47 protein-coding genes (1 of these 47 running past the window's edge) are annotated in these 57,671 nt (G+C 50.6%); 27 read left to right on the top strand and 20 right to left on the bottom strand.

Features of this window, described 5'->3' with window-relative positions:
- Nucleotides 1-342: the 5' portion of a YkgJ family cysteine cluster protein gene (locus G451_RS33430; RefSeq protein WP_084448789.1), read on the bottom strand. It extends 306 nt beyond the left edge of the window; only the first 342 of its 648 coding nucleotides appear in the window; it begins with the start codon at nucleotides 340-342; the stop codon falls past the left edge of the window.
- A 369-nt stretch (nucleotides 343-711) separates the two neighbouring features.
- Between G451_RS33430 and dsrA the strand changes: the two genes are divergently transcribed.
- From dsrA to G451_RS34460, 7 genes are all read left to right on the top strand, one after another.
- Complete coding sequence (dsrA, locus tag G451_RS0125535) at nucleotides 712-2,025, top strand: dissimilatory-type sulfite reductase subunit alpha (RefSeq protein WP_027186447.1); 1,314 nt, start codon at nucleotides 712-714, stop codon at nucleotides 2,023-2,025.
- A gap of 15 nt (nucleotides 2,026-2,040) precedes the next feature.
- Nucleotides 2,041-3,189, top strand: a complete 1,149-nt coding sequence (dsrB, locus tag G451_RS0125530) for a dissimilatory-type sulfite reductase subunit beta (protein WP_027186446.1) — start codon at nucleotides 2,041-2,043, stop codon at nucleotides 3,187-3,189.
- 68 nt (nucleotides 3,190-3,257) lie between these two features.
- Nucleotides 3,258-3,500 carry a dissimilatory sulfite reductase D family protein gene (locus G451_RS0125525; RefSeq protein ID WP_027186445.1) on the top strand — a complete coding sequence of 81 codons (243 nt, stop codon included), beginning with the start codon at nucleotides 3,258-3,260 and terminating at the stop codon, nucleotides 3,498-3,500.
- Nucleotides 3,501-3,700: 200 nt separating this feature from the next.
- Complete coding sequence (locus G451_RS0125520) at nucleotides 3,701-5,098, top strand: cobyrinic acid a,c-diamide synthase CobB (protein ID WP_084448788.1); 1,398 nt, start codon at nucleotides 3,701-3,703, stop codon at nucleotides 5,096-5,098.
- Nucleotides 5,099-5,471: 373 nt separating this feature from the next.
- Nucleotides 5,472-5,681, top strand: a complete 210-nt coding sequence (locus tag G451_RS0125510) for a hypothetical protein (protein WP_027186443.1) — start codon at nucleotides 5,472-5,474, stop codon at nucleotides 5,679-5,681.
- A gap of 365 nt (nucleotides 5,682-6,046) precedes the next feature.
- Nucleotides 6,047-8,110: an alginate O-acetyltransferase AlgX-related protein gene (locus G451_RS0125505; protein ID WP_156921827.1), complete on the top strand. Its 2,064-nt coding sequence runs from the start codon at nucleotides 6,047-6,049 to the stop codon at nucleotides 8,108-8,110.
- 28 nt (nucleotides 8,111-8,138) lie between these two features.
- Entirely contained in the window at nucleotides 8,139-8,333 is a 195-nt protein-coding gene (locus G451_RS34460; RefSeq protein WP_156921826.1) for a type 1 glutamine amidotransferase family protein, read from the top strand.
- Between the two features lie 7 nt (nucleotides 8,334-8,340).
- On the opposite strand, the gene G451_RS0125500 is transcribed toward G451_RS34460, so the two are convergent.
- Entirely contained in the window at nucleotides 8,341-11,259 is a 2,919-nt protein-coding gene (locus G451_RS0125500; protein WP_027186441.1) for an nSTAND1 domain-containing NTPase, read from the bottom strand.
- A gap of 206 nt (nucleotides 11,260-11,465) precedes the next feature.
- Here G451_RS0125500 and G451_RS0125490 point away from each other — a divergent pair, with 206 nt between their 5' ends.
- On the top strand, nucleotides 11,466-12,473 hold the full coding sequence (locus tag G451_RS0125490; protein WP_034644097.1) for an arginase family protein: 1,008 nt from the start codon (nucleotides 11,466-11,468) through the stop codon (nucleotides 12,471-12,473).
- A gap of 61 nt (nucleotides 12,474-12,534) precedes the next feature.
- Here G451_RS0125490 and G451_RS0125485 read toward each other — a convergent pair whose 3' ends face one another.
- The 4 genes from G451_RS0125485 to G451_RS0125470 form a co-directional block, all read right to left on the bottom strand.
- Complete coding sequence (locus G451_RS0125485) at nucleotides 12,535-13,632, bottom strand: tetraacyldisaccharide 4'-kinase (RefSeq protein WP_027186439.1); 1,098 nt, start codon at nucleotides 13,630-13,632, stop codon at nucleotides 12,535-12,537.
- 59 nt (nucleotides 13,633-13,691) lie between these two features.
- A complete protein-coding gene (locus G451_RS0125480) occupies nucleotides 13,692-14,399 on the bottom strand; it encodes a Bax inhibitor-1/YccA family protein (RefSeq protein WP_027186438.1) in 708 nt (235 codons plus the stop codon).
- Nucleotides 14,400-14,960: 561 nt separating this feature from the next.
- A complete protein-coding gene (locus tag G451_RS33425) occupies nucleotides 14,961-19,790 on the bottom strand; it encodes a PAS-domain containing protein (RefSeq protein ID WP_051261919.1) in 4,830 nt (1,609 codons plus the stop codon).
- Nucleotides 19,791-19,879: 89 nt separating this feature from the next.
- Nucleotides 19,880-20,803, bottom strand: a complete 924-nt coding sequence (locus G451_RS0125470) for a GGDEF domain-containing response regulator (RefSeq protein WP_245587873.1) — start codon at nucleotides 20,801-20,803, stop codon at nucleotides 19,880-19,882.
- Nucleotides 20,804-20,981: 178 nt separating this feature from the next.
- Here G451_RS0125470 and G451_RS0125465 point away from each other — a divergent pair, with 178 nt between their 5' ends.
- The 5 genes from G451_RS0125465 (at nucleotide 20,982) to epsC (ending at nucleotide 27,758) form a co-directional block, all read left to right on the top strand.
- Nucleotides 20,982-21,551: a manganese efflux pump MntP gene (locus tag G451_RS0125465; RefSeq protein ID WP_027186436.1), complete on the top strand. Its 570-nt coding sequence runs from the start codon at nucleotides 20,982-20,984 to the stop codon at nucleotides 21,549-21,551.
- Nucleotides 21,552-22,298: 747 nt separating this feature from the next.
- Complete coding sequence (locus G451_RS0125450) at nucleotides 22,299-23,492, top strand: DUF4405 domain-containing protein (RefSeq protein ID WP_027186433.1); 1,194 nt, start codon at nucleotides 22,299-22,301, stop codon at nucleotides 23,490-23,492.
- Nucleotides 23,493-23,516: 24 nt separating this feature from the next.
- Nucleotides 23,517-25,286 (top strand): two-component system sensor histidine kinase NtrB, encoded by a 1,770-nt coding sequence (locus G451_RS0125445; protein WP_027186432.1) that lies wholly within the window; start codon nucleotides 23,517-23,519, stop codon nucleotides 25,284-25,286.
- On the top strand, nucleotides 25,283-26,683 hold the full coding sequence (locus G451_RS0125440) for a sigma-54-dependent transcriptional regulator (protein WP_027186431.1): 1,401 nt from the start codon (nucleotides 25,283-25,285) through the stop codon (nucleotides 26,681-26,683). The genes G451_RS0125445 and G451_RS0125440 overlap by 4 nt, the downstream gene beginning before the upstream one ends.
- Nucleotides 26,684-26,855: 172 nt before the next feature.
- Nucleotides 26,856-27,758 carry a serine O-acetyltransferase EpsC gene (gene epsC, locus G451_RS0125435; RefSeq protein ID WP_027186430.1) on the top strand — a complete coding sequence of 301 codons (903 nt, stop codon included), beginning with the start codon at nucleotides 26,856-26,858 and terminating at the stop codon, nucleotides 27,756-27,758.
- A gap of 95 nt (nucleotides 27,759-27,853) precedes the next feature.
- Here the strand turns inward: epsC and G451_RS31790 are convergent, their stop codons facing one another.
- From G451_RS31790 to aspA, 7 genes are all read right to left on the bottom strand, one after another.
- Nucleotides 27,854-29,644 carry a hypothetical protein gene (locus tag G451_RS31790; protein WP_051261918.1) on the bottom strand — a complete coding sequence of 597 codons (1,791 nt, stop codon included), beginning with the start codon at nucleotides 29,642-29,644 and terminating at the stop codon, nucleotides 27,854-27,856.
- Between the two features lie 19 nt (nucleotides 29,645-29,663).
- A complete protein-coding gene (locus tag G451_RS33420) occupies nucleotides 29,664-30,374 on the bottom strand; it encodes a hypothetical protein (RefSeq protein WP_027186429.1) in 711 nt (236 codons plus the stop codon).
- Between the two features lie 28 nt (nucleotides 30,375-30,402).
- Nucleotides 30,403-30,729 carry a hypothetical protein gene (locus G451_RS0125420; RefSeq protein WP_027186428.1) on the bottom strand — a complete coding sequence of 109 codons (327 nt, stop codon included), beginning with the start codon at nucleotides 30,727-30,729 and terminating at the stop codon, nucleotides 30,403-30,405.
- Nucleotides 30,713-31,663, bottom strand: a complete 951-nt coding sequence (locus G451_RS0125415) for a metallophosphoesterase family protein (protein ID WP_051261917.1) — start codon at nucleotides 31,661-31,663, stop codon at nucleotides 30,713-30,715. Before G451_RS0125415 ends, G451_RS0125420 begins: the two co-directional genes overlap by 17 nt.
- The gene (locus G451_RS33415; RefSeq protein WP_051261916.1) at nucleotides 31,660-33,147 is read right to left on the bottom strand and encodes an AAA family ATPase; all 1,488 of its coding nucleotides are present in this window, start codon (nucleotides 33,145-33,147) and stop codon (nucleotides 31,660-31,662) included. The genes G451_RS0125415 and G451_RS33415 overlap by 4 nt, the downstream gene beginning before the upstream one ends.
- A 134-nt stretch (nucleotides 33,148-33,281) precedes the next feature.
- Nucleotides 33,282-33,995, bottom strand: a complete 714-nt coding sequence (locus G451_RS0125405; RefSeq protein WP_027186426.1) for a 4Fe-4S double cluster binding domain-containing protein — start codon at nucleotides 33,993-33,995, stop codon at nucleotides 33,282-33,284.
- Between the two features lie 39 nt (nucleotides 33,996-34,034).
- Nucleotides 34,035-35,888, bottom strand: a complete 1,854-nt coding sequence (gene aspA / locus G451_RS0125400) for an aspartate ammonia-lyase (RefSeq protein WP_084448806.1) — start codon at nucleotides 35,886-35,888, stop codon at nucleotides 34,035-34,037.
- A 240-nt stretch (nucleotides 35,889-36,128) separates the two neighbouring features.
- Here aspA and G451_RS0125395 point away from each other — a divergent pair, with 240 nt between their 5' ends.
- Nucleotides 36,129-37,316, top strand: a complete 1,188-nt coding sequence (locus tag G451_RS0125395) for a class I SAM-dependent rRNA methyltransferase (RefSeq protein ID WP_027186424.1) — start codon at nucleotides 36,129-36,131, stop codon at nucleotides 37,314-37,316.
- A 236-nt stretch (nucleotides 37,317-37,552) separates the two neighbouring features.
- Nucleotides 37,553-39,163 (top strand): InlB B-repeat-containing protein, encoded by a 1,611-nt coding sequence (locus tag G451_RS0125390; RefSeq protein ID WP_027186423.1) that lies wholly within the window; start codon nucleotides 37,553-37,555, stop codon nucleotides 39,161-39,163.
- A gap of 137 nt (nucleotides 39,164-39,300) precedes the next feature.
- On the opposite strand, the gene G451_RS0125385 is transcribed toward G451_RS0125390, so the two are convergent.
- The 3 genes from G451_RS0125385 to G451_RS0125375 are packed head-to-tail and all read right to left on the bottom strand — an operon-like array spanning nucleotide 39,301 to nucleotide 41,126.
- Entirely contained in the window at nucleotides 39,301-39,750 is a 450-nt protein-coding gene (locus tag G451_RS0125385; RefSeq protein ID WP_027186422.1) for a response regulator, read from the bottom strand.
- Between the two features lie 36 nt (nucleotides 39,751-39,786).
- Complete coding sequence (locus G451_RS0125380; protein ID WP_027186421.1) at nucleotides 39,787-40,215, bottom strand: hypothetical protein; 429 nt, start codon at nucleotides 40,213-40,215, stop codon at nucleotides 39,787-39,789.
- Between the two features lie 14 nt (nucleotides 40,216-40,229).
- Nucleotides 40,230-41,126, bottom strand: a complete 897-nt coding sequence (locus G451_RS0125375) for a sulfite exporter TauE/SafE family protein (protein WP_245587877.1) — start codon at nucleotides 41,124-41,126, stop codon at nucleotides 40,230-40,232.
- A 185-nt stretch (nucleotides 41,127-41,311) separates the two neighbouring features.
- Here G451_RS0125375 and G451_RS0125370 point away from each other — a divergent pair, with 185 nt between their 5' ends.
- From G451_RS0125370 to G451_RS31770, 6 genes are all read left to right on the top strand, one after another.
- A complete protein-coding gene (locus tag G451_RS0125370; protein WP_027186419.1) occupies nucleotides 41,312-41,686 on the top strand; it encodes a response regulator in 375 nt (124 codons plus the stop codon).
- Complete coding sequence (locus G451_RS0125365) at nucleotides 41,683-43,440, top strand: sensor histidine kinase (RefSeq protein WP_027186418.1); 1,758 nt, start codon at nucleotides 41,683-41,685, stop codon at nucleotides 43,438-43,440. The genes G451_RS0125370 and G451_RS0125365 overlap by 4 nt, the downstream gene beginning before the upstream one ends.
- Nucleotides 43,421-43,780 carry a response regulator gene (locus tag G451_RS0125360; protein WP_027186417.1) on the top strand — a complete coding sequence of 120 codons (360 nt, stop codon included), beginning with the start codon at nucleotides 43,421-43,423 and terminating at the stop codon, nucleotides 43,778-43,780. Before G451_RS0125365 ends, G451_RS0125360 begins: the two co-directional genes overlap by 20 nt.
- Nucleotides 43,781-43,797: 17 nt before the next feature.
- Complete coding sequence (locus G451_RS0125355) at nucleotides 43,798-44,427, top strand: sensor histidine kinase (RefSeq protein WP_027186416.1); 630 nt, start codon at nucleotides 43,798-43,800, stop codon at nucleotides 44,425-44,427.
- A gap of 10 nt (nucleotides 44,428-44,437) precedes the next feature.
- Nucleotides 44,438-44,815, top strand: coding sequence for a response regulator (locus G451_RS31775; RefSeq protein ID WP_034644090.1), 378 nt, complete (start codon nucleotides 44,438-44,440; stop codon nucleotides 44,813-44,815).
- Between the two features lie 63 nt (nucleotides 44,816-44,878).
- The gene (locus tag G451_RS31770) at nucleotides 44,879-45,496 is read left to right on the top strand and encodes a hypothetical protein (RefSeq protein ID WP_051261914.1); all 618 of its coding nucleotides are present in this window, start codon (nucleotides 44,879-44,881) and stop codon (nucleotides 45,494-45,496) included.
- Nucleotides 45,497-45,614: 118 nt separating this feature from the next.
- Here G451_RS31770 and G451_RS0125340 read toward each other — a convergent pair whose 3' ends face one another.
- Nucleotides 45,615-46,166 (bottom strand): cysteine hydrolase family protein, encoded by a 552-nt coding sequence (locus G451_RS0125340; protein WP_027186415.1) that lies wholly within the window; start codon nucleotides 46,164-46,166, stop codon nucleotides 45,615-45,617.
- A 116-nt stretch (nucleotides 46,167-46,282) separates the two neighbouring features.
- Between G451_RS0125340 and G451_RS0125335 the strand changes: the two genes are divergently transcribed.
- Nucleotides 46,283-47,272: a GlxA family transcriptional regulator gene (locus tag G451_RS0125335; RefSeq protein WP_027186414.1), complete on the top strand. Its 990-nt coding sequence runs from the start codon at nucleotides 46,283-46,285 to the stop codon at nucleotides 47,270-47,272.
- Between the two features lie 9 nt (nucleotides 47,273-47,281).
- On the opposite strand, the gene G451_RS0125330 is transcribed toward G451_RS0125335, so the two are convergent.
- Both G451_RS0125330 and G451_RS0125325 read right to left on the bottom strand, forming a co-directional pair.
- On the bottom strand, nucleotides 47,282-47,749 hold the full coding sequence (locus G451_RS0125330) for a DUF1640 domain-containing protein (protein ID WP_027186413.1): 468 nt from the start codon (nucleotides 47,747-47,749) through the stop codon (nucleotides 47,282-47,284).
- 59 nt (nucleotides 47,750-47,808) lie between these two features.
- Nucleotides 47,809-49,071, bottom strand: coding sequence for a BPL-N domain-containing protein (locus tag G451_RS0125325; protein ID WP_027186412.1), 1,263 nt, complete (start codon nucleotides 49,069-49,071; stop codon nucleotides 47,809-47,811).
- Nucleotides 49,072-49,409: 338 nt separating this feature from the next.
- Between G451_RS0125325 and G451_RS0125320 the strand changes: the two genes are divergently transcribed.
- Both G451_RS0125320 and G451_RS0125315 read left to right on the top strand, forming a co-directional pair.
- Nucleotides 49,410-52,067 (top strand): valine--tRNA ligase, encoded by a 2,658-nt coding sequence (locus G451_RS0125320; protein ID WP_027186411.1) that lies wholly within the window; start codon nucleotides 49,410-49,412, stop codon nucleotides 52,065-52,067.
- 224 nt (nucleotides 52,068-52,291) lie between these two features.
- Entirely contained in the window at nucleotides 52,292-53,521 is a 1,230-nt protein-coding gene (locus tag G451_RS0125315; protein ID WP_027186410.1) for a cyclic di-GMP phosphodiesterase, read from the top strand.
- Nucleotides 53,522-53,579: 58 nt separating this feature from the next.
- Here the strand turns inward: G451_RS0125315 and G451_RS31765 are convergent, their stop codons facing one another.
- Nucleotides 53,580-55,031, bottom strand: coding sequence for a sigma-54 dependent transcriptional regulator (locus G451_RS31765; RefSeq protein WP_051261913.1), 1,452 nt, complete (start codon nucleotides 55,029-55,031; stop codon nucleotides 53,580-53,582).
- Between the two features lie 177 nt (nucleotides 55,032-55,208).
- On the opposite strand from G451_RS31765, the gene G451_RS31760 reads away from it, so the two are divergent.
- The 3 genes from G451_RS31760 to G451_RS0125295 all read left to right on the top strand — a co-directional run.
- Complete coding sequence (locus G451_RS31760) at nucleotides 55,209-56,987, top strand: acetylpolyamine amidohydrolase (RefSeq protein WP_051261912.1); 1,779 nt, start codon at nucleotides 55,209-55,211, stop codon at nucleotides 56,985-56,987.
- Nucleotides 56,988-57,189: 202 nt separating this feature from the next.
- Nucleotides 57,190-57,387, top strand: coding sequence for a hypothetical protein (locus tag G451_RS0125300; RefSeq protein WP_027186409.1), 198 nt, complete (start codon nucleotides 57,190-57,192; stop codon nucleotides 57,385-57,387).
- Nucleotides 57,388-57,491: 104 nt separating this feature from the next.
- The coding region (locus G451_RS0125295; protein ID WP_027186408.1) for a transposase at nucleotides 57,492-57,671 on the top strand (180 nt) is incomplete at its 3' end.

Here is a 57,671-nt window from a genome sequence, read left to right as displayed (position 1 = left end):
ATTTGTTGTATAGATGTCCATGAGTGCCCGAGGATCTGTGCAGGAAAGGACGCGGCACTCCAATGGGTGTGAGCCATGGATGGTGCAGGCAAGAGGAGTCGTCTGTAAATACGGACACCCTGAGCCGTCCGGCAAGCTCAGGCGTAGCACTTCTTCATCAAGTGTGATAAGCGTTCCGGTCGGGTCGTCGCGTACAGTCTCTCCGCGTCGCAACGTTATAATGTTCATAACCTCAATAACATTACACTCGATAAGGGGCTTGTCCTCGTGGTGTAATGCCGGGCCACCCTGGCGGCAGCACGTGCCACATCGCCGGCATGCTGATGGTGTATATTCTGGCATGACGCTTCATGTCACGTGCTGGCTGGAAGAGCAACCCAAAGAGACTGACGTATTTACTCCGGTATCATGTGATTTGCTTTGCCTCTCAAAAAAAATAATGATAGGAGGCCGATGCAAGGTTGCATTCGGTATCGCAAGAATCCCTCGATTCTTACTGGTTCCGGTTGACAAAAAGATCGTTTATTTCTAACACATGGTACGCCTTGTGCGGAATATCACGATCTCCAATTCCTTGGAATCTTTGTATTCTACGGTGCTCCGGTTCCCCCCGGAATGCCGTGCTAGCGCCAGAGACGCTATATATATACGAAAAACTGGCGCGGCGGGTGTGTATGGGCTGTAACCTACTTAACCTACTGGAGGAAACCAATGGCGAAACACCCCACTCCACTTTTGGATCAGCTGGAAAGCGGGCCGTGGCCTAGCTTTGTAGCCGACCTGAAGATCGGTGCCGAAAATCGGCACAAAAACGAGAAGGGTCTTGAACTGCAGATTCCCGAGGACGTCATCGACGACTTGTTGGGCGTTCTTGAACTCTCCTTTAAGGACGGCACCACGCACTGGAAGCACGGCGGCATCGTCGGTGTTTTCGGTTACGGCGGCGGCGTTATCGGTCGTTACTGCGACCAGCCCGAAATGTTCCCCGGCGTCGCTCACTTCCACACCATGCGCCTGAACCAGCCCTCCGGCCTGTACTACACCGCCGAATATCTGGAACAGCTTTGTGACCTGTGGGATTTCCGCGGTTCCGGTCTGACCAACATGCACGGCTCCACTGGTGACATCGTGTGGTTGGGTACCCGTACCGAACAGCTCGAAGAAATTTTCTACGAACTGACCCACACCTACAACCAGGACCTTGGTGGTTCCGGTTCGAACCTGCGTACACCCGCTTGCTGCTTGGGTATGTCCCGCTGTGAATTTGCCTGCTTCGACGCGCAGAAAATGTGTACTGATTTCACCAACGAATATCAGGACATGCTGCACCGTCCGCAGTTCCCCTACAAGTTTAAGTTCAAATTCGACGCTTGCCCCAACGGCTGTGTTGCCGCTCTCGCTCGTTCCGACTTCTCCATTGTCGGTACCTGGAAAGACGACATCCAGATCGATCAAGAAGCTGTCGCCGCGTACGTCGGTGGCGAATTCGCTCCGAACGCTGGTGCCCACGCTGGCCGCGACTGGGGTAAATTCGACATTCAGGCTGAAGTTATCGATCGCTGCCCCACGGGCTGCATGAGCTACGAAGGTGGCAAACTGACCATCGATAACAAAGAATGCTACCGCTGCATGCACTGCATCAACGTTATGCCTCGCGCTCTGCGTCCTGGTAAGGAAAAAGGCGCCTCTATCCTTGTTGGCGCGAAAGCTCCCATCCTCGACGGCGCCCAGCTGTCCTCGTTGCTCGTCCCCTTCATCCCTGCTGAAGAACCCTTCGACGAAATCAAAGAAGTCGTTGAAAACATTTGGGATTGGTGGATGGAAGAAGGCAAGAACCGTGAGCGCCTCGGTGAAACCATGAAGCGCCTCGGCTTCCAGAAAATGCTCGACGCTTGCGGCATGGAAGCCGATGCTCGCCACGTTCAGGAGCCCCGCACCAACCCCTACATCTTCTGGAAGGAAGATGAAGTGCCCGGTGGTTGGGATCGCGACGTCGAAGAATTCCGCAAACATCACCAGAGATAAGAGGGGGGAGAAAAAATGGCATTCGTATCTTCCGGATACAATCCTGATAAGCCGATGTCGGACCGTATTTCGGATATCGGTCCCAGAAACTACGAGGAATTTCTGCCTCCCGTCATCAAAAAGAACTTCGGTAAATGGCTCTATCATGAGATCATTGAGCCTGGCGTTCTGATGCACAAGGCCGAATCCGGCGACGAAGTGTACACCGTCCGTGCCGGTACCGCTCGCCTCGTTACCACGTCTTACATCCGTGAAGCCTGCGCCATCGCCAAAGAATACTGCGGCGGCCACCTGCGCTGGACCACTCGGAATAACGTTGAATTCATGGTTGAGAGCCTTGAAGACGCCAAAAAGCTGAAAGAAACTCTCAATGCCAAGACCTTCCCCGGCGGATCACATATGTTCCCCGTCGGTGGCACCGGTGCCTCCATCTCCAACATCGTCCACACCCAGGGTTGGGTTCACTGCCACACCCCGGCTACAGACGCTTCTGGTACCGTGAAAGTCATCATGGACGAACTCTTCGAAGAGTTCACCTCTATGAAAATGCCCGCCATCCTGCGTATCGCTGTTGCCTGCTGCTTGAACATGTGCGGCGCCTGCCACTGTTCCGACTTGGCTGTCGTTGGTTACCACCGCAAGCCGCCCATGGTTGACAACGCCTACTTGGACAACCTGTGCGAAATTCCCTTGGCCATTGCTTCCTGCCCCACCGGTGCTCTGAAGCCCTCCAAGATGGAACTGCCCGATGGCAAAACGGTGAAAACCATTGCTGTCAACAACGACCGCTGCATGTACTGCGGTAACTGCTACACCATGTGCCCCTCGTTGCCCCTGGCTGACCAGGAAGGTGACGGTATCGTCCTCATGGTTGGTGGTAAAGTCTCCAACCGTATCAGCAACCCCAAATTTTCCAAGGTTGCCGTTGCGTTTATCCCCAACGAACCGCCCCGCTGGCCCACACTGGCCAAAGTTACGCGTAAAATCGTTGAAACCTACGCCGCCGAAGCCAAGAAGTACGAACGCTTGGGTGACTGGGCCGAACGCATTGGTTGGGAACGCTTCTTCGAAAAATGCGAACTTGAGTTCACCCACCATCTCATCGATGACTTCCGTGATCCCGCCTACTTTACCTGGCGTCAGACCACGAACTTCAAGTTCTAAGTTTGTCTTATATCCGAACGCGGCTTAGGCCGCGTTCGGTTTAACTTCAACCCCATAAGGGGGAACCCATGGACGAACAAGCTGTACGCGATCATATCGTTGAAGAACTCAAGAAGAAATCCGGTACCAAATCCAAGTTCTACTTGAAAGATTTCTACGCCATGGTGCCCGACATGAAGAAAATGCATGTTTCCAAGTTGGTCAACAAAATGGTTGCCGAAGACATTCTCGAGTACTGGTCCAGTGGTTCCACCACGATGATCGGTCTGAAGGGTGCGGGCAAACAGCACGCCACTGAAGAAGGCGAATAGTTTTTTTCGGCCATCCCCCTAAGATGTGCCTGTTGTGACGCCTTCGGCGACCCGTGGAGAAGGAAAGACTCGGTCTTTCTTTTTCTCAGGCTCGCCGGAGGCCTTTTTACTGTCCTCCGTCTGGTTGATCTTTTCATTGCAATGACGTATCCGGTCACTTCCCTTTGCCCCAGCAACGATAAAACATCCGCGAAGACGACTTGAATACACCTCCAATTCCACGTCTCATTTTGGCCGGCCTGTCGGGCGGGTCGGGGAAGACTATTGTCTCTCTTGGATTGACGCGAGCCTTGCGCAACTGCGGTCTGCGGGTGAAGGCCTTCAAAAAAGGGCCGGACTACATCGACGCTGCCTGGCTTGGATTGGCTGCCGGCGACGATGCGGTGAATCTCGATCCTATCATTATCCCGAAAGACCTGCTGCCTGGTTTGTTTCAATCCTCGGCAACGGGGGCCGATATTGCGATAATAGAGGGGAATCGTGGGCTGTTTGACGGCAAAGACGTGAGCGGTTCTTGTTCCACGGCAGAACTGGCTCGGCAGCTCGATACTCCCGTTATTCTTGTCCTTGATGCGACCAAAATGACACGTACTGCGGCGGCTGTTGTGCAGGGATGTGCCCACTTCGAGCCCGGTTTGCGGCTCGGCGGGGTGATTCTCAACCGCACGGCCGGCAATCGTCATCGGGCTATTTTGCGGGAAACCATAGAGACCTACACCGATGTGCCAGTGCTTGGGATGCTTCCCAAACATTCACCGAACCCCATTCCTGAACGGCACATGGGTTTGGTGTCGAATCGAGAACATGGCGGGTGTGAGGCTATCCTTGAGCGAATCGCTACGGTGATTGCCGATCATGTCGATGTGGATGCAGTCGTATCACTCGCGCAAATGGCTGCCCCGTTGCATACCGATGGTACGCCATTGTGGGGAGATCAGGTAAAAACTACGAGGAAGCCTGTGATCGGCGTTGTTCGGGACGCCGCATTTTGGTTCTATTATCCGGAGAATTTTGAAGCGCTCCGTCGTGCTGGTGCGGAGATTGTTTCTGTATCCCTTCTCGACGATACACCTTGGCCCGATATTGATGGTCTGTATCTTGGCGGTGGTTTTCCCGAAACTCATGCGCGGGCGTTGGCCGAGAATGTCGCTGTCCGTCATCGTATTCGCGACTTGTCCGCAGCCGGTTTGCCCATTTATGCCGAGTGTGGCGGCTTCATGTATCTTTGTCGCGAGCTTGTGACCCATGAGGGCACGTTCCCTATGGCCGGCGTTTTCGATCTCGCCACAACGCTATGCGAACGTCCTCAAGGGCTTGGCTACAACCAAGCGACCGTTATTACCGACAATCCCTTTCACCCCGTCGGCACCATTCTCAATGGTCACGAATTTCATTATTCCCGTTGCGTCCTCGATCCCGGGAATCTCACCTTCTGTCTGCATATGTCCCGCGGTAACGGTATGCTCGGGCAACATGACGGCTTGGTCGTCAACAATACCTTTGCCGCCTATACGCATATTCATGCTTTGGGGGCACCGCATTGGGCACCGGCATTTGTGAAGGCGGCTTTTGCGTATAGAAGGATAAAGAGCGAGTGACGAAGATATTTCCTGATGAACGTGACAGCGATATCGATAACGAGCGGAAATATTACGTACATTTTTCGGTTGTGTTTTTGCTTGAATCTCTTTCAGTATATTGAAATATCTGAATAATATCTATTCATTCTTCCCCTTACCTCCCTGTGCTTGCCGATGATATCATTTCTTCGTTGCTTCCTCGTGTCGAGCATGGTGTTCGCACATCACAGTTATAAATTGGGAAGACGCAATGTCTTGTACGGCATCAATGGCGTTTGTTCCGTTGGTTTTCTCACACTGTTTTCCTGTTTGCTGTAACCACGGCAAAACGTTAATCTCCAAGAACTTGCCAATCGCATGGCAGTAGTACTACAGTGCGTATGTTACCGTCATGAATAATCAGAAAAACGTTACCGCCTGTCACTATGCTCGAGGTCTCTTCGGCATTGATTGGCTTTTTGAGACCGAGTGTGGTGGGTATGTATCTTTGATGGAGCTCATTACCAACCAAGGCTCTTTGCTTCTGGCCGGTATCTTTGACCCTGGGTCTCCTTCGCGAGGAGGCTTATATTTTATTACGTCGACTCCAGGTGACGTCTAATATATAAGCGGTCAAGGCTTCATTGCGCTCGTCAGACAACTTGTATAAAATTCATAGAACGTAGTGAAGCATATCTCGAAATATATACTACATCTTGTGAAAGCCTGAGTTAAGGGTGCTGAATCCTTCGTCTGTACAACAAGACATGTCGTACAGGCAGAGGCACCTTTCATTTTTTGTTACACTGTGGAGTAAACGCTCTACACGTTTCAGAAGAGAGGAAACAGTTGGAATTGACACGCTGCACAACCGAGAAAGTTTCTTGGATTTTAGGATCGTCTCATGTCGTTCGTTGGAATAAATATATAGAAAGTGATATAGTGCAATGCGATCTCCCTCCGGACCATCTTTTTGGACGAGGAGGATTGCCTATTTGGTCGAAAAGATTGTTTAATGAGGCAGAGTCGATTCCTGATGATGAGGGGCGGATTGCCGTGTTGGTCGGTGATTTCCGGTTTGGAAATGGTATATGCCTCTGTGCTGAACAAGATGATGGCGTGCTGGCTGATGGTTTCGTTGCTATCGAACGTAAAGCCATGACTCCAGACTACGACCAGTACATGTTGAAGCGTGGATTGCTCGGTCTTGAATATTGGCATCGACATTTCGGGGGACGCGCAACCTACCTTTTTTGGTGTCTCTTCGGGCGAGAGGTACAGGATCGTCTTGCGGGGAAACATCTTAAACAAGGAAAATATCATCATCCGACCTTCAATTATTCTGAAATAGCCAAAGCTCTTCCAGAACTCGATATCGTCGACGTATCCCCTTTGTTGTCTCAGAGAATGCATGATGTCATCAGGCTTTTTATAGATTCAAGCTCTCATCCATCACAGATTGGCTATATTTTTTTGAATGGAGTGCTTTGTAAAGGCTACTCTCCGATGGAAGCCTATCGAAGTGCGGTGCGAGAAGTTGAAAGAGATCTCTGCAATTTGGCCAAGCAGATGGTGGAGAGCGCAGGATGCAAAATCGTTCTTACTGGTCGTTCTGTTTGGCTCGACACGTTGGTGCGTTATTTGGGCGCGACAGGCTTTAAAAAGCTCGCCGACGCGGGGTTAGTGTTGGCACCCCTTGATCGTGCTCCGGGACACAAGACGGCTTCTGATATTTGTGCAGAGTTCGACGTATCGGCCTGTGCCGTCGTGGTTGTATCGGCAGGAGGAAAAGATCTTTCTTCGGCTCTCGCGAAAGCATTCAATACGGACGAAGATGTTTGGGCTGATGTTCCTTGCATTGATTGGGAAAGTGCAGCAGCACTCATTATTGAATCTCGTCGTGGGACGCCGAACTTTCCTCGTCTTTCCCCGTCTTTACCGGAATCAAAGAATGTGATTCGTTTGAAGGTCTTTGAGCGTTTTGTTGAATTAGGAACAGCCGGAATGCCGAATTGGGGAGGGTTGCGCTATCTCCTCGAACAGATGGCATCTCAGCAAGTTCCCCGAACACCGTTTCCCAAACAACTCGATTACTCTATTTCGGGTGACGCTCTTGTGACAGGAGAAGGTATTGCGTTTTTGATTGGAGGTGGACATGCAGTCCAACAATATGCTTCAGGGGAACGGGTTCCAACTCGTCAATCCTTGAATAATTTCGCTCAGAATATCGCTGAACGTGTTACGCTCTCGAAATCGTTAAATATCGATTATTTGCATGTCATTTTTCCGGACAAGCAATCGATCTTGACTGAAGCATACCCGTTTAAGGTCGTTCAATGCCTGGGCGAAGAATATTTGAAAGAAGTGGACCCGGCTTTTGGGCCTCATATTCTTTATCCTGTTGAAGAACTTAAAAGGAGTTCTCAGTCTCCTTTCTATCCGCTTGACACGCATTTGACAGATGCAGGTTCACTGACAGTATTGCGACTTATGGTTGAAAAGTTAGGCTTTGACGTTCCACAAGCATATGAGCGCATAGCAAAATGTATTGTGAAGCCTGTGCGCCGCCCAGGTGATTTGGGACGGAAATTGGTGCCAATGCGCTACCAGGAAGTACTTCAACTTGAGCCTGATTGGAGAAATCGGTATTTTATTAGCGGTGGGGGGTTTAATGAAGGGATGATTGATATAATATTGAGCCCTGATGCGCCGATTCATAAAACAGTGCTTCTCTTCGGCGATTCATTTTTTCGATTGATGTTGAGACACATGGGAGCCGTTTTTACCCGTATCATATGTCTCCGCACACGCTTTCTTCATCCTGAAATGGTCTCCCTGATTCGTCCAGATATTATTTTTACAGGGAACGCTGAACGGTATCTCTCAAATGTGATTCCTGATCGCGATGCCTGGGCCTTTGCGTTGTATCCACATTTGCGGGGAACCACTGAGCTTGCCATGAAACCGGAATTCTTGGAAGCCTGGTCTGCGGTGACGTCACCAAGGTCGAAAAAATCTCAAGCTTTTTTTGAGCGTATCGAAAAAATCTAAAGGTATTCACCTGGGCTGGGAGGCTTGGTTGAAGCGGGCGAAGATGTTGTGTTTTCTGACTGCAGATGTCCTGCGGAAACGACATGCTCGGACAACAGGCGGCTTGGTCGTCAACAATACCTTTGCCGCCTATACGCATATTCATGCTTTGGGGGCGCCGCATTGGGCACCGGCATTTGTGAAGGCGGCGTTGAGGTATAGGAATACGGTGAGCAACAGGTAACCAACGGTTACTCCTGCTGTAATGCCTCGATTTCTCGACGAAGCACCTGGACATCATTCTGCCACACTGCATTCTTCGGATCGCGCTGGACCAATGGCTCCATAATCGCGAGTCCTTTTTTCAACAAGGCTAACGCCTTATCGTGTTGATGCAGAGCAAAATCAAGCCGAGAAAGTTTGTAATAGCTCACCATAAGGTCGCGCTGCCATTGTGCATTGCCCGGATCGCTGTCGGCCAGGCGTTGGGTAATGCTCAAGTCTTGTTCATACGCCTTTTTCGCACCGTCGGTGTCTCCGGTGGTTGCGAGGAGGTCGCCGATCTTGTTGTAACTGACGGAGAGGTCGCGCTGCCCTTGTGCATTGCCCGGATCGCTGTCGGCCAGGCGTTGAAAGATTTGCTGACTTTTCTCGTATTGTTGTCGCGCACCGTCCGTGTCTCCGGTGGTTGCGAGGAGGTCGCCGATTCTTTCATAACTGACGGAGAGGTCGCGCTGCCATTGTGCATTGCCCGGATCGCTGTCGGCCAGGTTTTGGGCTGTGCGCGATGCAGAATTATAAGCAGTACGTGCCTTCTCTATATTTCCTAGAGTAACCCACATGTTTCCTGTTTGTACTATGTTGGCAATTCGTTGATGTGTTACGCTGGGTGTTTTTGGCTCTTCAGCCATGATGCGATCCAGCATGGCGATATTGTCTTCAAATATTTGTCGGGAAATATGCAGCATACCGGGAATCGTGCTCAGTTTTTCCGGGATATCGAATGTGAGTCGATTGACGGCACTGAGGGCAAATTCTTTCTGGCGTTCTGCCCGGGCACGCTGGGTATCTGCTCTTACGTACATCCAGCCGGTCAGGCCCGTCAGTCCTATAAGCCCGGCAATGGCGAATTGACGAAGTCGTGTTGCGCGGCGCGTTCGTTTTAATGACAGCTTGAGAAATTTTTGATCTTGTGAGGAAAGCTCAAGCTTATGTTGTTTAAATAGTTTTCTTGCTTCAGTCAGAAACAATGTACTGGTTATAAGCAGATCTGGTCGCGGTTTTTCGCTTTTCTGCACTTCTATTGCCCAGGCCGTTGCTTCCTGGCTTAAGCGTGCACGATATTGTAGTGCCGGTTTTGCTTCTTCAATAATGGTTTTTGCTTTTTCCCAATGACTCAACAGCGCGTCGTGCGCAACACGCACGGTGCTGCTTTCGCCGTGGCCATCAACAACGAAGAGTCGAGCTTCAGGGGCGACAAAGGCGTCAATCAGGGGGAGGGCTTCCGGCAACGTGGTAAATGCATCTTTTGACACGGGGCGGGAGAGTACTATTTCGGGGTTCTCCGGACGTACGGTGACGAGTTTGAGGATAACAGTCGGAAGCGCGGCGTGTTGTTCTTCCTCAAGATTTGAGAAAATAGCATCGGCATGGGTGCCAATGGCACCTTCCAGGCCTCCCATGGCGTCATAGTCTGCGAATCGCAACAGTCCTTTCTCTGTATCACGTTGTTCAAACAGTTGGTCCAATGTGAACTGGAGCAGAGGTAACGCGCCGGGACTGCCGGCGGCTCGTTCCAATCGCTCGGCGAGATGTTCCCCTGTGTCCGGGTTCTCTTCGAATTCCAATCCGGCTGCTTGGGCGGGTTTGAGGATGATATCTCGAATTTCCGCCGGACCGGGAGGAGACAGCGTGTATTGTCCTCCGTCGTCCTTGAGTGTCCACAGCTGAGGAATCGTTTTGAGTTCCGTATACATATCGCTTCGCAACGTTGCGACAACGACACATCGATCACCACGGGCCAATGCATCAATTACTGTGGCGAAGTCATGTTGTTGCTCTTTGGAGAATGCGAAGAGTTCTTCCAGTTGATCGATAAGGACAAGGCAACGCAGATGCACATTGCGGTCATAGCCGTCGTTCTCGGCAATGTGTTTTGTCACGCGGCTTATGGCCGCTCCGACGGGGCGTAACGCCTGACTCGGTGCTTCTCTCCACGCTTGCAACATCTCTTCTCTGGTTGGACAATCGCCGTCAGCGAGTTCGGGAAGGGCAGATGTCTCGAAAAAGGCTTCGGCTAGGGTGGCAAGGGGATTGTCGCCGCTGCCCGGACGAATCGTCACCTGTCGCCACGCGTCCACATTGGGAAACGCCCCCGGTCGCGTGAGGCAAAGCCCTAGACCTGCCCGCAACAACGATGATTTGCCTGAGCCGCTCATGCCGGTGATGAGGAGAAATCCACAACCACGGAATGTGCTTGTTATGAGTCGGGCGCGTGTTTCTCGAATGACTCGGCTTCGCCCGAAAAAGACCGGAGCATGTTCGACGTCAAATGCTTCCAGCCCACGAAAGGGTGAACCCTTCTGTTCTATCGACCACACCACCTCTTCGGTCTGTTCGCTCAACCATTCTCGGAAATGAGCTTCGAATTGTTTTTCGAAATCGTCTGTACTCTGGAATTTCTGAGAAGCGGCGATAGAGAGGCCTTGCTCATTGCAAAACCATTGTTTCCAGAATGTTTCGACACATTGAAAATCCGTATCTGCTGTTTTCAGGTTTTGGGGCGGGCATGTCATTGCGGCGTCTTTGCGGTACATGAGGATGTGGGGAATGTGGCGTTCTTTGGCGGAAGCCATAGCATCCTCGAATTCCCATTCGGTGCCCGTCTTGGATTTCCCGTCTTTCCAGTACTGTTCCGGCAGGGGGGAACCGAGGCGGCTCCACAGGATGCAGACCACCATATCGCAAAGGCTTGGTCGGTCAATTTGGGCCTGAAAATCTTTGTCTGCAGTATAATAATGCTCTTCCCAGATGATGGGTTCAAGGCGAATGCGTTCACCCAATTCGGTTTGGATCTTCTCAATAACGCGTACAGCCCGCATGCGTTCATCTTTGACGTCATTGGGTGATGAAATGAATATTTTATAATGCTTTTTATCTGTTTTGTTCATGTCTCTGTGTAATGTTTTGTATTTGTATTTTCTCGTGTTGATAGATGATAGTTTTTTATTGATCAATATGTATTGAGTTGATCCACGGATTCGTTGTTCTTCTTGTCATCACCAAATTCAATTTGCCACTCATCCCTGGTGGCGGTAGTTTTCATGCCATCGAATCGTTACGTGTTCCCTAGACCTCCAGACCATCGAGAAGAATCATGAACATTTTGTACTCCCCCGAATGTGCCACGGAATATGGTGATTTTGGAATGGACATCCCGCATTATGGCGATCGCGCTGAGCGTATTCTTGCGGCGGTTAAACCGCCGAAGGACATGGTCACGGGATTTGATGAGCACTGTATCAGCCGAGAGGACATGCTGCGGATTCACGATGCAGCGTACGTGGATGCGTTGTTTTCCGAGACGCCCGATGCCGCGTTGCATGGTGTCTATGAACTCTATGACGAAAACGGGCAGCCGAATCGATTTCATCCGGAATCGGCAAAATCGACCATGCGTGAACTTGCCATGAAAGGCCGGTTCAATACGGCGGCAACGTACGCGGGCTGTATCGACGCTCTACATTCAGGATTTACCTATGTGTTGGCCGGTGGCATGCACCATGCCATGCGTGCCGGTGGGCGTGGATTCTGTCAGGTAAACGATATCGCTATTGCCCTGGAGCGGTGCCGGGCCGAAGGGCATATTCGTACCGCATGGGTTGTCGATGTCGATGCCCACCGCGGAGACGGAACGGCTGAAATTTTTCTCGGACGCGACGATATCCGCACCTTGTCCATTCATATGGCGCATGGGTGGCCGCTCGATACGCCGGCATTGGACGAACAGGGCCATCTTCAGAAGTGTCGCTATCCTTCCACGGTCGATATTCCCATCGTTGCTGGCGGGGAGGCGCACTACGTGCCCGCCTTGGCGCAAGGGATGTTGTTGCTGGAATCCTTGTCCATGCAAAAGCCCGATCTCGTCGTGGTTGTGAATGGTGCCGATCCCTACGAATATGATGCGTTGGAAAGCGCACGGTTGATGCAACTCAGCGCGCTCCAGATGTTGTCACGAGACCGTTTGATTCATCAATTTTTTGCTGTCCGTAAGATTCCGCAAGTATGGCTGTTGTCAGGTGGGTACGGTCCGCATGCCCACGAACCGGTTGTCAATTTTTTAAAGGAAATGGTGGAGAAGAACACGTCACGCGACGCGAAGTAAGCGTGTGTCGAGGAGGGCGAGTGTGCTTTCCTCTGACCACTTGTCCGTAAAGGGACGGTGATTAACAGTCTGTATCGTTGGAAGGAGAGCCAAGGATATCGCTGTATCCCCAGGCGATATCCCACCATTGGGGAAAGGTGATTTTAGAGTGGAGCCGAGGGCCGAACGTAACGTGCGGTTCAAGCGACCAGACGTGTGGCGTTTCGATGTGGTCCACTAATCCAATGGCCTGGCCAGGAGTGCAGACGATATGTTTACAACGCAGGCGGGTGGCTTCACGGTGGAGAAACTCGAACTGCTGTTTGTTGAAGATATGATGTTGCGGAACGACATAACGCATTCGCGGACGTAACCCGAGCAGCTCCGTTGCCGCATTGAAGGCCATGTCATCGTCCTGTTCCGAGGCGACCAACAAGTAGGGCTCTTCGTTGAGGTCGGCTGCCGGTTCGCCGAAGGCACCCCGACGTAATCGCCAGGCACGTATGCTAAAGCTGAAAACCGGCTTTTTAAATTGTTCGAGGCGTTTGCGAATGAGTGTTTGGCGGGCTTTGAACTCCAGCTCACTAATGTAAAGCATGATGGCATCGGCTCTATGCAGGCTCTCGACGGTTTCACGAAACCAGCCTGCAGGAAACACTATATTCCAGTCTTCGGCCAAGTCCCGAACATCAAGGATAGCCAAATTGGCTTGTGCTTTGGGCGTTCGACCAGAAAAGTCATCGTGGAGAAATACCATGTCCGCGCTGAATCTATCCCGCGCCGCGGCCGCTGCACGGGAGACTGTTGAGCCGATGATGATTTTTGTTTCCGGGCGGTAGCTGGATAAGAGATACTTGTCCATGCCAATTGATTTGGGCGTATCGGACGTTTCCACGACTCGTGGGAGATCGGATTGCCAGATGTGGTGCGCTTTGGTTGCGACAATGGGGAATTTCCCCCGATGGACCGCCCATCCCAGGAGCCAGGAGGTAAGCCAGAGGGTACCGCCGCATCCGATAGACAATCCTCCGACGCGCACAGAGGGAGCAACGGCGGTTTCGGATTTGACGATACCTTTGCCCTGCAGGCTGGTTCGTATACGGTGAAAAATACGATACCCGGCAGCGGCAAGACGAAGCGGCAGGCTGAAGCGTTTTTGAAGGCGATTACGTGTAGGCATACAGAAAAGGCGAAGAGACCCGGCGGTCTCTTCGCCTTGAACATGCAATAGGCCGACGGCTAGTCGCGGCTTCCGCCGAAAAGTCGAAGCAGCATGAGGAAAAGGTTGATGAAGTCGAGATACAGGGTCAGCGCACCGAGAATCGTTGCACGGCGAACCACGGTACCACCTTCGGCAGGAGCGGTTTCGCCCATGATTCTGAGTCGCTGCGTGTCATAGGCAGTCAGGCCGGTGAAGACAAGGACGCCGATACACGAAATAACAAAACTCATGGCCGAACTATGCAAGAAGATATTGACCACCGAGGCGATGATGATGCCAATGAGGCCCATGAACAAAAAGCTGCCCCATGAGGTCAAATCCTTCTTGGTCACGATGCCGTAGATGCTCATGGCACCGAACATGCCGGCCGCAACAAGGAAGGCGTTGACGATGGACGACTGGGTATACACAAGAAAAATGAATGACAGCGTCACCCCGTTGAGGGCGCTATACAGCATGAACAAGAGTGTGGCCGTGGTGCCGGAAATGCGGTTGATGGCCATGGACAGCCCCGCAACCAACGCGAGCTCACCAATCATAAGTCCAAAGAAGACCATCTGGTTTTGAAAGATAAACTGCATCATGGCGGTGTTCGACACGACATACAGCGACACGACAGCCGTGACGAGCAAGCCGATAAACATCCAACCATACACGCCCCGCATAAAGGCGTTCAGCGCCAAGGAACGGGACGCCTGATAATCAACCGAGCGATAGTGGGCCATATTAAGAGCCTCCTGAGTTCTTTTCACGGTAGGTTTTTGAGAGCATTCTCTTTAGCTTCAAATACGCACGAAAGCAAGTTGGGGCAAGAGCAAATAGAAAAAACCCGGGTCCGTAAACTCGGGTGTGCGCGGAAGGAATCGGAATGTTCAGCGATGGGAGCAAGACGGACGGACCGGCGAAGCACTCTTTTTTCTAGGTATTTCTTGATCTGTTCGCTCGTCGCGGACCTGGTCCGTCTTACGTCGCCACCAGTAATGGGCCAAGCGACCGTGGCTTTGAGCCGGAAACCTCGTATATAAAGGGCATTTCTTTTGGTGTTGCTTTCCGGGATGCCAGCTCACCTGTCGCCGAGCTTACTTACAGAATAAGCATGATATGTGCCAGAAGCAAGGGGTTTCGTTTTGTTCTGTTTTGTTAGGGCGTTGTCTCTGGTGGAACGTACGGCCACAATTGTCAGTGCCATATTCTCGTCACGATTTGGGCATTGCATTGTTGTATGGTCCCGCTCTTGACGTCAATTCACTGACGATGCGTTCGTATTTTCGTGTCTTTGACGGTCTTCACTTCTGTTCCGAAGCGACGTTTTTGAGTTCGGTAAGCAGTAGGCGAGCCGAGGGGAGAGCGCCCTCGGTGTCGTATTCGGAGACATGCTGCTCCATTGTCTCGACAAGATCGGTGTAATTATTGTTGAGCAGTGTTTTGACTTGCTCCAGAAGGTCTTCCGATTCGATGTTCCCTTGCTCAAGGGAGGTAATCAATTTTTGGGTGCACTCGACAGCACGATCGATTTCATCCTGTGAGAGGTGAACTCTCGTGATGTCCATGTCATGCGTCTTGGGTGGAGGAGTGAAGGACGCTGTTGAAGCAAGCACAACATCCAAAGCGCTGTTGAAGGTGCTGAGTATTTCACGCTCGATAGACGTTCCGTGTTCTTTCACGGCCACTTCCAGGTTCGTTGCAGCATCTTGAAGGTGCTTGGCTCCAATGTTGCCGGCAACCCCTTTCAGTGTATGGGCGAATCTGGCAAGTGATGCTGTGTCCTGGGTGTCGAGCATCTCCTGGAGCTTGGACGGTGCATCGTGGAACTGAGAAACAAAATCGACAAGAAGTCGTTGAAACAAATCGGCATTGCCAGATAACCGACGCATTGCATCATTGACGTCAATTCCGTCGAGCACAGGCATGGAAGATGACACGGCAGGCTTCTCTGGTATGATGGCGTGTTGCGGTGTGCGCGCCGGAATCCAGCGAAGTAACGCCGAAAACAATTCATCCGGGTCGATCGGTTTCGTGACGTAGTCGTTCATGCCTGCTTCCAGGCATTTGTTACGGTCTTCAGCCATGGCATGAGCGGTCATGGCGATAATCGGGAGTTGTTCTTTTCCCTCTTCACGTCGAATGGCTCGTGTGGCGTCGAAGCCGTCGAGTTCAGGCATTTGCACATCCATCAGAACGGCCTCATAGGTATTATTTTGGATGGCCTCAATGGCTCGGCGGCCATTGTCTGCAATATCGACATCAAATCCCGCATTATGCAGAATTTCCAAGGCAACTTGTTGATTGATGGGGTTATCCTCGACCAGGAGGAGCTTGGAGTCCCGAATGCTTGTGACATCAACCTCTTTTTGCGCAAGGCCGGCTAATCCTCGGATCGATCGGCGCTCGGAGCGACCGAAAACTTCCATAATCGCATCGAACAGGTCGGATTGACTCACTGGCTTGGTCAGCGTGATGAGATGGTGTGCATTGTGTTTTTCTATATATTCCAGCATGTGTTCACGATCTTTGGCCGAAGCCAAACCAATGTATGCTGGATGATCCTGCTTTCCAGGCAAATCTGTTGGAGCTGAAATATCGACATCGTCGAATCCATCGACTCCCCACGCCATAAAGACGATATCAACAGGGTGCTGTTGTTCGGTGGCCAGGGATAAGGCCTCATGCATTTGGGAAACAGAGTCTACAGATGTCACCAGAAAACCAAAAGACGTCAAATATTTCTGCAAAACCTCTTGGGTCGTTACGTTTTCTTCAACAACAAGAATATGAAGACTACGGAGATCGCGAGGAACTTCCGGCATCTGCTGTTGTTGTGTGGTGCGGCTAAATGCGGCTGTAAAGAAAAACGTTGATCCCTGACCAAATTGACTTTCTACGCCAATAGTGCCGCCCATCAGATCGACAAGGCGTTTGCAAATGGCCAAGCCGAGTCCGCTTCCCCCATATTTGCGGGTGGTGCTTTCGTCGGCCTGGCTAAATGACTGAAAAAGACGAGATTGTTGATCATCAGACAACCCTATGCCCGTGTCGCGAACGGCAAATCGAAGCAGAACGGAATCCTCGTCTTTCTGTTTCATGGAAACACTGACGACAATTTCTCCCTGATGAGTGAACTTAACGGCATTGCTGGCCAGATTGATCAGAATTTGTCCAAGCCGCAATGGGTCGCCGACCAACGACGTCGGGATTTGGGGATCGACATCGAAAACTATTTCTAACCCTTTATCCGCAGCGGACAAACTGATGATGTTGGAAAGATTGATGAGTACATCATCAAGTTCGAAGGGGACGCGCTCAATGGTCATCTTTCCGGCTTCGATTTTTGAAAAATCGAGAATATCATTGATAATTGTTAATAAAGCGTTTCCCGAGGTTTTGATCTTGGCAATGTAATCATACTGTTTCGGGGTCAGTTGCGTGCGGAGTGCAAGGCGAGCCATACCGATGATGGCATTCATAGGGGTGCGGATTTCATGGCTCATGCGAGCGAGAAATTCGCTCTTCGCCTGGTTGGCGGACTCTGCAGCTTCTTTGGCGCTTTTAATATCCTGCTGGATGGCTTTGAGTTCGCTAATGTCGTGATGCAGGGCGACGACACCGCCTTCACGCGTCGGGTGACGCGAAACACTGACCCAGATACCGGACGGAAGTTGCCGTTCGTATCCGGAGATATCCTTCATAGCCGCGAGTCGGAACGCAATGAATTGCTCTTCGGCCTCCTCGGTTTGCTCATACCGGCCTTTGCGATAGAGGACACGAAGAATATTTTCGTAGGGAACGCCTGGTTTGAGGATATCGTCGGCCTCTGGATAGAGGTCTTTGTATTTCCTATTCAATACGACGACACGCATCGTCGCATCGAACATAATGAGCCCGGCGTCAATGCTATCAATAGCGTCTTGAAGGAGAGACCAGGATCGCCGTAATTCCTGATCGGCTTTGATCCTGTCGGTCATGTCGGTAATAACGCCGCTGAGAAACTGCAGTTTGTCTTCATTGTCGTACGTTGCCTGGCCTTTTTCGACGACCCATCGAACTTCGCCATTTTCTCGAATAATGCGGTACTCGATGAGGTAGGGACGTCGCAGGGATACGGCTTCATGGATCGCATCTTCCACAGTCAGGCGATCTTGAATGTGGATGATATCGATAAATCGACGTTTGGAAGACGTTGTAAATGCTGAAGCGGGGTATCCCGTTAATGTCTCCACTCCTGCGCTAATGAATTCCATTGTCCAACCGATATCATCCGCTCGTCGATACACAACGCTGGTTAATTGCGAGACGAGCGACATGTACTGGGCATTGCTTTCGCGGAGCGCATCGTCTGCTTCTTTACGTTCGGTGATATCGGTAAATGTTTGAACAAATCCACCATTTTTCATGGGAGCATGGCGCATTTCCAGCTCCCTGCCTCCGGGACCGGGTATCTCCACAACAAATGGTTTTGACCAATCAAGTTGTTGGAGTTGTTCTCGTTCTTTGGAAGGAATCGCGACATTTTCAAGCCACTTCTCGATGAGGTCACGAACCTGAGGATACGCCTCCAGTGATAAAGAGGAGAGCTGAAATAATTGGGTAAATCGTGGGTTGAAGGCCACCACCTGACCGCTTTCATTGGCCATAAGAAGCCCTTGGTCCATGTTCTTCATTGCCGCTTCGAGAATGTCACCGCGTCGCGTCACTTCGTCCTGAAGTTTCTTGCTGTTGGTCATGTCGCGGAATGTCGCCACAATGCGGCGTTGGGTATCTTCGGTTTGGACACCGATGGATAACTCCAAAACACGCTGGGAGCCTGAAGGCAGTGAAACGACGACTTCACGGCGTAAGCCATGGTCTTCGGTCAAGTTTTCCCCACGCAAATCAGCATAAACCGCTTCTGCTTCGTCGGGGTCAGCGGGGGAGATAATATCGTGAACACGTTGTTTCTCTGTTTGATCTTCATTGATTTCGAAGAGATGGAAGGCCGCGGGGTTCATGTACAGAATTTCACCACGGGAATTCGTCATGAGCATAGCGTCCCGCGCCGTTGTATTCACAAGCCGAAGCATTGTTTCGCTAGCCTTGAGATCAAGTTGGCTTTGGCGACGCACCGCTCGTCCTTTGGCCAAGACCCAAGAGACGACAAAGAGGGCAATTAAACAGGCACTCAATGCGATAATGGCGGTGGAGTACCACTCCAGAGACAGGGCGTTTGTTGGTACATGCGAGACGATATACCATTTTGCTTCGGATAAGAGCGGGGAATCTGAAACTGTTTGCTTCTCGGTACACTTCGTGACGCATACCCGGTGAAACGAAAATAAACCGGTCGAGGTCTTTATTTGGCCTTCTGAAGCCGTCTGTATGTGCTTCCATACCTCTGGGTACTGGGCGGAAAACGTGCTTGTCTCGCCTTTATCAAACATAAAAGCCCATTCCAGAGAGGGGTCGGGGCCATACAGCCAATATCCGGAAGCATTGAGTAAAGAGAGAACACCTGGGGTATCAAGTGAAGCACGTCGGAGCTGGTCAAGTAAAATTTGTCCCAAGTAATTCAGCACGACGACCCCACGCAGCTTCCCCGTCGAATCGTAGACAGCTTTGGAGAAGCGGATCATAGGCTTGAAAGGTACTTCAATCTTTCCGTGCTCAATATTGAGATCAAATGCAGAGATTGCTACGCTCCCATGGGCTACAACTGCGTTGCGAAAATACGTCCGTCCACTTTTGTTTTGCAGACTGTCGTGTGCGGTTACGACGGGCCCTTCCGGACCCGCATTGATGCGGACGAGTTCCATGCCTTGCGGAGAAAGAAGACGAACCTGGTCGTATACGTCCGTATTGGCCATGAAGATGGTGAGGATTGCTTCGAGTTCATTATTGTACTTGATACCCTCTGCAATGAGGTCGGCGAGGATGGATATATCGGCGAGGCGATTTCTGATGCGGTTTTCAAGAAGTCCAGCTTCCAGAGCGACAAGGTTTTTTTCTCGCAAATTGAGGCTACGCTGGTACATTTGGGTTTCCATGCGCATGAATATACTGAAGACGATGATGACAAGCAGTGCAGCCGGCGTGAAGAACGCCAGAATTTGTATTAAAGCGGGACGAGGAGTCGTGTTGGCCATATGAGTATTGAGCCTTGTTAATGTTAATCGGCATGACAACTTCAGCAATGGACAAGTCAGGCCGATACTTCGTCTGAAAGACTATACGTTCATACGGTCACGGGGCCATAAACCCTATTCCTCCCATGTGCTTTGGCTTCATAGAGCATGGCATCTGCTCCTTGAAGAAGGGAGGCACTTGATGTTGCCTGCGCGGGGCGTGTGACGGCGACCCCCAAGCTTATCGTCACGTGTTTGGAGCATGATGACGTTGCATGAGGCAGGTGGAGCTGGTTAACATTGTGAAGAATATTTTGGGCAACGGCCATGGCGCCATCACAATCGGTTTCAGGCAGCATGATGGTAAACTCTTCCCCTCCATACCGAGCGACAAGATCAGTCGGCCTTCTTGCCGAAAGAAGCAGAGCTTGGGCCACATCACGCAAGCATTGATCGCCTTGAGTATGTCCATAGCAATCGTTATATTCTTTGAAAAAGTCGATATCGCCCATAATAAGGGCTAAGGAAGAGCTGGAGCGTGTACATTGACGCCAAGAGCGTCCCAAATATTCGTCGAACCGGCGACGATTGGCGAGACCGGTTAAGCTGTCGAATGACGCCAGTCGTTCGAGGAGATCAGTTTTACGCTTGAGTTCGAGGTGTGTTTCCACCCGCGCATTGACTACGGCTGGACTGAAGGGCTTGCGGATATAATCGACGGCGCCCATATGTAAGCCCATGGTTTCTTCCTGCTCGTCGCCGAGCGCTGTAATGAAGATGACAGGAATGTGCTGCGAAGATTCGTCGGCCTTGAGACGTTTGAGAACGTCATACCCGGACATGCCTGGCATCATAATGTCGAGAAGGATAAGGTCGGGAGGATTTTCATGCACGTATTTGAGGGCTGTGATACCGTTCGTCGCAGAACTCAATATATAGCGATTTTTCAAAGACTCTGCGAGAATCATCAGGTTGTCCTGCATATCGTCAACAAGAAGGATATGTGGGCGCGATATCATGTCATGTTGATACATACGGTGTCCATTTGCAGAATCGTTTTATTTTGTTTTTGGACGTGTGAATGTAAAGCTAAAGCAAAGGGTCGCCATTGTCATCCTGTCAGTATGAAGCATTGTTTTTTCTTGTTTGCTTCTCATCGGTGAGCACCGTGGATTCTTTGAATGTTTAAACCCCTAACATGTATGGTGCTGTATGTCTCTCCTTGAGCTTTTGGCCATTGCCGTCGCATTGGCTATGGATGCTTTTGCTGTCGCTCTCGCTACGGGAGTTCGTCTTCGTGTGGTCACTTCTCGTCAAAGTTTCCGACTTTCCTGGCACTTTGGATTATTCCAGGCAATGATGCCGGTGGTTGGTTGGTACCTCGGTTTGACGGTTCGCCATTTTGTTGATCGATATGCCCATTTTATCGCATTCGGATTGCTTGCAGCCATTGGATTGAAAATGCTGCACGAAGCACTTGGCGATGATGAGAACGATGAACGCAAAGATCCAACACGCGGAGTTTCGTTGGTGGCGCTTTCTGTCGCAACGAGTATTGACGCGTTGGCGGTTGGATTATCTCTTTCGTTGTTGAATGTGCCGGTGTTCTTTCCGGCATTTGTTATTGGCTTGACCGCATTTTTGCTTACAGCTGTGGGCCTACGTCTTGGAACAACGCTTGGAAATGTTACGAGCTTGGGGGGGCGGTGCGAGGTGCTTGGTGCAGTAGTGCTTTTGGGACTTGCAGTGAAGGTTCTTGTCGATCATGGGGTGTTTTCTTGAGCCATGCCACCAGCTTGCACTCGATATGATCTTTACAGGCATACTTGAAATTGTTTTGCACAGATGTGACGGCGTGCCATGAGAAGTTGCACAAATTTGCACATATTTGTGCAAAAAATTGCACAAATATGGCGAGAGTAATTTTTAAAATTTGCAATATGTTGAATTTTAAAGTTATAAAATTTGGCACGCATCCCGCATAAAAGATCGTGAAGTGCAACCGATGCCAACCTTTTACCGATCGGATTCCCACTTCCGATCACGAAACACCCTTGCCGGAAGACGACTGCCAATCGTCCTCCAATTCAAGTCTGGAGACCGCGGGAAAGCCCCACAATTCCCGCACACGTCATGAACCCTTTACTCCTTCTCGTTCCACCCATGCCATGGAGCGGGACTGGCGGAACCCACCCTCGCCGCCAGTCCCGTTCTTTTTTGGGCAACCATCCTTCGAAAACATAAACATACGGCATGGAGGCTTGTGCAACGGATGACACGCTTTCCATCCCCATAGCATGTTTTTTTGAAAAAAGTCGATAAAAAAGTCTTTTTTTTGTATATTCACTTCCCCTCTGGATTGAGCGTTCCGGCAAGTCCTGGTACGAAAGCCCCCATTGTATGCTCATTATTGATGCAAGCCATTTTACGAATTCCCAGTTATCCTGTTGTGAGGTCAGGCGAAATTTGGGACAATCGTATTGTATTCGTCCTACGTATAATACCATTGAGAGCCTTTAAGGGGTGATTATGTTTCGCAAAACCGTTTCGCTGCTTCTTGCCCTGACGCTTCCTTTTCTTGTTTTATCCGGGCTGGTCGTCTTTGCGACTCCGGCCGATGCCGTGGCCTCATGGTCAGGTTGGGGGATTCTTTTTCTGACGGCGAACCAATGGAGTGCGCTTTTTGCAAGTTTATTCCTTGTTTTCATCATTGCCGCCGTGTTGCATTTGGGGCTGAATTGGGCTCGCCTTACTGAACGAGTGAAATCCGATAACACACTGTTTGGTCGCGATTTTATGATTGTCGCGGTCATTTTGGCTTATATCATCCTCGGAGTGCCGCTTGGGCTGCCTCCCATGGCGCAGTTCGGCAGCTTACGTGGTTTCATCGAACAGAGTTACGCGGACGCGTATGGTGTTCCCCCGTATGTCGGTGCACAATCGGATTCTATTGCCGCTGTAGCCAGCCGTATGAATATCGACCTGGATAAGGCCATTGGCGTGCTGCGGGTTCATAATATTCATGTTCCATCATCAGAATGGACATTGACGGAAATTGCCGCACAAAACGGCATTGCCCCCGGCGCAGTCTATGAAACCATGTCGTCGGCCAGTGATACGGGAGAAGCCACAGCCGCCGGTTTGCCCGATGATCCTCCGGCGGGCCTTGGGCGTATGCGGCTTAATGAAATCTGTACGGCGTATGGTCTGGACTGCCAGGCCGTTTTACACAAGTTGACCGGAGCCAATATCGCTGCAACAGGTGATATGAGTTTGTCTCAAATTGCCGCATCCAACAATTTGTCAACTTTTGATATCTACCAAGCATTGCGGGAAGATGTGCCGTCGGTGCGTGGTAATCCCGGAGAAAAGAACGATATCATCCTGGATGACAACGATTCGGCAGACAATACGGGGGGGACACCGCCAGAGACGGCCGAGCCTCCGATCCCAACGCAAACAGCAGAACCCGCGCCCCCGACGGCGATAGTACCCGCGGAACAAGATGTTCCTCCTGCTGGACAGCAATCGGCCCCTACAGAGCTTGATACCATGATGTTGGCCGATTTTGCTCGTCAGTCCGGCATTGCACTGTCGGAGATGCAGGCCCGATTAGCCAAGGCCGGTATTACCGCCTTCGGCGATATGACCTTCCGGGAAGTTGCTCTGGAAAACGCCAAAACAGTCGATGACATTTACGCCATCGTCATGACAGAACAATAAGCTTGGCCGGGAGCCGGCAAAATTATGGATATCGGTTTCAGGCAACAGCAGCGCGGTCCTCTGTTTCTGGCCGTGTCCTCATTGGTCGTTTTCGGCTTGGGGCTTGTTTTCGTTACGTGGCAAAACCTGCGTCAACAGCAACAATTTATTGATCAGCACGTCCTGCTTTCTGCCAGGACTATGTTACGGGGAGTCCAAACCAACTTGTTGCGCGGCGAGCGTCGGTTCGGTCTGGTCGCCCCGGATATCTTTCAAGCACGCGCCAAGGAGTTTTTTGGGGAACTTGTTGCCTCGGGAGAGGTCGATTACCTTGGGGCATACGATAAGACCGGACGCCTCTTTTTGTTTGCTGGCAATGCTGGCCAAATCCCGCCCCGGGGACTGGACTTGCCCCAGACTGCTCAAGAGGTGATCAAACAAACGGGAGAGTGGTTAGGAACGCTGAAGTCGGGAAAAACGGTACTGCTTGCCTATGCCGAACGTGCCCGTGAAGGTATGGCGTATTTGCGTCCATCCCGCAGTGGTGCTCTTCCGTCATTTAAAGAAGAAATCATCCTTTTGGTTGGCCTGAACAAGGCCGAGCACTATGCGCTGTACAATACCTTCAAGCGTAATGCGATCCTGCAGACCGGGTATGTACTCATTGTTGCATTCACGTTACTGGCCTTGCTTTTCGCTTATTTTCGCAGGCGGGAGCAATCCGGTCGTGTCGTGCGTCTTGAAACATTTCGCTCCAAACTCCTCGATGCTTTGCCAGACGGCTTGTTGACCCTTGATGAAGATGGCATCGTCAAAGCCGCAAATCCGGCTGCAAAAGCTATTTTGGGTCGATTACCTGATGTTGATGGGGAAAAGTTGGTTGGAGCATCGTTTGATGGGTTGACTCGTGACCTTGAACACGTTGACGAGGGCGCACCTGCGTCGTCTTCTGGCTTGATATGGCAACAACTTGATCGGGAAGGACTTTCTTTGGAGTTGCTTACCGTCCCGCTTGCTGATGCATTCAGTAAAAATATGACAGCGAATGATCGTGACGCCGCTTTGGTTATTCTGCGTGATCGTACCCGGATTCGTTCGCTGGAAGAAGCTCTCCGGGAAACACAGAAGCTTGCTGCCATCGGTCGTCTTGCTGCTGGAGTGGCGCATGAAATCCGGAATCCATTGAGTTCCTTGCGCGGATTCGCCCAATTTTTTGCATCCAAGCTGAAAGGGAAGGATCCTGAAGAAAAATACGCTCAAACGATGGTGAGTGAAGCTGATCGCCTTAACCGCGTCGTTACGGATTTGCTTTTTCTTTCTCGACCGCGGGCTATTGATGCCAAAAAAATTAATTTACCGCAGCTCGTGGCGCACATTTGCGAATTGGTCAGCTTTGATTACGATCACGAAACCATTACACTGGCGACAGCCTTACAGACTGAAACCGTCTATGCTGACCCCGATGCATTGAAGCAGGTCTTGCTCAATCTCATTATGAACAGCTTATCTGCTTTGAAAAAGACGGGTGGTACGGTCATTGTGGCTGCGAACCATGAACTCGATGTTATACGCATCAGTATTATCGACGATGGACCGGGCATGAATCCGGAAGAACGTGAGAAAGCATTCGAGCCGTTTTACACGACGAAGAAATCCGGTTCCGGATTAGGATTGGCCATTGTCCATAAGATTATTCGCGAACATAAAGGACGCGTCCATATTGAATCGTCTCCGGAGAAGGGAACGCGTGTTGATATTCTCTTGCCAGAGCCGACCCCATCGGATTCGATAAACGACGATGAAATAGTATCATGACGAAAATTCTTATTATCGATGATGAAGGTGGGCATCGCCTCATGGTCCGGGCTGTGATGACTGATGCCGGGTATGATGTGGACGAAGCGGAGTCGGGAGAAGACGGCTTGGCTCTCATTGACAATGCATTGCCGCCCGATGTGGTTCTTCTTGATATCCACTTACCCGGTATGGACGGGATGGAAACATTGCGTGCTATTCGAAAGCGCAACGACGCGCTTCCGGTTGTTATGTTGACGGCCTACGGCAGTGTGGGCAGTGCTGTCGAGGCCATGAAACATGGTGCATTCGATTATCTGACCAAACCGACTGATAACGATGAACTGCTGGCAGTTGTCAATAAAGCTCGCGAATATGGCCGGCTTTTGGCGGAAAATAGAAGTTTACGTCAACAGCTTTCAGATCGTGCCGGTCCTCCGAGGTTGATTGGCGATTCTCCCAGTATGCGCGAAGTGCGCGAGCTTATCAATCAGGTGGGACCAACCGAAGCGTCCGTCCTTATCCTCGGTGAATCCGGAACGGGGAAGGAGCTTGTGGCCGAAGGGCTTCATGCCGTCAGTCTGAGAAGCAATAACCCGCTTATCAAGGTCAATTGTGCGGCTTTGCCTGCCGAGTTACTGGAAAGCGAACTGTTCGGATATGTGAAGGGTGCATTTACCGGGGCGGTGCGCGATAAACCTGGTCGATTTCAACTCGCGCATGAAGGTACGCTTTTTCTTGATGAGATCGGAGAAATGCCGGTGGCTTTACAGGCCAAGCTCTTGCGCGCCATTCAAGAACGTGTTGTCGAGCCACTAGGCAGTGTGCGGCCTGTGGAAACCGATGTCCGTATTCTCGCCGCTACCAATCGAAATTTATATCACGAGATTCAAGCCGGTCGCTTTCGAGAAGACTTGTATTTTCGGTTGAATGTCTTGGAAATATCCATTCCGCCTCTGCGTGACCGTCTTGATGATTTACCGCTGCTTGTCGGCTTTCTTTTAGAAAAACTTGGCAATAAAAACCGGAAGGCTGTACGCGGGGTCACACCGGCTTTTCTTGATGCCTTGTCACATTACCACTGGCCCGGGAACGTTCGAGAACTTGAAAATGTCTTGGAGCGGGCGCTTATTTTGTCACGTTCCGACTCGATTGGCCCCGAGTCGTTGCCACCGCATATTCACGCTGCGAACACGGTTCCTCATTCGTCTCTTCCTGCATCGTCGTTCCCTTCAGCCATCGAGGAGGAGAGTGGTGAAGCTTCGCTTGATGAAGCAGAGCGCCAGGCCATCTTGGCCGCATTGAAACGAACGGGAGGACACCGAGAGCGGACTGCCACTGCATTGGGGATCAGTCGGCGAACGCTACAATACAAGCTTAAAAAATTTGGTCTCGCCAAACGGAGAACCGGAGAATAACGTCGTCGATTCACGTTCACCTCGTCTTATGTCTTCTCTCAACAGATAAAGAATGAGCTGGCACGAAGGGGTGTGCCATGCTACAGCATAAGAGGTGTGCCGTCGGATGGCCACGTCAATTCATTGTCTTTTCCAACAAGGGAAAGCAGAGTGTATTTTTGAGGAGTTGTTCATGATTAATCCACAAGAGGAACCGGTTCTTTCACTCGATGATGTCGTTGAAAAACTGTGTTGCCCCGATTCATACAAGCATGTGTACCATCGTCCGTTGCATGATCAGCCGATGCCGTCCATTGAGACGTTGGCGTATATTATGGAGAAGCTCCGTGCCGTCATCTTCCCGGGGTATTATGGTCTGAGTGAAATTTCACCGGAATCCATGCGATATCATATTGGTGCCAATCTTGATGCCGTGTCACGGCTTTTGGCCGAGCAAATCAAGCGTGGTTTCTGTTTTTTTTGTGACGGAGAGTTGGGAACGTGCATGGAGTGCGAAAGTCGAGCGGCGGTATTGACACAACGCTTTATTTCTACCTTGCCCAAAGTCAGAGAATTGCTCTCTTCCGATGTGCTTGCGGCTTTTGAGGGTGATCCGGCAGCGAAAAGTCCCGGTGAGACCATCTTCTGTTATCCGTCGATTATCGCTTTAACACATTATCGAATTGCCCATGAACTGTATCATTTGGGAGTGGACCTGATTCCGAGAATTATTACGGAAATGGCGCACTCTAAAACGGGCATCGATATTCATCCGGGTGCGGAGATCGACGAATCATTCTTTATTGACCATGGAACGGGCACTGTTATCGGAGAGACGTGCATCATTGGGAAGCATGTACGTATTTATCAGGGGGTCACGCTCGGCGCCAAGTCATTCCCGAAGGACGATGCCGGCAAGCTCATCAAAGGCATTGCGCGCCATCCGGTGGTGGAAGATCGTGTTACGATCTATTCCGGTGCAACGATTCTCGGTCGAATCACCATAGGGGAACGTTCAACCATCGGGGGGAATGTCTGGCTCACACAGTCGGTGCCACCGCATTCCAAGATCATCCAGTATAAATCCGAGGAATAACAATACAGCAACTCGTTTTCTCGGACGCGACAAGAACTCTCTGTCGCGTCCGAGAAAACGAGTGAAGATGATAACAGGACGAGAAAGCCCCTCCATTACGAAGGGGAGGCTTCCTCGTCTTCTTTTTTTTCCTGTGTGTCACTGGTGACAATGCGTTGTTCAACGGTGAGTTGCGGGAATGGTATAACCCAGTTGCAGGTTGTTGCTGTATTAACTGCAGTTTTTTGAATTAACCGCTCAAGCTGAAAGCAAGCCGAGGCAACATCGCCAGTAAATGCTGCATAAATGGCGATATCGAGGGAAGATGCGCCGGCTTCCTTGAAATCTACGGTGAGAGAGACCAAATTGTGATCGTAGCCTTCTTTGGTGAACGCGGCTCTCACTGATGCTTCAAGACGTTCCGGGATTGCCGTAGTGGCTTCGGATTGGTGACGATAATCGACGCCGAATGTTGAACGCACATTGAAGCCTCCTGAAAGATTTGCAGGTTCCTTCGCGAGGAAGTCTGTCGTGATATAGGTTTTCGGGGTGTTTCCGAAAAGGGTCAAGACCACGTATTCGGATGTTTGCGAAGCTATTTGGCCAAAGGTATCATCATTGAGGCAGACCCAATCACCGGGGTCAGTGGGGAACCATCTTTCGTCTTCACTATAGGGGCGAGAGCTGCGGTTGATGAGGTCGTCGAGCCGTACACGAAGACGAGCACCGCTTAATGCTGGATTGATCAAGGTGGTGTAATAGTGGAGTCGTTCCACACGAAAGGGTAAACCATTATACACAATGCGCTCCCCCTCACGGACAGCTCCAAGATTGAGGAGAAGTTTGGTCTGTTCGAAAAAGGCGCCTATGCCTTGTTTTGCAGACCACGCAATGGATACGACGAGAACAATGGACAAACCGAGGAGAACCCAATCGCCTGAGACATACAAAACAGCCAAGCCGCTTGAAACAGACATGAGGACGACAAAAGCACTGATGCTGATATCAAGCAGACGAAACGCAAAACCATCGCTTCGGAAGCGCCCGGAAAGAATACGTTGGCGAAAAAGTGCATGGAAGGCACGAAGAACGACAAGAACGCCGAAAAAAATTCCTATGGCAATAAGGAGATTTTTGCCTCGTGTCTTAAAAAACATCGCAAACAGGCCACTTATCGTTTCGGTCAAAGAACCCCGGTCATCAAGGATTTGCTGGAGCTGCAATGTTGCCACGGCGATGTCGTTTTCGACTTGTGCCTGTTGTTCAAGGAGTCGTTTCTTTTCCGTGTCAAGATAGGTGTCGATGACTCTGACTTCGGTCGCATCGGCAAGGTCGTTGATTCGCTTGAGGGCTTGATCAATTTTCGAGAGCAAAGCTTTTTTGGAGGCGATTTCTGTACGATACGCCTCTATTTTTCTCGGGCGTTGGGTAAACTGGCGGAGTTCGCGGAATAAGGGGCCCAGCAGCGCTTGCAACTCGGATTTCCAATCCACGTCTTCTACTGTTCCGGGCTTGAATTCAAGACTCGACAGACCCGATGCTATTTCGCGAAGAGACCGGCGTTGTTTGTTTAAGACCGCTTCGGTATTTTGTATGTCGGTCTTGATGCTGTTACGCTCGTCTTCGGTTTTGGCCCGGGATAATGCCCGTCCAAGCTTAACTAATTTGGCCTCATTATTCGTCACTGTTTCGAGCAGTGAGCCCACGGCATCGATGAATTCGGCTTCCCGAGATCTATCAAACGTCACGGGAGAATTGTCCACAGGCTTCGCGCCATCTTCGGCTGAAACCAATGCGGGTGTTTCCGTCGTGTTCTGGGCATGTCCGGAAGAGACTGGAGAGATACCAACGGACAGCAGGCACAATAGCGCCACGCAGCCAACGTACCCCCAAATACTGTGTTTCATATATGATCGCTGAAAAAGGTTAGTTGCTTTCGGAATTAAGGCAGTGCTTCTGGTATAGGGCAAAGATGTTGTCAACGACTCCGGGGATGGGTTGTGGGCCGGCGTCGCGGGCCTGTTGGAGTTGTTCACATCCTTTGAGCGACTCCCCCTTCTGGATAAGCGCCCGCGCCAGCAGTAAACGGTTCAAGGCGAAATTTGGACCATATGATACGGCACGCTGGAAGTGTTCGATGGCAATCGCCATATTGCCAATACTTTCCGGTGGGTCGGGAGCCTTGAAAAAGAGCTCTCCAAGCACACGGTCAGGCCCTCCTTTTGCGATGGAGGGGTCAAGCCGGGCAGCTTCGTACGCATATTTTTCGATGAGCGGTACAACGTCGAGCCCTTCCAACATCTTTTTTACGAAAGAATCATATTTGATTTTGTATCCAAGCAAAATTGCTGTGACAAGTTGCGCAGCAGCGCTATCGGGCATGGCCGTAACGGCTTTTTGAGCCCAGTAGAGACCTTTTTCGGCTAAGATTTCCCGATTCCCGTCATTGGCGCGAATAAGGCTGTCACTGCATAAGGCTGCGTTCAAGGCTGCATGCGGGTCGGAGCGGGCCTGCGCAATGAACTCGGCTTCCATTTGCGGGGTGCAACTGTCAAAAAAGTCCATGTCGGCGGCTGACGCACCGGTAGAAATGAGCAGAACCAGGGCCATCATGCCAATTGTAATTTTCCACGACATAACAACCTCCTCAAAGAGTTGGTGAGGATCACACGGAGGACTCGTCGTCGAGTCCTCGCTCCACTGCATCCAGATTTTCGCGCACCATGGTGATATGTTCACGGTACTCGTGAACGAGTTTCGCATTTTCTGCGCGTTTTGTCGCGAGAAGTTCTTCAAGTTCTTTGGGGTCGGCTGTGCCATATTCCGTTTGGGCGCGTTGCTCTAAGTCCTTGAGTTGCGCCGTCAGGTTGTCGAGATTTTGTTCTGCTCGGACTTTGTCATCGCGCAACCGTTCGTATTCACGACGTAAATCAGCTAATTCTTTTTCCAATACGGCATCGTTTGCCGTGGTGTTGTCATTTGTTTTGGACATCGGTCACTTCCTTGTAGAGGTTCCAAATAAGTTCAGTTTCCGGTGTTTCCGGGGTGAGATTATCCTGGAGAAACTGGCGCAGTCCTACGCCTTCGCGAGTTCGTTTCCAGGCAAGACGCTCAAGTCCTTCAAGAAAACGAGATTCGCTGGATTGTCCTTCCGGTTCAACAGGAAAATCCTGGTCCGGGAAGACATCATAAAAGGGAAGGTGCGGCACGGGCCAATGTTCAATATCATCGCATCCGGGAACCCAGTATGAGGCGGCCGGAATACGCTTTAAAGACCGTTGAGAAAACGTGAGACGCACAATATTGCCCGGATTGGCCCAACGAGTTTGACCACACGTTTCCGTTGGTTGGGGGCGGTGGATATGCCCATTGACGACCCAGTCCACTCCGGGAATCTCGCTGATGCGTATGGGACGATCACGAAAATCGGGAAATCCTATTCCATGGTGGCTTATCCAGACAACCGTTTCATCTTCTTCTTTGTCATAGTGTGTGGGGAGCGGAGTTCCATCCGGCGATGCGCCAAGCACCACATTGGCGCCTGGCATATGAGCGCGTAGAACGGGGCCTGCCTCTTTCATCACATGCACTACACCCGCTTCTTCCAAAACAGCCAAAGAAACATCCGTCGTCAATCGCGCTTCGTATTTATCATGATTGCCAACCAAGACATACGGCGTGTAGTCGCGGAATAGAGCGATCAAGGCCACAAGTAAATTGTTGGGGTTCTCACGAGGCCAATGAAAGAGGTCTCCCAAAAATACGGGAAGCATATCGCGTTTGGCTGCTTCAATAAGGCATGCCTCGACTTTTGCAAGAATCTGTTCCTGATATCCTTCCAAGCGCTGTCCTGGGGGGCGGCCTGCCAAATGCGCATCCGCAATAAAGAAGAAGCCCGATGTGTGAATTTCGGGAAGCGTTGTCATTTGGTACTCCGTACGTCTTCGTCATTCGCCCTCGATTCGTGAAGAAAGCGCGTGGCATGGGCTTCGTCCAGATCCGCACCGCACAATGGACAATGTCCTATCTCAGTAAGTCGTTTTTCAATCTGCACACGGCAATGCTCCAGCTTGGATTGCTCGGCAATGCAGCGTTGGCGAGCGCGTTCAACATCTTGCCGGCTCTTTGTGAGACGAGGAATAAGCCCTGCCAGGTCGCTGACATCGCGGAGTTCTGGAACCGGTGTGAGCTTGGCAAGCGCCACGGCATTTTTGCGTAAAAGGTGGGATGCGTTCGTTTTGTTGCGTAGTGCCGTTATCACGTCCTCCAGACGGTCGATTGCGGTAAGATCGGGAGGTGCCACAAGACCTGTGGTCGCTTGGGTGCGATGTGTAGCGACTTTGAGCCCGGCTTTGAGAGTATCAAGACGTTGGCGAATGGCATTGAGACCTGTCGTATCGAATAATACCGGAGCAGGTTGGGCAGTACCGAGGACTCGGAGTCGGGATGCCGTCGAGTCAGCGTCGTTCTGCTTCTGCAGAAAGCGATCAATGAAGTTGCGCAATGACGTGCTTGGAAAAAGTGTAGGAGCAGGGAGCATTGGGTCAATTGACCGCTTTTTTCGTTGAGCAATGTCGTGCGCGTTCGTCAGATCCCGATAGGTTCGGAGCAGGCGAGCCAGATTGCCCGATGGCCATAATCCCGGAGGGGCAATAAGAGCAGCCATGGCCCGATGTTTTGCCGTGGCCGTATGAATTGTCGTGTTCAGGGCGTTTTGCGTGTGCAATATGTCATGGAGGCGAGAGACCGCATCGGCTACGACATGATGTTCGCGCAAAAGTCGGTTGGCAGTCTCTACGGTGAGTTCAATGGCAGGAAGCGGGGCAAGTTGGTCAAGGAATCGGGCGGTGTCCGCCATTTCCCGGTTCAATCGCTTGAGGTCTTTTTTGGACGAGCGTTCTTTTTCGGCAAGACGCTTTTGCATGGCCAGCAAGTGCGCTGACTCCGAAGACGATGCAAAAAACGAGGCTTGGACCGGTCCGGACTCGCGAAACAAGAACACAGGTTCGCGCTGGTTGCCGATGTGGACATCAAGCGTTTTTCCCCCCTCTATATCGACTTGATCCAAGCGGAGGAGGCTGCGGATATCGTCCGGTGGACGACGACCAAACTTTGCAAACACTTCAGGGGCTTCACGGTTCGGATACTGCACTTCGTAGAGCGCGTAGGTTTTGCGCCGAATCCAAGTGATCGTCACATCGTCTTCGAGAACCGCACAGACACGGGCTTCTTTGGCTCCATGCCGGATAAAGTGTTGTGGAACCGGGTTTTCAGCGAGACAGCGCAATGCCTCAACCACAGCCGATTTACCGGTATTGTTGGGGCCGGATAGAATATTGAGGCCTGGTGTAAATTCGATCTCGGTATCGCCGTGTGCGAGAAAGTTTTTCAGAATCAGTTTTTTTATCATGCGATGATCGTTCCTTACCACCTTGGCTACACGAGTTGGGTATGCTTTCCAAGCGAGCTGGCCCACGATGTATTGTGGTGCTTGGTGCTCTTTTAGGCCGGCGTGCGCTGGATGATACGTCGGCCAAATGCCGGTTAGTGATTTTGACGACGCGTCTTTGGTTTTCCCCATGGGCATGCGCTGACACAGACTCCACAAATATACGGGCGAATATGGTCCTGCGTGGAGAATTCCCTGAGTTTTCTGACGCAAGCGTCCAAGTCGACCGCTTCATTTCGGGTGGCGTAATGGAGTTGAGTGTTGACATTCTTGATGGCTCCGGCTGGACAGGCATCGGTGCAGGCGGTGCATTTTCCACAATGATTGGTGAGCGGCTCATTAGGCGGCAAGGGGTGGTCGGTCAACACCGTAACCAGCCTGACCCGTGGACCATATTGCGGGGTGACAAGCAATAACGACTTGCCTTGCCATCCCAAGCCAGCGGCAATCGCGACAGCTTTATGCGATAAGTAGGAGGTAAAGCGTGTTTCGCATAAGATTTGACTCGCCGGAAGCGGGAGTGCCCGTGCACCTTCTTCTTGAAGTCGGTTCGTGAGGCGAACGGCAAGATCGTCCAGCAGGTTGTTCACACGGATGTAATGCTGCGAATACAGCGGCGTCGGTCCGGTCTTGGTCTGGTCCACGATGGCACTGGAAAGGCGTACTGCCATGGAAACAGCACGCGGAAATCCGTCAAGCAATCCTGCTGGCTCGGTTTCAATGCCGGCCAACCGTGTCGTATCGGCAACCGCGACAAGATCGGCTCCCCAGTGGAAGACGTCATCAAGCAGGGGGTGAGGTTCGGTCATGATGTACAATCCTTTGCAATTGTGGCGTAAAGGGTCGGTTTATCGCCGAGGTTTGGTCATGGACTCGGGGGACAGCAAATCTTCGACCTGTTCCTTGTCGAGTAATCCTTCTTCAAGCACAAGTTCAAGTACGCCACGTCCCGTTTCCAAGGCGTTCTTGGCTATGCGTGTTGCGTTTTCATAGCCAATAGCCGGATTGAGGGCTGTGACAATACCGATACTGCGTTCCACACTGGCACGGCAAACGTCAGCGTTAGCTGTGATGCCGCTGATGCACCGACTGGTGAGCGTGGAGACGGCTCTGGTGAGCATGGTTAATGACTGAAAGGTATTAAAGGCTATCAACGGCTCCATGACGTTGAGTTGAAGCTGACCGGCTTCGGCAGCCATGGTAATGGCTATGTCGTTGCCGATGACTTGGAAGGCTACCTGGTTCACCACTTCGGGAATGACGGGATTGACTTTCCCCGGCATGATGGATGACCCCGGTGCCATGGGAGGCAGGTTGATTTCATTGATCCCGGTCCGAGGGCCACTACTCAGCAAACGCAGGTCGTTGCAGATTTTCGACAACTTGACGGCAAGGCGTTTGAGCATACCGGAAAAGGCCACGAATGCCCCCATATCCGAGGTCGCTTCAACAAGATTTTCCGCCGGTTTCAAGCTCAGGTTGGTCATACGCGCCAGTTCTTCAACAGCAAGGCCGGCATAATCGGATCGGGCATTGATGCCTGTGCCAATGGCGGTTGCCCCGAGGTTGACTTCACAGAAGAGGTCGGCCGCGTCTCGAATGCGATCAATATCTTCCTTGATCGTCACACGGAAGCCATCGAATTCTTGGCCCAGCGTCATGGGAACCGCGTCCTGGAGTTGGGTACGACCCATTTTAATAATATCTGAAAATTCTACAGCCTTTTGTTTGAGTTCGTATGCCAATCCGGAGAGTGCCTCAGTCAGTTCTGAATAGCTGAGCAAAATGGCAAGGCGTAGAGCCGTCGGATACGCATCGTTTGTGGACTGTGCCATATTGACATGCGTATTGGGGTGAAGTTTGTCGTAGTGACCACGGTTGTGCCCAAGAATTTCAAGGGCACGGTTCGCAATGACTTCGTTGGCGTTCATGTTGGTGGACGTTCCAGCACCGCCTTGAATCATATCCACAACAAAATGATCGTGAAGTTTTTCTTCCAAAATTTCATCGCAAGCAGCAATGATCGCGCGTCCAACGTCAGGATCAAGCTCTTTGAGTTTGATATTGGCCTTGGCTGCGGCCTTTTTCACATAGGCCAGAGCCTTGATGAGATTCGGAAAATGGAACAACGGGATGCCGGTGATGTGATAGTTCTCCAGCGCACGCAATGTTTGAATGCCGAAGTATGCATCGGAGGGAACATCCTTCTCCCCTAAAAGGTCATGCTCGCGTCGAGTTTTTCCGCCGAAGAGGCCGGTTGCACACCCCAATGTGGCCACATTGCCGGCGCGTTGCAAGCGATCCGTCGTGAGACTTACAATTTGTGTAAGGATGAGACGAGCGGCTTCGGGACGTTCTGTGAAAAAGGTTTCCAGGCCCGGCTTACCAATGGAGAGTGCTGTCGTTGGAACCACTGCGAGACAGGAGTTCCGGTGGGTTTCTTCAGCGAGGATAAGTCCTTCTCCTACGACGCTCCCTTCTCCGATACGTCCAAGCACACGATTTTCGTAATCTCCTTTTACAATCTCCACTTCTCCGGAAAGAATGAAGAAGCATTCCTGCCGAGGTGTGTTGCTACGAAAGAGATATTCCCCTAATGTAAAATGCCGTTCTTCGATAAAATGCGCTAACTCCGCCAGGTCGTCTTCGTGCAACGGAGCAAATAATACAAACTGGCGTAGTTTCGAGAGAGAATCTGTCATGTGGAACTCCTGTGGAAGGCTCAGAGGGGTTGATGATTCGCCGGTTGTGATGTTCTGATTGGTCACATGCATATAACTCTTGACGGGCAACATCAACTCATTGGAGAGAAGGGCGAACTCTCACCAAAAAGGAATCGCAGAATTTTTGTTTGCAAAGCGTACGGTGTCGACAATGATACGTATTCTTTGGCTACGCTCTTTCTTCTTCCATCCCACCTCAGCCCCTGGTAGAAGGGGGCCATGAAACGACTGTACCTGAGAAAAGGCGAGGATCGACGGCTTCGAGCCGGACATTTATGGGTCTTCAGTAACGAAGTGGATACGACACGTTCTCCTCTTGCGGACTTTGCTCCGGGGGATGAAGCGTTAATAATGGCCGCATCTGGCCGACCTCTTGGTGTAGGCTATGTCAATCCCGGAGCGCTTATCTGCGCCCGAATCGTGGGATACGATGAAGGCGATCGCCTTGATGAGGCATTGATTGCTCGGCGCATTGCGTCGGCTGTGTCTCTACGACAACGATTTTACAGGGAATCATGTTATCGTCTGGTGTATGGAGAAGGTGACTTTCTTCCCGGATTGGTCGTGGACCGATTCAACGATGTTTTTGTGCTTCAGGCAACGACAGCCGGCATTGAGCGCCGCATTGATTTGGTGACTTCGGTCTTGGTCGACATGTTTGCTCCTCGTGCCGTTCTTGCTGCAAATGACGCGGCTGTGCGCAGTCTGGAAGGACTCGAACGCGAACGCGAACATCGTGATCTTTATGGCGAAGCTCCGGAAAAGCTTGTTGTCAATGAAGCTGGAGCCGAATTTATGGTCGATGCGAAACATGGCCAGAAAACCGGATGGTTTTTCGACATGCGGGACAACCGGTTACGCCTGGCGGGATTGTGCCGGGAGAAGCGTGTGCTTGATCTATACTCATACGCTGGCGCTTTCGGCATTCAAGCTGGATTGGCCGGAGCCGCTGAAGTAATTTGTGTGGACTCCTCTCCCTTGGCGGTAGCCGCTATTCGTGAGAATGCAGTACGGAATGGAGCCTCAACTGTGACAGCACAACCCGCTGATGTGGAAGATGCCTTGAACGGCTTTATCGACGCGGGAGAACAATTCGATGTTATCTGTCTCGACCCTCCTGCCTTTGTGAAACGTAAAAAGGATTTCAAGAAAGGGCTTGTCGCGTATGAACGCGTCAACCGGCTTGCCATGGAATGCTTGACTGATGATGCGATATTGATGTCATGTTCGTGTTCAAGCCATGTTTCAGATAAAGACTTGCGTGATGTTGCGCGAAAAGCTGGTATCAATGCCGGGCGTTCACTGCAAATGGTATATGCAGGTGGTCAGGGTCCTGATCATCCTGTGCATCCAGCAATGGATGAAACGCGTTACCTCAAAGCTCTGGTATTTCGCGTACACAATTAATCAACTATAAGGTGTCACGGATATTTCCGCACTCTGATAGTATTTCCCCATAGTGACGGTTGAACGAGACCCAGTGTGGCGACAAATTTCCACGGCTGGGTCTCTTTTTTTTGTAATAAATAATATTCCGATTTGGTTTTCAATTTGGCATATACATGGCATAGTCTTTGTTCAGCACTGAAGCCACAAGGGGGCTTGCATCACTTTTTTTGATGATTTGGCGTAAGGAGGTGTATATGGGACGCTATCAGAACAGAGGACGTCTGCATTTTGGAGGAGTTATATCATGTTGTTTTCTCCTGATGTTTACCACGGTGTTGTCGTCATATTCCTTGGCACAAACAGAGAAAATCATTGTGTCGATAAGTAATGGATCTCAAGATACATCATCTCTGTACACGTACGATACAAACGGAACCAATCAGACAGCGCTTTTTGATTTCTCAAATCAGCCCAAAGATACGTCTGGGCTCATCACAGGGGTGCATGTCTCTTCGGGGGGACAGTATATATATTTCAGCTCGAATAATAATCAGCTGTATACGCCGTCTCGATATAACTTGTTTCAGCTTACTTCCAACGCTTCACAGTTACATCAGCTGACTCCAGGACCAAATTCAGGTGATTTTTCGCAAACGTGTTCAACCGATTGCGGCAAAGTTTCCGGTGTTGTGGATAAAGGCAATGGAGAACCTTACGCTAATGCGCCAGTGTTCCTTGAAGGTATGGATTTGCAATACTCTCAGAGTGACGGAAGTTTCGAATTTACTAATGTGCCGCCTGGAGAACGATGGCTCATGGCCTATCGACCCGGTGATTCTACGGTTTTTGACTCCCAAGCCGTGAGTGTTGCAGCCGGAGCTCCTGTTGTGGCGACACTTATTCCGAACACAACACTCAAATCGAATTTTCAAAACCCCGTGCCGTATTCGGATAGGTTGTATTTTATTTTGTCGTCGACCTCGGTGCAATGGATCACTCCGGGGCAAAACACGGCCCATACCGTGTATACGGCAACAGGTTCGTGTTCAGGCATTCCCGACATCGATGGTATGGATGTGAATCCGATTGATGGAACTGTCGCCGTTGCCGACTATCAGACGGGATGCACCACCAATGCTGGAATATATACCATGGATAAGGATGGTGCCAATCCAACACTTCGCGTTGATATGAAATCGGATACTAACTGGTGTGGTGTTTCCGATGTCGCGTTTTCGCCTGACGGGACTCGACTTGCGGTGGTGGGATGTTATAATTTTTCAACCAATCTGATTATCTACGACACCTCTTCCTGGGCGATTTTGGGATATGTCACATTTTCCGACTCTGCGTACACCATCTACAACACAAGCATTTATGGCTTCAGCCCTAGTGGGGACTGGTTACTCTATTCCGCGTATACCACCGACCCCGCCTTGGGGATGTTGGCGAAAATTAAAGTGAATACCGACGGATCAATTGATAGTACGCAAAATCAGTCTCTTGTGCATAATGTCCCCATTGCCGGTGCCACCTGGGCGACGTTGAGTAATGGGCCGACTCCTCAGTATACGTTGAGCGTTCAAAAGAATGGAACCGGATCCGGGAAAGTGACAAGCAATCCGGCTGGTATCGATTGCGGACAGGATTGTTCCCAAGCATACGATGAGAACACCCAGGTTGTTTTGACGGCAACCGCTGATCAAGGCTCGGCTTTTAAGGGGTGGAACGGAGCGAATTGTTCTGGCACCGGAACATGTACCGTTACCATGACCAGCACACAGAGTGTCATCGCAACCTTTGATCTGAATTCTTCGTCAACTGCGGTTATTTTACCCGTCATTTTGACCATTTTAGGGGAGTGACCTACGCGTTCAATATGGACAACATTGCGTATGCCTTCTTGCTGTGCGGCATGATAGCGAATGAAAAACGGCCCGGCGGAATTTCCGTCGGGCCGTTTTGCGTGTGTGTGGCTTGCGTTGGTTGGTGTGACTGTGGGTTATTTTTTCTCTTCTTCGTGTGAAATTTTATAGGCGTCGTCTATGTCGCCGCCGTGAGCCATGCCGGCTGCGGCCATGGTGTCTTCAAGTTTGCGCGACAGGTTTTTAACGAATCCCCAAAAGGTGTCCATGTCGCTCTTTTCAAAGTATTCGGAATTAAGGCCAGCAGAGGCTTCCTTGACTTTTTCATTGCCGAATCCAGTAAGCAAAACGGTGTGAATTCCTGGACACAGTTTTTTGAGGGCAGAAATGACTTCAAGACCATCCTTGCCCGGCATTTTGAAGTCGACAACAGCGGCGTCGATATCAAGTTTTTCGGCAAGACGAAGGGCTTCATCTCCCGATTCGGCCAAGATTGGCTCGAATCCTTTGAGCCGGATACGTTCGGCCATGGATTCCAGAAAGTCGCGTTCGTCATCAACGAGGAGAATCTTCTTTTTGGTGCTCATGGTGTATCTCCTTATAAAAGAGGGCGATGGCGTGACTTAGTGTCCGCCAGAACCGAGTATGCCGGAGGCGGCCAAACACAACACCAGGATTTCCAGGATACAGATGGTAGCGTATATTTTGTTACCACGTTTCAGGTATCCCGGCAGTAAGACAAGATAACAAATGATTGTCATCACGGCCAGAAGGGCAAGGCCGATGAAATTGACAAAGTCGCCTTTGTCGAGCAGTGCCAGCCATTCCCAGCCGACGGGAGAATTCGTGGCTGCGATGTATTCATGAATGCCATGATTCCAATTCGTTACTACGAGATCAATGGGAACATGCGGTTCCAAAACGCCGGCCATGTATAAGGTGTAGGTGATGAGCATCAAGACGATGCCGGTCCAAGCACCGTATTGTAACAGATTGGCGTAGGTGATTTGTTCCGGTCTAGGGGCCGCTTTTTGTTCGAGTTCCGTGGACATGTCTGCCTCCTGTGTTATCCGAGAAATCCCAGGCCCAGTCCTTTATCCAGGGCCTTGAGGCCGGCGAAAAAGAGTACGCCGATGACCATGTAGCGAATGAAGGTCGGTTTGGCTTTTGTCAGAAGACGCACGCCGACAAACGACCCCAGCATGAGGCCGACGATCGACGGAATGGCCATGAGGGGAATGACGCAACCTTGATTCATGTAGATCCAGGCAGCCGAGGTATCGGTGATGGACAACAGAAATTTACTGGTCGCAACGGAAATTTTGAGCGGAACCCCCATGAGCAAGTTCAGCACGGGGACGTTGGCCCAACCCGCGCCAAGACCGAACATGCCGGCGAGAACACCAATAAAGATGAACATAATCAAGCCAAGCAACGTGCGGTGGGTTTTCCATTCTACCATTTGCCCGAGGGATTCATCTTTGTACACGCCGTGAATGCCCAGCGCCATACCAATAGCGTCCTGTTTGGTGACCACGGGGTTGGCCGTGTTTTTCGAACAGAGCAGCAACACGGCGATACCAACAATTGTTCCGCCAAGGCAGGCTTGAACAATATTCGGGTCTAAACTTGAAAGATATAGGCCGAGCATGGCTCCGCCGATGGAACAAGTTGAGGCAATAATAGCGACGGGGAGCGCTAATCGAAGACTTGCTAAATTCCTTCGTAAAAGACCGGGACCGGCTGCCAATGCACCAGCCAAGGCCACCATAAGGCCCGCGCCTCTGACGAAGTCGATATGGAACGGAAAGAATCCGCTCACCAGGGGAACATACAAAACACCGCCGCCAACCCCGGCAAGAACAGCGATGATGCCCAGGACGAAGCAGAAGAAGAACAGTACCAGAGGCCAAAACCACCACGGTTTTCCGCCTCCTCCCTGAGCCATGTCCTCGGCGGCCATGGCAGCCACTGGTCCGAGAACGACAAGAAACGTCGCAAGCGGTACCGACCGACCGATCCAAGCAGTGAGTTTTTGCAACATCGGATTGACTCCGGTTAAAAATTGAAATACTCGTGTTCCATATTGAAACGTTGGCGGAGTGTATTTGTTTCGAAATGCCAAGTCAACCCAGAGATTGTGCGAAAATGAACAAAAAGAAACTTCTTCTTGTTGATGATGAGCGTGACTTTATTAACACAATGGCGGAGCGGCTTGCCTTTCGAGGGTTTGATCCCGTTGTTGCTTATACAGGACAAGACGCGCTGGCTTTGTGTCAAAATGAAACGTTTGATTGTGTCATTTTGGATTTGAGGATGCCGGAAATGGACGGCATAGAGGTCCTGGGCCGGCTGCGTGAATTGTTCCCGACGCTTCGTGTTATTATTCTGACTGGTCATGGTCACAATAAAGAGCGGGAAGAGTGTATGAGACTCGGCGCATTCGAGTACCGCAACAAACCCGTGGAGATGGGGGTGCTTCTGGAAATCCTCAATGCTGCCACATGTGGTCCGAACATATGAAACTCTCAGAAGACGTTAAAAATTTCATTAAGCCACGTTTTTGGGCCTTGGAAACGCAAGAAGGTGCTTGGGACAATCAGCTCTTCAATTATCGACGTATCTGGTTAGGCTCTGTGCTCTTGCTTCTTGCTGTATCCCTTGTTCCACTCACTGCAATGTTCGTTACGGATTATCAGCTTTCCAGTAAAACCATGGAAAATGAACATACGCAACGAATACTTCGCCTCGTATCTAATACCAAGAGAACATTGGCATATTTTTTAGGAGAGCGCCTGTCCGCGCTGAAATTTACGCTTGAAGAAGAGTCGTTCGAGTCACTGACGGCGCCCAAACGCCTGGAAATCGTATTGCGTAATCTGAAAGCTGGCTTTGGTGGGTTTCTCGACCTTGGTGTGATCGAAGAATCTGGCCTTCAGGTCGCCTATTGTGGTTCGTTTGATTTGCAGGGGCGTCAGTATAGTAATCAAGATTGGTTCAAAAATACATTGGCGCAAGGTGAATATGTTTCCGATGTTTTTCTTGGACACCGGAAGATTCCCCATATGATTGTCGCCGTGAGATCAAGGCGGCCCGATGGAACACCATTTGTTCTTCGCGCGACGGTTGATATCGAGCATTTTTATGATGTTCTCGAACATCTTGAATTAACTCCTAAAAGTCAGACGCTGCTTCTTAATCATGATGGGGTGTTGCAAATGCCGTCATCGACGTACGGCAACGTGCTCGATCCTGCTCCGTTGGAAGTACCGCCATACGCCGAGCACACAGCGCTCTATGAAACTCATGAAGAAGGGGGCGTCAGTCTTATCGTTGGTTATGCGTATATCGCCAATACGCCATTTATATTGATGATTGTTGAGAACAAAGCGCAAATCATGAAGGGATGGCATCTTTTACGGAGGCAACTCCTATGGTTTTATATCGGGAGTATTATTGTCATTTTGATTGTGGTGTTGGGGATGTCGACTTATATGGTTAACAAGGTGTTCGAAGCGGACCAGAGTCGTGAACGCGCTTTACATCATGTTGAATATACCAATCGACTGGCATCCATAGGTCGATTGTCTGCAGGCGTTGCCCACGAGATCAATAATCCTCTCGCTATCATTAATGAAAAAGCCGGTCTGCTCAAAGATTTATTTGAAATTAAAAAGGAATATCAAGATGATGAGCGTCTGCTTGGTATTGTCGACAGCATTCTCACGTCGGTAGCGCGATGCGGAGCAATTACCAAACAGCTCCTCGGTTTTGCCCGCCATTTTGAAGTTGATGTACGGGCTGTCAATATCTCCGAAGTCATCGAAGATGTATTGAGTTTTCTGCGCAAAGAAGCCCTGTACCGCAATATTACCCTCGAGGTAGACATTCCCGCCGATGTGCCGCAGATTATAAGTGACCGAGGAAAGCTCCAACAGATTTTTGTCAACCTCGTGAATAATGCATTTCAGGCCGTGGAAAAAAACGGCACGGTGACCATTCGTGCACAGGCTGCAGAAGATAACGGTGTGATAGCTCGGGTTTCCGACACTGGCTGTGGGATCAGCCGAGAAAACCTGGAAAAAATTTTCGATCCTTTTTTCAGTACGAAAAAATCAGTTGGTGGAACCGGGTTGGGGTTGTCGATTACCTACGGGCTTGTGCGGAAACTGCGCGGACGGATTACGGTGGAAAGCGAACTTGGACAGGGAACGACTTTCACCATCACTCTTCCCCCCATTCTCAAGGGAGTACGCAATGAAAATCCTACTTGTTGATGACGAAGTGGAACTGGTTTCGACTTTGGCTGAACGTATGACTATGCGTGGCATCGATGCCGATTGGGCACAGTCCCCGGCACAAGCCATGGAGAAAGTCGGTTCAGAAGCTTATGACCTTGCTGTCCTTGATGTGAAAATGCCGGGGATGAGTGGCCTGGAACTCAAGCGAAAGCTTGCTGATATCGCGCCGGACATGAAGTATATTTTTATTACCGGTCATGGTTCAAGCGCTGATTTTAAAGAAGGATCAGCTGAAGGCTCGTCGTATCTCGTCAAACCGGTCGCTTTGGATTTGTTGATGGAAAAAATTCGGGAAGCACTGTCTGAAACGGCTTAACGATAAGGAAATTCATTATGTGTCCCCTCTCACATCCTCATGATTCCAGTTTAGCCTTTTATGGTCGCATAAACGCTTCAATTTCTCATGAACTCAAAAATGTCCTGGCCATTGTTCATGAAACAGCCGGTTTGCTTGAAGATCTATGCGATATGCATAAAGAGGAGGGGGCACTGCTTGACCCAGAGCGCCTGACTCCGTTGAGTACCCGGATTTTGACGCAAATCCGTCGAGGTAATGGTATTCTTAAAAATATGAATACCTTTGCACATAGCACCGATGATGCTGTGGCGCATGTCGACGTGGCCGAGGTCGTCTCACTCATGATTGATCTGTGTGAGCGTTTTGCCGCCATGAAGCGTATTACGCTGGAGAAGGGCAGGCTTGAATCGGTTGCTCTGGCTACGAGTCCGTTTATTTTGGAGCATTTGTTGTTTTTATGCCTGATGCGCTCCATTGAGAGCCCGGATGACAATAAAAACATTGTCATTGACGTCGATACACGGCAAGGCATTGTTGTGCGTTTTAGCGGACTCGGTCCGGACCCGGAGAATGCACTTGCCGGAGCCGAGGATTTATCGAAAGATTTGGGAGCGATTGTTCGAACCGAACGTAGCGGTGAACTTGAGCTCGTCTTGAAAGCCTGAATGGACGACGATGACAACACCTCTTATTGCGCTTGTCGATGACGAGCCGCATTTTGCCAAAGCGCTCGCTGCGCGTCTCGAATTGCGAGGCCTGGATATCATTCTGTGTGCCGATGCGGAGGAAGTTGCGGCGAGTCTTGGCAACCCCAACCTCAAAGCCGCAGTTGTTGACCTCATGTTGCCCGGCATCAGTGGAATTGATATTGTTCGGGCAATGAAGTCACAACGGCCTGATATAACAGCGATCATTTTGACCGGGAAAGGAAGTGTGAGTTCCGGCATCAAAGCCATGCAGGCCGGAGCGGATTCCTATCTGGAGAAACCAGTGGATATTGATGCGCTCATCGAGCAACTCGGCGTATTGCCAGCAGAGAATGCTCGTTTGTAGCTTGAAGCTTGAGAACTCCTTTCTGTTTGGAGAGAACATCTTTTAACGGCTGTTTTTGAATCGATGCGTATTGGAATTGATTTCGATAATACTTTGATCGACTACGCCGATTTGTTTTCCCGCCTTGCCCGGGAGCGTGGCTTGGTCAATGATACTGTTCCTACGGATAAAATGGCTGTCCGTGATCATATCCGTCAACATCATGCGGACGAAGACTGGCAACGCATTCAGGTCGCGGTGTATGGAGAACGCATTCACTTGGGGCGGTTTATGCCGGGGGCGCGGGAATTTATTGCGCACGGTCGTGAGCATGGGCACGAATTGTTTGTGGTGAGCCATAAGACGCGTTTTGCGCGTATCGCTCCGGATGGGCCGGATTTACGTCAGGCCGCATTGTCCTGGATGCAGGAAAACAGTTTTTTTGCACCTGTCACATCCGGTGGATTCGGGTTTGCTGAAAGTGATGTTTTTTTTGCACCAACACGCTCGGACAAAGTTGCACGAATTAATGCGCTTGATTTAGACGCCTTTATCGACGATCTACCTGAAATTCTACAACATCCTCATCTTAATCCATCAGTACGTCGTGTACTTTTCACTCAGACCGAACAATGCATTGCCGATGCTGTATGTGGGGATTGGTCGTTGCTCTTCCGCCATTTCTGGAAGATAGCTGACTGATATGATATTGTCGTGCGTTTCTGCCGCTGGAATTGTTTGAAGGCAAGGGAGGACGTCTCCCCCCTTGCTTGCCTGCCATACTTTTCTTATCAAAATTTTATATCCGATTCTTGCATGCCTATGAGGACGTTGCGAGAAACTCATCAACGGTCTGCAATGTGGCAAAAAAGAGCCCCAATGCCCCTGTGAACGCGGTATGGACATCGGCTGCGTTGACGCTATGTCCTTGGACTGTAAACGGCATCGCCGCACAGGCATCGTGGAAAAGCGTCACCGAGTATCCCATATCTACGGCTGCCCGTACCGTTGAATCGACACAGGTGTTGGTCATGCAACCGGCGACGTAAAGATGATCGATGTGGAGGGCATCGAGTCGGGCTTTGAGGTCTGTTTCCCGAAAACTGTTGGGATAGTGTTTGATGACAATGGGTTCGCCCGGTATCGGTGTGACGGCGTCGTGTATTGCTGCTCCGTGCGTGTCGGGTATCATGAAATTGACCCCGGGCCGAATGCTATGATGTTGGACATGAATCGCGGGAATCCCTGATTGACGACAGGTATCTAAAAGCCGACTCGCTGCCTGTGCAGCTTCGGGAAAATGTGGCAGGGCTAATGCTCCTTCTGGTGCGTAATCGTTCTGTATGTCGATGAGAAGCAATGCGGTTTTCATGGAATCCTCCTGGTATTGAGTCTGAATGTAGCATGCATGAAAAAGACCTTGTGGAGTATTGTCGTATTTGACAAATTACTTACAAAAAACGACATATCCCGCAGAGAGGATAGCCAATGTCTCCAGAGACACATGTTCTATTGCGGGCTGCTGTGTTGGCCCTTGATGGCGCAATGCCTTCGGCGGTGTATGGGATTTCCGATGTCTTTACGGCGGCTGAGGCGTTGTGGCATGATATTGGAGATGGAAAACTCGCCCAGATAGACGTTGTGACGGCCAATGATCGTCCGGTACTCGGTCTTGGTGGTATTGCGCTTTCACCGACACAAAGCGTTCAACAGCTACAACAAACAGTAGATATCGTATTTGTGCCACCGGTTTTTGGCGATATCGTGCTTCGTGTGCAGGACCGGTCTGTTATTGATACCCTTCAGGGATTTATCTCGGCTGGAGTGCAGATCTGTACGGTGTGCGCGGGGGCCTTTTTTGCTGCCGAAACCGGGCTTTTCGATGGTCGACGAGCGACGACCCATTGGAATCTCGTGCGGTTGTTTCGGGAACGCTATCCGTTGGTCGATCTTGATCCAACGGCTATGATTGTCGATGGGGGAACATATCTCTGTGCCGGAGGAGTTACGGCTTACCTTGATGTTTGTCTGCATATTTTGTCGACTCGTGTGGGGCCGGAGTTCTCTGCACGCTGCGCCAGAATGCTGCTCGTTGATGGCGAACGCCAGACCCAGTCTCCATATATGGACTGTGAAGACTCGACAGGTCATGGTGATGCTGTTGTTGCTAAAGCGCAAGACTATATTCGCACACGCTTGGCCGAGCCTCTTGATATAGCGACCATAGCGGAAGCATCCCGTGTTGGAACACGAACGTTGGAACGCCGATTTCAGCGCACGCTTGGCCTTACTCCGAAGCAATATCTTATGAAAAAACGACTTGATGCGGCAAAGGTATTGCTCTGTGCGACAACCCAGGACATCGGACACGTCGCACGTACTGTGGGGTATGATGATACAGCGTCGTTCCACCGACTTTTCAAGAAGAATGTCGAACTCACACCAGGTGAATATCGAAAACGTTTTGGGAGATTATAAGGAAAGTACTTATTTCAGGCTGGAAAACAACGCTGTGGCCGCAGGAGAAAACATACCGACGGCCAGCACGGCCAGGCCGATGAGTACCTTCAACATTGTCTCAATGCGGGTGATGCGAACGTCCATGGCAGCGAATCGCGCTTCCATTTTGGTGTCCATGGCGCCGAGTCGTGCTTCTATTTTGGCATCCATGGCACCAAGTCGTGCTTCTATCTTCGTCTCGAATTGGGCAACGTCTTTTCTGAGTTCGGCGAATTCCGTTCTCAGTCCAGCAAACTCTGTTTTGAGTCCGGCAAATTCTGTTTTGAGTCCGGCAAACTCTGTTCTGACTTGAGCAAGATCGCTTTTCGTAGCGAGTTCATTGGTTAACGACGTCAATACACGTGAGTCCGTGGATTGAATCGCTTCAATGATTGGCTTGGCGTTGTCCGGGCCAAGCGCGTTTTCGATGGCTTTGGATTGCTCATAGGTCAGCATGCCATGACTATGATGCGTTTCATAGCGTCCGTCAAGGGACGGGACAGAACGTCGTGGCGCTACTCTCTGGCAGCGAGCCAGAAGAGTTCTTCTAAACAGCCAACAAGTTCATCGGCCATCCCGGTTTCGGTACTCGGAGCTCCTGGTGGGGGGCCAAACAGTTCTCGCCGTTTTGCTTTCAGTATTGAGGCTGGAACGGCAGTAGGGTCGGCGCGATGCATGGTCATGGCCAGACTTTCGGCGAGTAAATACCCTTGAAGGCCTTCGCAGAAGAGACGCATTTTTTGATCGAAGTCTTCTTTCTCACGTTGCCAGTAGGTAAGCGTGGCTGCAGTAGGTGAAACGGCTAATGTTTCATGGAGAAGAGCATACAACCCATTGATGCCGGCCCCGGGCAGGCCAAGCCGCCAGCCGAGAAGCCAGCCATTACGCCAGAAGAAAAGTGAGTGGGCCAAGCCCATGCGAAGGGTCTCGTCCAATCGTTTAAAGTTTGTTGTCAAAATGGGATCGGGCCATGCTGTCGCCGGTTCACACAGTTTCCATTCCGGAACGCAGGCTCGAATTCCTGGCTGCGGGATGCCGGCCATCCGTTCGAGAAGATGAAATAACCAGGCATTGGCTTCGCATGATCCCGGCGTCTCCAAATGGGCATAGCTCAACAGATACCGGCCCTGACCGAAATGGCCGTGGATGACGAGTGGGGTTTTGTCGAGGAATGCCGGACTGAGAGTGACGCCGTATTGATTTTCCCAGTCGGTCAGCGTGTCTTCGGGCAAGCTCGAAAGGACGACGTCGGCCATCATAAAGTCCGGACCGGGCTTGCCGTATGTAGCAACAATATCGACATCCGGAGCGGTGTTCTTTTGCTGGAAGCGCGCTGGCCACCATACGGGGACGAGAGGAAAGGTCGGCCCGTCAGGCGGGCTTAATTCATGGTCACAATCCGGACATGCTTGGACGTGCCCGCTGGCAAAATGCTGTAATCGATTGGCAAATGGTTTGCGCGACCAGGGACAAAGGCCCAAACCTCCGGGGTCGGATAACGCCAAGCCGGCTCCACCGCAAAAGCCGAGGTAATTTCCACCTGAGGCCACAAAGGCGCGAATCGCTTCAAGTCCCGTCCGACCGAGTGCTTCGGCCTTTTTTTTGGCAAATCCACCAGGAACGACCAGAAGTTGAGGAGGATCAACCAGAAGCAGGCCTGTCGTGATTTCTCGGGCTCGTACGAGTCGGAACGGAATTGAAAAATGGGTCAGGGCGCGAACGAGTAAAAGGCCCCAGAGATGAGACTCATCCCACAAAACATAAAGCGGCTCGGCCATGGAACACCGGAAGGTTAAGGTTGCATTAAGGAAAAGCGCCAACACCGTTTACTATGTAGCCGACTTTTCAGAATAACACAAAGAAACGGGAGAGAACAGAGGGCGTTTGAAGTCAAAAAGCCAGGAGAGAGTGTTCGTTTTTTCGGTGAGTTGCGGGAATTAATCGGAAAAAGCCGGGCATCGGTGTCGTGACAATGCAAACGAACTGATGTATTGCCAATCTGCGGTACGCTTTCAAGCCGCCAAAATACTATCAAAGTTAATTTCCTGATACGGAGCGGGAGTCCGTTCCCACGACAAGGCGACCTGGTCGCCGATTTTGTTTTGAGGAGAGGTGCATGACGAACAAAGCATTACAAAAAGGGTATGAACCCCAAGACGTTGAGGCCAAATGGCTTGATCACTGGACGGAGAACAAAACGTTCACCGCGGACCCTGAAGCCCCGGGAGAACCGTTTTCCATTGTTATTCCCCCACCGAACGTCACGGGTGCCCTTCACATCGGCCATGCCCTCAACATTACGTTGCAGGACATTTTATGCCGACATCGTCGTCAGAAAGGCATGAATGTTCTCTGGGTACCGGGTATGGACCATGCCGGGATTGCCACACAAAATGTGGTTGAACGCGCCTTGGCGACTGAAGGAAAATCCCGCACTGATTTTACGCGTGAAGCGTTCAACGAACGGGTTTGGGAGTGGAAGAAAGATTACGGCGGACGCATTTTGACGCAAATCCGGCGCATTGGTGCATCTGTCGACTGGACCCGCGAACGATTCACCATGGACGAAGGGCTTTCCAAAGCTGTTCGGGAAGTTTTTGTTCGTCTCTACGAGGAAGGCCTCATTTATAAAGGTGATTATATCATTAACTGGTGTAATCGTTGCCGGACGGCCCTGGCCGATTTGGAAGTCGAGTACGCTCCGCGTGTCGATGGTCTCTGGAAGATTCGGTATCCCCTGGCGGACGGTTCCGGTGATCTGGTTGTTGCGACGACGCGTCCGGAAACGATGCTCGGTGATACGGCTGTGGCCGTACATCCCGAAGACGAACGGTACCAGGAGTATATAGGAAAAACAGTCATTCTTCCCCTGGTCGGACGTCATATTCCGGTTATCGCGGACGAATATGTTGATCGCGAGTTCGGTACGGGATGCCTCAAGGTTACTCCGGCTCACGACATGAATGACTTTGAACTCGGTCGGAAGCATGGTCTTGAGGTCATCCAAGTGATCGACGATCAAGGCAACATGAATGAACAGGCTGGTGAAGCCTGGCAAGGCATGGATAAAGCTGCCTGCCGTCAAAAGATTGTTGAAGATCTGAAGAGCAAAGGTTTCCTCATCGAATTCAATGAATTCGAACATAATGTGGGTGAGTGTTACCGCTGCAAAACGGTTATCGAACCGCATGTTTCCACCCAATGGTTTGTCAATGTCCAGGGTATGGCTAAGGCCGCCCGACGGGCTGTTGAAACCGGAGAAACCCGGATTGTGCCCGAACAGTGGACCAAAACCTATTACGACTGGCTCGACAATATTCGGGACTGGTGTATCTCTCGTCAGCTCTGGTGGGGACACCGTATACCTGCCTGGACGTGCCAAGATTGCGGCCGACTTATTGTTGCGCGTGAAGATCCCACAACGTGCACCGAGTGCGGCTCGACAGCACTTGAGCAAGAAGAAGATGTGCTTGATACGTGGTTCTCTTCGGCGTTGTGGCCTTTTTCCACCTTGGGATGGCCTGACAGCACCCGTGAACTCGAAGTCTACTATCCGACATCGGTCCTTGTGACGGCATTCGATATCCTCTTCTTTTGGGTTGCCCGCATGATGATGATGGGCATCCATTTCATGGATAAAGCCCCCTTTAGTGATGTGTATATCCATGCTTTGGTGCGTGATGCCGAAGGCAAGAAGATGAGTAAGTCGGTCGGAAACGTTATCGACCCGCTCATCATGATGGATAAATATGGGACCGACTCCTTACGTTTCACCTTGACGGCCTTCGCCGCCATGGGACGCGACATCAAGCTTTCCGAAGAGCGGATTGATGGATATCGCCACTTCATGAACAAATTGTGGAACGCTTCACGGTTTGCTCTCATGAATCTACCCGACACTATCCCGGATGTAGATCTGAAGGATGTTACTGGGCATCACCATCTCTGGATTTTGCATCGACTCGAAGAAGTCAAAGAATTGGTGGATGAAGCGCTCATGGAATATCGCTTCAATGAGGCCGCTCAGGGATTGTATAGCTTTTTGTGGCGTGAGTTCTGCGACTGGTATCTGGAAATGATCAAGGTGGATTTCAATGGCGACGATGAGACCGCGAAGACTAACGCCACCAAAACGCTGCATACGGTCTTATCAGAGCTCTTGATCCTGCTGCATCCCATCATTCCATTCATTACACAGGAAATCTGGTCGCATTTGCCCGATGTTCCTGGTGACGATCTGGCGCAAGTCGCCTTCCCGGAAAAACGTCCGCAATTCAAGAACGCCGAAACGGCAACCAGAATGGATATGGTTCGCGACCTTGTTGTTGCGATTCGTAATATTCGGGCGGAGCTTTCCATCAATCCGGGATTGAAGCTGTCACCGCTTGTTCGGACCTCGTCATCTGAAGACAAAGCCTACATTGAAGAAAATATTCCGATGATTTTGTTTTTGGCTCGTCTTGAACGTATCGAGATTGGTCCGGATGTTGTGGCACCGAAGGCGAGTGCCAGTGCCGCTGTTGGTGGAAACTCGCTGTTTGTGCCTATTGCAGGCGCCGTGGACTTTGAGTCTGAACTGTCTCGCCTCGACAAGGAACTGGCAAAAGTGTCCAAAGAGTTGGCTATTGTAGAACGTAAATTGGCCAATGAGGACTTTACTGCAAAAGCTCCGGCTCATGTTGTTCAGAAGGAGCGAGAAAAAGCTGATGCTGCTTCGGAAAAGCAACGAAAGCTTCAAGGACTTTTCGATCGTATTAAAGGGCTTATGGAATAGATAGACAGAAGTCACAAAATTGACTTTATTAAAAACCCCCACTGTTCTCCATGACGCAGTGGGGGTTTTTATGATAGAGGCATTGATAATGCAACGAATTGAAGACGATGTACGAAGTCAAAAGCATTGTCATCGTCATTTTGTGAAGAAGACCGTGGCCTGTTATGCTTTGAACGTTCTTTTACCGTTGTTTCTCAGCTCAACGTTTTGTGGAGAATCGTGGCATGTTGCGCAGAATATCTGTTACTGAACTGCGTGTGGGAATGTACGTCGTGGATACGGGGCTATCGTGGATTGAGCACCCCAATCTGTACTCGGTAGAAGGAGAAATTTTTTCGGAAGCCGAGCGCGTAGCGATTTGTCAGGAAGGGTATAAAGACGTCTTTGTCGAGACGTGTCACGGCCGGTATAAATTTTCCGATGTTGATGTTGCCTATCGGAAAGAGTTTGAGAAAGAAATTAGCGCAATTGCGACGACTGAAGATATTCGGATCACCAGTGTCGATGACGAAATGGAGCAAGCACTCCGCATTCATGGCGATGCCATGGCGTATGCACATCGATTGCACCATTGTGTACGGAGCAGGAATTGTATTGATCTTGAAGGGGCAAAGCGACTTGTTCGGGATCTTGTGCTGAGTGTAATGCGGAATAGGGATGCTTTGCTTACGTTGGTTAACGTTCTTTCGGAAGAACGATATACCTATTCTCACTGCATCAATGTGGCTGTCTTAGCCACATCATTTGGGAACTTTCTTGATCTTCCGAGTTCTATGCTGGAAGAATTGGGAACTGCTGCACTATTTCATGATATTGGTAAGATTGTAGTTCCACGTTCCATTCTTAACAAGCCCGGCAAGCTGACAGAGGCTGAGTTTGAAATCATAAAGCGCCATCCCCGAGAAAGTTTCCATATGCTCAATAGGCGTCCGGGAATCAGTTCCAATGTAGCCAATGGTGTCTTGCAGCATCACGAAAAATACAATGGATCGGGGTATCCCAATCGCCTTTCTGGAGAGAGCATTAGTTTGATAGGGCGCATTATCAGCATTGCTGATGTCTATGATGCATTGACAAGCGAGCGCGTGTATAAAAGAAGTATTCTTCCGCACAAAGCACTTAGTATTATCTACAGCATGCGTGAAACAGATTATCATCCTGGAATGGCGGAACGTTTTATCAAGTGTGTCGGTATCTATCCCCCTGGGAGTATGGTGCTTGTCTCCAATGGACATATTGGGTTTGTTTGCGCTTCGCGTTCAGATTCCCCACTGACTCCAATGGTGAAGGTCGTGTTTGATGCCCATATGCTTCCGCTTGAATCGTATACAGTTGATCTTGCTGAAGCGAAAGAACTCAGCATTGTTTCGTGTCTTGATCCTGCGGATTATAACCTTGATCCGAGGATGTATCTTGTTGAATTGGAAGATGTATTACAGAATTATGCCGTATAAAAGCGGTTCCTGTAGAGGGTAGCATAGTTCAGGAGAAGGAGGTTGTGCCTGCTTCGAATTATGCCGATGTGATTTTTATGTCAGGCTCGCCCGTTTTTTCCCGTCTGCGTTCTTTCTTGAAGTCTTCTTTATGTAAATTGTGTTTGGTCATCAGTTTGTTGAGCTGCCGCGGCGTAATGCCAGCAGCCTCGGCCGTTTGACCGATGCGTCCTTCATGTCGCGTCAGTACGTCTTTCAAATAGACACGCTCGGCTTCATTCTTGGCGCGCTCACGAAACGCATGAAGTGAAAGAGAAGCGTCGACAGGGATGGCAAGTGACTCGTTTTCAAACAATTCGCTTGGAAAGACTTCTGGCGTAAGCATATGCGATGTTTCGAGGATATGAGCGCGCTCCATGAGATTTTCAAGCTCACGAACATTCCCCGGCCAGGGATAATGGGCAAAGGCGTCAAGAACAGCGGGATGAATGCCATCGACGGTTTTAGGATGGGTTTTGTTGAGCTTGGAAAGAATGTGCTCTGCTAAGCGGGGAATATCTTCTTTGCGTTCGCGTAATGGAGGAATATTGATCGGAAAAATATTGAGACGAAAATACAAATCCTTTCGAAAGCGTCCTCTTTCACATTCCGCTTTCAGATCGATATTGCTTGCTGCGATAACACGGGTGTTGACGCAAATATCGGCATCACCTCCGACGCGATGAAAGCATTTGTCCTGTAAAACTTGCAGTAATTTGACCTGCGTCGGTTCGCCAATGGTACCGACCTCATCAAGAAAAATCGTCCCTCCGGCCGCAATTTCAAATCGGCCGAGTTTACGCCTGATCGCTCCGGTGAAGGAGCCTTTTTCGTGACCGAAGAGTTCACTTTCGATCAGTGTTTCGGGAATGGCGCCACAATGTACGCTGACGAAAGGCCCACGTCCACGTTCAGACAACGAGTGGATCAAGCGGGCAATCACCCCCTTTCCAACGCCGGTTTCCCCTGCGAGAAGAACCGTGGAATCCGTCGGTGCAACCATGCGTGCCTTCTTAAAGACATCGTCCATCACCGGGTTCGTTGTGCCGACAACGTTCTCTTGGCTGCTTGATCCGGTTATTTTCCGAAAATAATCCAGCTGTTCTTCGAGACGGCGAACCTCTCGCATACTGTTGAGGACATAGCGGACTTCAATGGGATCAAGCGGCAAGGTGAGGTAGTTGCCTGCTCCTTCTTTGACCGCATTGACAGCCTCACGAATCCGTTCGGCTGGACAAAGAACGATGACTTCCGCAACGGGGTTCTTGTTCCAGACGAGCCGGGTAATACGCCTGACCCCACCGGTTTTGTCGTCGCCGTGTTCCGGCTTCAAAAGCTGTATGTCGAGGAAGACCAAATCATAGGTCTTTTCTTCCAGCCGCGCACGAATTCCAGACGTTTGGTGCTCGATATCAATACGTGCTTGGGCCGGAAAACAAGAGGCCGCGGTCTTTGCATCCGTGGTGGAAGCAACAATGAGAATACGTTGCATAGGCAATTTTTCCTTTCGAAACGGCTTGTAGCGATATGCACGTTTCCTTGCAATCTAAAAGCGGAACATACATATCCGATCTTACATATCACTTTATTAAAAGTGTTTTATTTCAGTATGTTATTTCTCGTATTGGTTTTGCAAAGGAGAGTGAAATTCATTTATTGTGAGGATGGCATGTTTCGAATTCGTCGTATACTGGACGATCTTTTACCCATTGATCGTTCGGCGTTGACTGCTGTTGCAGATATGATGGCTGAACTGTTTCCGGCAGGGCGGACCGACTCGACTCAGACTTTGGCCGAGAAATTAAAAAATCCTTTTAAGACGCGATTCCGTAGCATTGTGCTGATTGCCGAAGATAATCGGCATAAGATACGCGGATTTGCACTTTTGCTTTCTGCTCCGGACGAGGATTTTTGTTACTTGGATTTCCTGGGCTCTCATACTCGCCTGAGCGGGCGTGGTGTTGGAGCGGCGCTCTATCAACGTGTTCGCCAAGAAGCGGCTGCAATATGCCGTTCAGGCCTGTTTTTTGAGTGCCTTCCCGATGATCCGTTATTGTGTGCCGATGCTGATCTCTGTCAAGAGAATGGCCGGCGTCTTCGCTTCTATGAACGATACGGGGCGTTCCCTATTGTGGGGACGCGATATGAAACACCGGTTGAACCCGGTGGGGACTGCCCTCCATATCTTGTGTACGATAATTTGGGACGTACGCAAGCCGTATCAGCAAAGAAGCTGCAAATCATTGTTCGTGCGATCTTGGAACGGAAATACGGTGATGTATGTTCGAAAGATTATATTACCGATGTTGTTGCTTCGTTTACCAAGGCCGGTCCCGAGCTGCGTCCTCCTCGATACCAAACCGTTGAAACGGTGCGTTCAGCTCCTCCTGGAGTTGCGGCGACTATCGGTCTGACCGTTAATGACAGACATGACATTCATCATGTCAAAGAGCGTGGCTATGTCGAGGCACCGGCGAGAATCAACGCGATTCTGAAAAGTTTGGAGCCGACTGGTCTGTTCGAACGTCTTCCGGTGCGAGAACACGGTGAGTCGGCTATTGTGGCTGTGCATGACGCCGGTTTTGCGGGATATCTGAAACGAATGTGTATGTCTCTGCCTGAGACATCATCTTTGTATCCTTACGTTTTTCCTATCAGAAATCAAACCCGTCCGCCCAAAGAAATGGCGATTCGAGCGGGATATTACTGTATCGATACGTTTACCCCGCTGAACAGGAATGCCTATTTGGCTGCTCGCGGCGCAGTCAATTGCTCTTTGAGCGCTGCTGACTCCATCGTTGCAGGCCGACGTTTAGCCTATGCCCTGGTGCGTCCTCCCGGACATCACGCAGAACGTCGGGCATTCGGCGGTTTTTGTTATTTCAATTCAGCAGCGATTGCCTGTCATGCCTTGTCTCGGCACGGGACGGTCTGTCTGCTCGATATTGACTTTCACCATGGTAATGGCTCCCAGGATATTTATTATGAGCGAAGCGACGTACTCACGGTGTCCATTCATGGGCATCCCGGTTTTGCTTATCCGTATTTTTCAGGATTTAGCGATGAGACCGGAAGTGGGCCTGGGAGTGGTTTCAATCTGAATTTACCTCTTGGTGAAAATATCGACGGACGCACGTATGCGGATGTGCTCTATCGAGCGCTAGACCGAATTCGTACGTTTGCCCCGTTATTCTTGGTCGTTTCGCTGGGATTGGATACGGCGAAGGGAGACCCGACGGGAGCGTGGAATCTCAACGTCCGCGATTTTATGCGGAATGGTCGAATTATCGGTAAGCTCGGTGTGCCTACGCTTGTTGTTCAGGAGGGCGGGTATCGCATCCACGCCTTAGGACAAAACGCCAGAGCGTTTTTCTTTGGCATGGCAGAATCTATTTTTGGTTTTCGATGGCTCGAATCCGGCAAGTCGACACCAAGAGCGAAGTTGTAACTCCTATTTCGGAACTCGGCTATCTCATACGGAATGAGAAGTTCCGAGATTTATTTGCGTGTTTGGTGCAGTAGGTAAAAAAAGTGGCGTCATTGCTCAATACGCGCCGTAAAATGATATTGGCCCGAAGTTTGCCTTAACGCCATCATAATCACGTAACAACCGGACGGGAGCATTTTCCGTCGTGACAAGGAGTTTGACAATGAAGGTGTCGAGATCGCTGTTTCGTTTCGTGTGTGCCGGACTCTTTGCCGGTGTGATGATGTTCGGGATGCTGTCCAGCCCGGCTTTAGCGGCAACGCTGACCGGCATTGTCTATGAGTCCGATCTTGGAGCAGCCTTGGAAGGTGATGATGGTCAGTTCTATGTAGTCGGGCCTGAAATACTCCCAGTGGGTTGAATTTTCTTAACAATCCTCTCTGTACAATGTAGTATTCTCGACCAGGAAATGTAGAAACCACGCAGAAAACCGGTCGAAACGATGCAACATTTGGCGGGAGAATCATGAGGGCGAAACCCAAGAAACAGCCGCAGGGGACTTTTCTCTATCCGGATCTTTTGGACCAGCTCAACCCGAAAGACCCGCTTCTTCAACTGGCCAATAGAATCCCTTGGGAGCGGTTCGAAAAGGAGTTCGCCGGGCTCTACAGCGACCGGGGCCGACCGGCCAAGCCTACTCGACTG

Source organism: Desulfovibrio inopinatus DSM 10711 (genome assembly GCF_000429305.1).
Classification (GTDB): domain Bacteria; phylum Desulfobacterota; class Desulfovibrionia; order Desulfovibrionales; family Desulfovibrionaceae; genus Alteridesulfovibrio; species Alteridesulfovibrio inopinatus.
The sequence above is the reverse complement of the archived record's forward strand: the minus strand, read 5'-3'. Positions and strand labels throughout refer to the sequence as shown.

Excerpts from the sequence above, each read along its gene's own strand:
- G451_RS33415 (WP_051261916.1), bottom strand. The coding sequence starts at position 33,147 with ATGATAAAAAAACTGATTCTGAAAAACTTTCTCGCACACGGCGATACC.
- G451_RS31775 (WP_034644090.1), top strand. The coding sequence starts at position 44,438 with ATGACAACACCTCTTATTGCGCTTGTCGATGACGAGCCGCATTTTGCC.
- G451_RS31760 (WP_051261912.1), top strand. The coding sequence starts at position 55,209 with ATGTTTCGAATTCGTCGTATACTGGACGATCTTTTACCCATTGATCGT.
- G451_RS0125380 (WP_027186421.1), bottom strand. The coding sequence starts at position 40,215 with ATGTCCACGGAACTCGAACAAAAAGCGGCCCCTAGACCGGAACAAATC.
- G451_RS0125375 (WP_245587877.1), bottom strand. The coding sequence starts at position 41,126 with ATGGCCGCCGAGGACATGGCTCAGGGAGGAGGCGGAAAACCGTGGTGG.
- G451_RS0125390 (WP_027186423.1), top strand. The coding sequence starts at position 37,553 with ATGGGACGCTATCAGAACAGAGGACGTCTGCATTTTGGAGGAGTTATA.
- G451_RS0125500 (WP_027186441.1), bottom strand. The coding sequence starts at position 11,259 with ATGAACAAAACAGATAAAAAGCATTATAAAATATTCATTTCATCACCC.
- G451_RS0125360 (WP_027186417.1), top strand. The coding sequence starts at position 43,421 with ATGAAAATCCTACTTGTTGATGACGAAGTGGAACTGGTTTCGACTTTG.
- aspA (WP_084448806.1), bottom strand. The coding sequence starts at position 35,888 with ATGACAGATTCTCTCTCGAAACTACGCCAGTTTGTATTATTTGCTCCG.
- epsC (WP_027186430.1), top strand. The coding sequence starts at position 26,856 with ATGATTAATCCACAAGAGGAACCGGTTCTTTCACTCGATGATGTCGTT.
- G451_RS0125385 (WP_027186422.1), bottom strand. The coding sequence starts at position 39,750 with ATGAGCACCAAAAAGAAGATTCTCCTCGTTGATGACGAACGCGACTTT.
- G451_RS0125420 (WP_027186428.1), bottom strand. The coding sequence starts at position 30,729 with ATGTCCAAAACAAATGACAACACCACGGCAAACGATGCCGTATTGGAA.
- G451_RS0125370 (WP_027186419.1), top strand. The coding sequence starts at position 41,312 with ATGAACAAAAAGAAACTTCTTCTTGTTGATGATGAGCGTGACTTTATT.
- G451_RS0125340 (WP_027186415.1), bottom strand. The coding sequence starts at position 46,166 with ATGAAAACCGCATTGCTTCTCATCGACATACAGAACGATTACGCACCA.
- G451_RS0125300 (WP_027186409.1), top strand. The coding sequence starts at position 57,190 with ATGAAGGTGTCGAGATCGCTGTTTCGTTTCGTGTGTGCCGGACTCTTT.
- G451_RS0125335 (WP_027186414.1), top strand. The coding sequence starts at position 46,283 with ATGTCTCCAGAGACACATGTTCTATTGCGGGCTGCTGTGTTGGCCCTT.
- G451_RS0125315 (WP_027186410.1), top strand. The coding sequence starts at position 52,292 with ATGTTGCGCAGAATATCTGTTACTGAACTGCGTGTGGGAATGTACGTC.
- G451_RS0125480 (WP_027186438.1), bottom strand. The coding sequence starts at position 14,399 with ATGGCCCACTATCGCTCGGTTGATTATCAGGCGTCCCGTTCCTTGGCG.
- G451_RS0125465 (WP_027186436.1), top strand. The coding sequence starts at position 20,982 with ATGTCTCTCCTTGAGCTTTTGGCCATTGCCGTCGCATTGGCTATGGAT.
- G451_RS33420 (WP_027186429.1), bottom strand. The coding sequence starts at position 30,374 with ATGTCGTGGAAAATTACAATTGGCATGATGGCCCTGGTTCTGCTCATT.
- dsrA (WP_027186447.1), top strand. The coding sequence starts at position 712 with ATGGCGAAACACCCCACTCCACTTTTGGATCAGCTGGAAAGCGGGCCG.
- G451_RS0125490 (WP_034644097.1), top strand. The coding sequence starts at position 11,466 with ATGAACATTTTGTACTCCCCCGAATGTGCCACGGAATATGGTGATTTT.
- G451_RS0125440 (WP_027186431.1), top strand. The coding sequence starts at position 25,283 with ATGACGAAAATTCTTATTATCGATGATGAAGGTGGGCATCGCCTCATG.
- G451_RS0125485 (WP_027186439.1), bottom strand. The coding sequence starts at position 13,632 with ATGCCTACACGTAATCGCCTTCAAAAACGCTTCAGCCTGCCGCTTCGT.
- G451_RS0125510 (WP_027186443.1), top strand. The coding sequence starts at position 5,472 with ATGAATAATCAGAAAAACGTTACCGCCTGTCACTATGCTCGAGGTCTC.
- G451_RS0125365 (WP_027186418.1), top strand. The coding sequence starts at position 41,683 with ATGAAACTCTCAGAAGACGTTAAAAATTTCATTAAGCCACGTTTTTGG.
- G451_RS0125320 (WP_027186411.1), top strand. The coding sequence starts at position 49,410 with ATGACGAACAAAGCATTACAAAAAGGGTATGAACCCCAAGACGTTGAG.
- G451_RS31770 (WP_051261914.1), top strand. The coding sequence starts at position 44,879 with ATGCGTATTGGAATTGATTTCGATAATACTTTGATCGACTACGCCGAT.
- dsrB (WP_027186446.1), top strand. The coding sequence starts at position 2,041 with ATGGCATTCGTATCTTCCGGATACAATCCTGATAAGCCGATGTCGGAC.
- G451_RS0125470 (WP_245587873.1), bottom strand. The coding sequence starts at position 20,803 with ATGTATCAACATGACATGATATCGCGCCCACATATCCTTCTTGTTGAC.
- G451_RS0125415 (WP_051261917.1), bottom strand. The coding sequence starts at position 31,663 with ATGACAACGCTTCCCGAAATTCACACATCGGGCTTCTTCTTTATTGCG.
- G451_RS0125525 (WP_027186445.1), top strand. The coding sequence starts at position 3,258 with ATGGACGAACAAGCTGTACGCGATCATATCGTTGAAGAACTCAAGAAG.
- G451_RS31765 (WP_051261913.1), bottom strand. The coding sequence starts at position 55,031 with ATGCAACGTATTCTCATTGTTGCTTCCACCACGGATGCAAAGACCGCG.
- G451_RS0125405 (WP_027186426.1), bottom strand. The coding sequence starts at position 33,995 with ATGACCGAACCTCACCCCCTGCTTGATGACGTCTTCCACTGGGGAGCC.
- G451_RS0125325 (WP_027186412.1), bottom strand. The coding sequence starts at position 49,071 with ATGGCCGAGCCGCTTTATGTTTTGTGGGATGAGTCTCATCTCTGGGGC.
- G451_RS0125395 (WP_027186424.1), top strand. The coding sequence starts at position 36,129 with ATGAAACGACTGTACCTGAGAAAAGGCGAGGATCGACGGCTTCGAGCC.
- G451_RS0125355 (WP_027186416.1), top strand. The coding sequence starts at position 43,798 with ATGTGTCCCCTCTCACATCCTCATGATTCCAGTTTAGCCTTTTATGGT.
- G451_RS31790 (WP_051261918.1), bottom strand. The coding sequence starts at position 29,644 with ATGAAACACAGTATTTGGGGGTACGTTGGCTGCGTGGCGCTATTGTGC.
- G451_RS0125330 (WP_027186413.1), bottom strand. The coding sequence starts at position 47,749 with ATGCTGACCTATGAGCAATCCAAAGCCATCGAAAACGCGCTTGGCCCG.
- G451_RS0125445 (WP_027186432.1), top strand. The coding sequence starts at position 23,517 with ATGGATATCGGTTTCAGGCAACAGCAGCGCGGTCCTCTGTTTCTGGCC.
- G451_RS0125450 (WP_027186433.1), top strand. The coding sequence starts at position 22,299 with ATGTTTCGCAAAACCGTTTCGCTGCTTCTTGCCCTGACGCTTCCTTTT.
- G451_RS33425 (WP_051261919.1), bottom strand. The coding sequence starts at position 19,790 with ATGGCCAACACGACTCCTCGTCCCGCTTTAATACAAATTCTGGCGTTC.